Here is a 57671-nt window from a genome sequence, read left to right as displayed (position 1 = left end):
ATTTTTCATGCGATTGAAAAAATTCTTTCCATGGCACGACCGTCTGCTTTTCCCTCAATAAGTACAGCAATAAGGTAAGCGATAATAAAATGATGATGATGAGTGTCGGGCTGAAATCCGCAATATAATGACCGAAAACCGTATAGACGAAGGCAACGGGGATATTTGTCATGAAGGATAAATAAAAGTAGTTCTTTAATCCTTTATTGGATTCCAAAAGACAGAGGGATAATAAATAGTAATGGATGAACGGAATTAGCCGCAATACCGCAATTTGACGGCTGTTAAGTTTCCGATTTCCGAATAGCTTATTTTTAAGACGAAACAGTTTTTCCTGCATTTTAGGAAACTTTTCAATGACGAAATAAAAAATCATATTAGCAAGGGTCAGACCGATGATGGAGTAGATGGTTCCAAAAGCTGCCCCGAATAAAATGCCCCCTGAAATGCAAACGACTATCACAGGTATGAATAAAAACTGTCGTAACAAATGGAAAGTGATGAAAATTAATGGTGCAAACACACTGCCGGATTGAACGTAACCCATTAAAAGTGTCAGTTTTTCATCCATGTTCTCCCTCCAGCTAATTCTTGCTGCTTCTACAAGCATATACGCAATTTCAGTAACATATGACTAACGAATGATGTTGGTGAGTAATAGCACAATCTGGATAACCATTAAAGCAGGTAGCCCCCATTTAAAAGTGAAGTGCTTCGTTTTATGGCGGAAATGACGCATCCCCATGAATGTTCCCGTTCCCCCGCCAATGATGGCCCAGGTCCAGAGTGTCTTTTCACTAATCCGGTATTCCCTCTTCCGTGCCTTCTTTTTATCGATGCCCATCAACACAAACCCGATGATGTTGACCATGATGAAATAGACAAGAACGAACCATATCGTTTCCATCTTCTTTCCCTCCTTGCATATAAAAAGCCGCCCTCTTAAAAAAGAGAGCGGCTTATATCAGTCAGACTTATTTGTCTAATTGTTGTTTAGCAGCAGTTGCTAATTGAGCAAAAGCTTGTTCGTCAGCTACAGCAAGATCAGCAAGCATCTTACGGTTCACTTCGATACCAGCAAGCTTTAAGCCATGCATTAAACGGCTATAAGATAGTCCGTTGATGCGAGCAGCTGCGTTGATACGAGTGATCCAAAGTTTGCGGAAATCACGTTTTTTCTGACGACGGTCACGGAAAGCATAGTTTCCTGACTTCATTACTTGTTGGTTAGCTACTTTGAAAAGAATATGTTTCGAGCCATAGTAACCTTTAGCTAATTTTATAACCTTTTTACGACGTTTGCGAGTAACAGTACCGCCTTTTACACGTGGCATGTTATTTCCCTCCTATTTAACTCGATAAATCGAACTTATTTAATGTTATCTAACATATGACGAATACGTTTGAAGTCACCTTTGCTTACAAGGCTAGCTTTGCGAAGCTTACGCTTTTGCTTAGTAGATTTGTTAGCAAATAAATGGCTTGTGTAAGCGTTAGAACGCTTAAGTTTACCGGATCCAGTTTTTTTGAAACGTTTAGCTGAACCGCGGTGAGTTTTCATTTTAGGCATAAGGTATTCCTCCTCATTACAAAATACTTAATAATTACTTTTCGGCTTTTGGTGCTAAAATAATGAACATGCTGCGTCCATCCATTTTTGGATGTTGCTCGATTGTAGCCACTTCTTTACATGCATCTGCAAAACGAACCAATACGCGTTGACCGATTTCCTTATGCGTGATAGCACGACCTTTGAATCGGATAGAAGCTTTTACTTTATCGCCTTTTTCAAGGAATTTGATTCCGTTGCGAAGTTTCGTATTGAAATCATGTTCTTCAATCGTCGGGCTCAAGCGAACCTCTTTCAGACTGATGACCTTTTGATTCTTACGAGCTTCCTTGTCTTTCTTTTGCTGCTCGAAGCGGTGTTTTCCGTAGTCCATAATCCGGGCTACCGGAGGCTTTGCATTTGCAGCAACTAAAACTAGATCAAGATTTACACGAGCGGCTATTTCCATTGCCTCGAATTTCGTTTTAATTCCAAGTTGTTCTCCGTTTTGGTCAATAAGACGAACTTCACGGGCTCGGATGCCCTCGTTTACCATCGCGTCTTTACTAATAGTTAGCCACCTCCAAAGATATTGGCGAATACGAACGTTTGAATCAATTAGGTCACGCTCACAACTCGCTTACAGGATATAATAAAATAAAAAAAGTGTGGATGCATGCAGCACCCACACTGATAGACTAATTTAGAAAAATCCAAATAATCAAATCATGACCTGTTAACTGCATTGCTTGCGTCAACCAGGTGAGAAGCGGGTGCCTCTTCTTTCCTCAAACCGTATTCAATTCACTTTAGAAATATATCATAAACACTGATGACTTGTCAAATACTTAATTCGTTTTAATTCGTTCGTTTTTCACAACAGAATTAATCTTATCAAACATTAGGAGATTTGACAATACATTTTCCTAAAGTATTTAGAATAAATAACATTCACCATCATGCGACCACGTCAAAATGGGAGTGCTTCACTACATCCTCGAATTCATAAACCCATCTTTTGATTCACCGATGCTCAGGCCTACCATGGCCTGTCACTCCATTTCCTGCATGATCATCACCTGTTAGGATTTTCTTTTGCCTTTTTCTTTTTCTCAATCGAATCCCACGAAAATAGAGCGATCCAAAACAGCAGGACTGGGAAAATGGCATATTGTCGGTAATCATCCAACATCAATAAAACGATGACTAACAAAAAAGCCGGTGCAAATAAATAGGAAAATTTCTTTTTCATGATGTCACTCCTTATTCTTCGTTGTCTTTATCATGCCTTAATTAAAAGGGAGACACAACAATATGTGCCTCCCTTTTTTTGTTAACGACTCACTTCTGCTTTAATGGCTGAAACGAAGTCTTCGAAAGATACCGTTTCGGATTTTTGTTCGCCGTATTTACGGACGTTCACACTGCCTTCGTTGACTTCATTATCACCAACGACAAGCATGTAAGGGATTTTTTGCATTTGTGCTTCACGGATTTTGTACCCGATTTTCTCATCACGAGTGTCCAAATTAACACGGATGCCTGCTGCCTTCAGTTTATCTTGGATTTCTTTTGCATATTCAAGATGCACTTCAGGTGAGACTGGAATCACTTGTGCTTGGATTGGGGATAACCAAGTTGGGAAAGCCCCTTTGTATTCTTCGATCAAGTAAGCGACAAAGCGTTCCATGGTAGAAACTACGCCACGGTGGATAACGACCGGACGGTGATGTTTACCATCTTCACCGACATAGTTTAAGTCAAAACGTTCAGGAAGCAAGAAATCAAGCTGAACAGTCGATAATGTTTCGTCTTTTCCTAAAGCCGTCCGCACTTGGACGTCCAGTTTCGGACCGTAAAATGCCGCTTCGTCTTCCGCTTCGAAGTAATCAAGGCCAAGCTCGTCCATCGCGCCTTTTAACATGCTTTGCGCTTTTTCCCACATTGCATCATCGTCGAAGTATTTCTCAGTATTGTTTGGATCGCGGTAAGATAAACGGAATGAATAATCCTTGATATCGAAATCCTTATAGACTTCTAAAATCAGGTTCACGACACGTTTTAATTCGTCTTTGATTTGATCCGGACGGACGAAAATATGAGCATCATTCAATGTCATTCCACGTACGCGCTGCAATCCTGACAATGCGCCTGACATTTCATAGCGGTGCATCATGCCAAGTTCAGCAATCCTGATCGGAAGCTCCCGGTAGCTATGGATGCTGTTTTTATACACCATCATATGATGTGGGCAGTTCATCGGACGAAGAACCAGCTGTTCATTATCCATGTCCATCGCTGGGAACATTCCGTCTTGATAGTGGTCCCAGTGTCCAGATGTTTTGTAAAGGTCGACACTACCCATAACAGGTGTGTATACGTGGTCATATCCCAGGCGTTCTTCCTTGTCCACAATATAACGCTCAATCGTACGGCGGATTGTTGCACCTTTTGGCAGCCACATAGGCAGCCCTTGGCCGACTTTTTGTGAAGTCATGAACAGATCCAATTCTTTACCGATTTTACGGTGATCACGCTCTTTTGCTTCCTCTAAGAAACGTAGGTGGTCAGCCAGGTCTTCTTTTTTGAAGAAAGCCGTACCATAAATACGTTGCAACATTTTGTTCTTGCTATCGCCTCTCCAATAGGCCCCTGCAATGCTTAACAGCTTGAATTCTTTGATCTTTCCAGTGGAAGGTACATGAATTCCCCGGCAAAGGTCAAAAAACTCACCTTGTTCATAAATCGTTACTTGCTGTTCAGCTGGAATCGCATCGATCAATTCCAATTTATATTCGTCGCCAATCTCTTTAAAACGGGAAATGGCTTCATCACGGGTTACTTCAATACGTGAGATTTCCAGGTTTTCATTGACGATTTTCTTCATTTCTTTTTCAATCGCTGAAAGGTCATCAGGAGTCAATGATTCCTCAAGATCGATATCGTAATAAAAACCGCCTTCGATGACTGGACCGACACCGAATTTAGCGTTTTTATAGAGACGTTTGATGGCTTGTGCCATTAAATGGGCGGTACTGTGGCGAAGAACTTCAAGTGCTTCCGCAGCATCTTGTGTAACGATTTCAATGGTACCGTCTTCTTCGATTGGACGTTTCAAATCATATAGTTCACCATTGAATTTACCTGCAATGGATTTTTTTCTTAGTCCTGGGCTGATGGATGCTGCGATGTCTTCAGTTGTTGTGCCTTTAGCAAACTCCTTCACCGCTCCATCAGGAAAAGATATTTTCAGTTGTTCTGACATTGTAGCTTCACTCCTTCTTTTAGTTACCATCCGTTTCAAGTTTCAGGGGGATACCAAGCAATTGCGCGGATTAAAACACAAAAAAGCCCGCCCCTGTATAAAACAGGGACGAGCTTAGTAATTAAATTAACCCGCGGTTCCACCCTCGTTCCACTCTGCTTTTCACGGCAAAGTGACACTTGTAACTAGATAACGGCAGCTTCCCGTCAGCTCATAGTCGCAAAAAAATTGCTTTCCGAACCGAAGTTTAAAGGTGGTAAGTGTTCTATGCTAATAGGAAGCTTACAGCCTGCTGGCTTCCCTCTCTGTAAATTGGCGACTAGAATACCCGTGTCCTCATCATAACTTTTTGTTTTTAATAGTATGTAGGAAATTATAATTCGTTATGCATTGAAAATCAAGGTTAAAATTAGGTTTTACCCAAAATCCCCAAGATAATCATTCAGTGGCCTGCTTAAAGGCTGAAAGCGGCAGGACGGTCGCCCTTTCCTCGAAGATTCGTGTCATCGTTTGAATCAGGCCTTCCTCCTTATTATCCGTATAAATATATAAGCTAGCCGGTGCGATGGATAAGAGTGGTGCCCAAAGGACCGTATCAAGAAAGAATGAAATATCGGCCAGCAACTTCCTGTCAATCATGCTTGTCAGTTTTCGGCGATCCATCCTGCCAAGCTCATGATCATAGAATTGAAACCCGTCATGATTGACAAGGTGAAGCCTTGGTACCTTCGATTCCTGTTCATGCAGGCAATCCCTGAGCATCGCAATGAAATTTTGGTAATCCTGCTCGAGCTTATATTCATCGATGGCCCGAACTGCATACTTTTCCAACGCATGCTGAAAAGACCTTAACCGAAAGGTAGTGAACGAATCGAATGAAAAAGACACCTTTCCCGCCAATATACTCTGAAGGCCTTCTTCGATCAATTGCTTTTCCCTACTGAATAAACTGCCTCCACATTCGGTGTTTTCCGCTTCAATGATGGAAGAAGCTATCTCGATGATGGCATCGATTTCTTCTTGTTCTCGATAGAAAAATTTTCCGATGATGATTTGTTTAAGAACAGGAAGCGTTTTTTCTTCAAGTAAAAAGGAATGAAATGTTTCACTGAGCAGTGTCAGCCATTTATCGGTTTTTAGTTTGGACATATCGATAACGAGACCTTGTTGTGGGGAAAATTCAATATATGGTTGAACTTCTGTCCCCAAAGGATGGACAGAAACGAAATTCAGCAGTTTTAAAGCTTCCGAATCATTTTGGAACGTAATTTGCACTACGACATCCCCCCTTCCCCCTTGCTTTACTTTTTTCATGTATATGGGAATAGGGGCTTATTTAGAAGTAGGATGGTGTGAAAGGGCAAAAAAAAAGCAGCCTCTTTGTAGAGACCACCTTCCTTTACCTTCTGCGATTGATACCATCAAGCTTTACAGGTTCCGCTAAATATTGAATCCTCTCCAATACCCTTGCCGCTTTCACTTCTTCTTTCTCACCACGTTGGGAATAAGTCAAGTGATTCTCCAGACCCTTCATATCAAAATTGGAAGTGAAAAACGTCGGTAAATTTTCAAGCATTCTAAATTGCAGGATGGGCCCTATGACTTCATCCCGTCCCCAGCTTGTCATCGATTCTGCCCCAATATCATCAAGCATCAGGACAGGCGCCGTTTTGACCATCTCTATTTTCTCGTTGACGGTATTATCACCGATTGAACCTTTCAGTTCCCGTAAATAATCAGGAACATAGACGATCATCGAAGAGATTTGCCTTTGCGCAAGTTCATTGGCGATCGCACCCAATAAATACGTCTTACCAACGCCAAACTTTCCGTATATATACAATCCCTTTTGACGTTTGCCAGGCTCATATTCCATGATGAACGATATCGCTTTTCCTAGGACGCCTAACCGTTTATTTTCATCGTCCGTTTGTGAAAAGTCTTCAATCGTTGCCTTTAATATATCCTTGGGAACGTATAGACTGCGAATGAGCCTCTCCCGTTTCCGCTTCTCATCCTCTGCCAATTTCCTCGGACAGATTTCATAATTCAAATTAAGGGCCTTCCCTTGAACAACGAGCTTTGGATAATACCCATGCATCATATTGATGCACCCATCCAGGCTTGGACATCTATCACACTTGTTGCTCTGAGAAATGAATTCGTAAAGCTTACCTAAATTCTTATCAATCATTTCCTCTGTGACCGTTGAGCTATTGGCATTCAGAAAAAGACGCACCTGTTCATTTTCAAAGATTTCCTGCTTCAACTGTTCATAGCGTTTCTGGAAATCACCCGTATTGGCCAGTTTATTAAGCGATCTGTTAATCTTTTCCATCGTTTATTTCACCTCCAGCTTTCCACTGCTTCCACTTCTCTTGAAGCTCACGTTTTTGTTCACTCAGTTCAGGCTGTTCCGCTTTCTGTTCAGGCTGTTTCTCCTCGTCCTGTTCAAGCCAGTCCGGAACCACTTCTTCTCTGATCGATTTTTTCCGGCCACCTTTGGCAACGTTCTTGCTTCCTTGTGCCCACTCTTGGTATTTCCGGTGTTCATTTTTAGCCAGTTCCATCGCTTCTATTACTGTGGAAACCTTCAATCGTGCCCAATGACCTGCCAGTTTTTCCACATATCCCTTTGTGAATTTCATGTCTGTCTTAAGCATAACGTATTCGATTAAAACATTCACGACTCCAGGATTCAGCTTCTGATTGATCATTACACCTTCCACCACTTTTAAATCACCACTGGTCGGTTCCGCTCCTCCGGATAATTGCATGAGCCGATCACGCGGGGAAGTAGTCTCCAAATGGCGAATAAGCTCTTGCTCCTGTGTTTTCGGTTCATCCTTTTGCGTCCGTTCCCGTATAGGCTGTACACGATTGATCAAGGAAGGCATGTCGGCCTGGCGTTCAATTTGGTACCAGTCCCTTGCCGCTTTCCGAAGCAGCTCTTCATCGATCTCATCGTCCAGCGTTACGGCATCCATTACTAGTTTTTGCATTTCAAGCGGATTGATGCCATATAAAAAAGCTAGTTTGGCGATGGTATTTCTAATCTTAGGCGTAAAGGCCTTCTTGGGTACAATCGAGCTCTTCATCCCAGCGAACAAAAGATCAAAATCAAACAAGCCATCGAACCCCGAAGGCTCGACACCGTCAGATTGATCGATAAATTGCTGTTTAGGCAATGGGTTCCATTCGTTTTTGGCTTCATCCGTAACATAGAGGGAATCTAGATGATCTGATGAAAAAACCTCTGCAAAGGATTTCGTCACATATTCAAACTGGTCCGTTGCAATCGTGTCCACACAAAAGAATCTCTTCAGCCGGTTGAATTGGACTTTTCCTATTTTTTTATATAAATAGATATTCAGCATGCCATCCGTGAAAAACTGCTGCGGGGATAGGGGCGGATTCAATTCATAGATGAATTCCTTCGTATCCCCTTTCGATTTCTTGTACACATTCAGCAATCCGATTCCTTCAAGTAAAAGACGTGCTTCATATATATCGCCTAATTTCAGGCCCATGGTATTCATCAATTGATAATGGGAGGAAGCCTCCGACCAAAGCCGGTTCTCCTCCAATTCGCTCCATAACGTCATGTATAGGCTAATACAGATCGGTCCAATAAGAGGTTGGTACAGCCGTGTCAGTATTTTCCGATCATAATCATGAAGCAGCCCCGCAGAGGACACCATGTACGAATCCGCGGGGAGCAGTTCCTGCCAATGCATTGACATCTTCATTCAAACCTTTCAAAAGATATAGTGAAAAAAGAGCCAAAGTAAATCTTCAGCTCTACTTTCTTTCTTTATTTATTAAATCTTTCAGTTCATCGATAAATACATTAATATCTTTAAATTGTCGGTATACGGAGGCAAATCTCACATAGGCCACTTCATCAACTTCAGCCAGTTGGTCCATCACCATTTCACCGACACTGTCACTTTTCACTTCCGAAATACCCTGATTGCGCAATTCCTTTTCTACATAACTCGTTATTTGTTCTAGTTCCTTCAATGGAACCGGACGCTTTTCACAAGCCCTGATTAGTCCACGCAGGATTTTATCACGGCTAAACTCTTCCCGAGTCCCGCCCTTTTTCACGACGATCAACGGCGTCTCCTCGACCTTTTCAAAAGTAGTGAATCGAAACCCGCATGCCTCGCATTCCCGGCGTCGTCGAATCGATTTACTTTCATCGACAGGCCTGGAATCGAGCACTCTCGTTCCGTTATATTGACATGATGGACATTTCATCATTACCAGCTCCGTATTTTAAGTGATACTCCTAATCAAACTTCCCTAAGGAATACTATTTTATCTTAATCTTATATAAAAGGGACAACCAGTACAAGTAAAAAGTGAAACTTCAGGTAAAGGATGTGTGTACTTACTATGTAAATGCCTGTTAATGGAGCTTTTCCATGAGTGAAGAATGGCCATTTCATGGCATCAAAAAAGAGATGCATATATAGCATCTCTTGTTAACCCGTTTATTATAAAGCACCCATTTTAGTTTTTTTCATTTGCACGGGACCAAGTCCACGTGGAAGTTCAATATTCTCGCGCGTTTGTGCATTCAAAGCCTCCGCGATATAATCGGCTGCAATATTAGGATCTAAGTTGCCGCATGTATAAACATCAATGCTGGCATATCCATGTTCCGGAAAGCTATGAATGGTCAGATGTGATTCAGAGATAATGACGACCCCGCTCACTCCTTGTGGAGCAAATTTATGGAATGCCACCTCGCGAACCTCAGCACCCGATTTCAGTGCAGCATCGACGAAGATTCTCTCAATTAAATCAATATTGTTCAGTTTTTCAAAGTCACAACCCCAAAGTTCAGAAATGACATGTCTTCCCATCGTTTCCATCGTGTAAGCTGTTTCCATATTCTGTTCCCCCTTACATAATTAAAAATTCTGAATCCTTAATAACTACCACGGGGGAAAGTTAGTCCAAAGAGGTCCTAACCCTTTAAGTAGCCATTACGCAAACTCCCTTTTTAGGAAGTTCACGATTCATAGTATATAATGTATGGATTTCTTTTGCAACTGCATTTTGCATTTTTGGAAATTTAATCATTAATTGTTAATCTGACAGGACCAAGGAATTAATACCCAAGGTTCCGTAACTTTCCTAAACGTATCCATAAAAATAGCCCGTTAAACATATAACGGGCCATTACTCTTATTTAACTGACATTTGAACTTCAGAAGCCTTCGTCAACTCCGAAGCCACCAATTTTACAAGATCGACTACTCGATTGGAGTAACCCCACTCGTTATCGTACCAAGCCAGAATTTTCACTTTTCTATCACCAATCATCATCGTCGACAGACCATCGATGATGGCAGAATGCGGATTGGTCTTGAAATCACTTGAAACAAGCGGTTCTGTTGTATATTCCATAATTCCTTTAAGCTCATTTTCTGAGGCATCTATGAAAGCCTGATTCACTTCATCAATCGTAACATCACGGTTTAAATCCACAACAAGGTCGACTAAAGAGACGTTCGGCGTCGGTACACGTATGGCCATACCATGAAGTTTGCCCTTCAATTGAGGCAACACCAATGAAAGAGCTTTAGCCGCCCCTGTAGTCGTAGGGATGATGCTTTCTGCAGCCGCACGGGCACGCCTTAAATCTTTGTGCGGGTTATCGATGTTATTTTGGTCATTCGTATAAGAATGGATGGTTGTCATCAAACCATTGTCTATGCCGAACTTTTGATCAAGTACTTTGGCAACCGGTCCAAGGCAATTAGTCGTACACGACGCATTCGAAATGACGAAATGCTTGTCGATTTCTAACGCTTCCTGATTTACGCCCATCACAATGGTAACGTCTTCATTTTTACCCGGCGCGGAAAGGATGACCCTTTTTGCCCCTGCTTCTAAGTGCATGGCGGCTTTAGAACGCTCATTGAATTTACCCGTAGCTTCGATTACAATATCTATATCCATCTCTTTCCAAGGCAATAGCTTTGGATCGCGATTATTTATCAGTTGTACACGTCGTCCATTCACTACAAGAGAATCATTTTCGGCAATGATTATGCCGTCAAACTTCCCATGAATTGTATCATACTTCAATAAATGGGCTAACGTTTCAGCGGGATAGCTTGCATTAATGGCAACGATGTCCAGACTCTCATCTACTATTGCCTTACGGAAAACCATTCTTCCAATTCTTCCAAATCCGTTAATCGCTATTCTTGAATTCATTTATCGGACCCTCCTGAATATATTAATGTTATACTTAATACCCTTCATATGTAATTAGTATAACACATTACTCTTGAAATGTGTTAATAAAAAAGCGGATTTCTTCCTTTTTCAAAACAAAAAGGAAGAAACCGTTAAAGTCCCTTCCTTTTCCACTCTATAGGATCTCCCATTTCTTAAGTATTTCAACAACCTGCTTTTTGGTTTCTTCTATATCGCCATTATTATCGACGATGGCATCCGCTAGTTCCTTTTTATCTTTCAAGGGCATTTGCGAATGGATTCTCGCTAAAGCGTCGGTTTCCGTCAACGCATTCCGGTTCATTAATCGCTCTAGTTGAACCGATTCATCCACGTATACCAAAAGTGTCCTTTCCACCATGAACGTCAGCTTGCTTTCGAACAGGAGTGGAATATCCATGAATACCGTTTCCGCTCCAGCAGCAAGGACCTTTTCCGTTTCTTGGCGCATCCAATTTCTCACGGCAGGATGTACGATACGATTTAAAAGCAATCTTTTTTCTTGATTGTGAAATATGATTGAGCCTAACTTTGCCCGGTCGATCCTTCCATCAGACAATAAAAGATCTACCCCGAAAGCCTTCACCACTTGTAGGTAGGCCTCTTCCCCAGGTTCCACGACTGCACGGGAAGCCACATCCGCATCCACTATCACGAAACCCAATTCTCTTAAATACTGACTGACACTACTTTTCCCACTGGCAATTCCACCAGTGATCCCGATGATTTGTCCCATAAGCTCCCCCTTTTCCCCGTTCTTTATAACTTGAATAATCCGATTAAAATCAGTAAGACCCCCGGAAGAAAGGTCAGATGCTGCACGATTTTATTATTGGAAAGCAATTTACCGGATTGAAGTCCGCTCCCGATAAAGATGAAGCTCATCACGGCAATGCAAAGTGCAAGAATGATTGGGGAAATCCCCATCATGGCAGCTCCCACTCCGGCACCGAAGGCATCTAGCGATAACGCGAAGCCCAGTACAAGCGCCTCGATACCAGTAATCGTCCCTGATCTATCAAAATCGGCATTCATTGGTTTTTGTAAGATATTGATAGCCACTCCAAGTGATTTAATTTCAAAATTGAAGATGATTTTTTCGTGATATCGCTCATCATTCGTTTCCTTCTCGGGCCTAAAATATTGGTACACCATCCACGACCCCAAAAGTACGAGGATAATGCCCCCTGTTTTTTCTGCGGCCCCGACAGAGATAAGCTGACTGATGAATTCACCGATGACCATCGCAATACCCAAGCTCATTGCCGAACAGACCGATACGACAGCAATGGATTTCAAGGGTATTTTCACCTTGCGCATACCGAACGTCATGCCCACACCGAAACCGTCAATACTTACTGCAAAAGCAAGAAAAATAATTTGTAGCCACATCGGAATGAATGCTCCTTCCCATCTAGTTGCTACCCCAGTATATGGAAAGAGCCCATCCGATGTGTTTTCTCGAATTATTACTTATTCGGCTGGCAAGTCGGGCATATATGTGTGCCCCGTCCTGCGACGACTAGCTTTTCTAGCGGGGTACCGCAAATTTTGCAGTTTTCCCCTTTGCGTCCGTATACATTCAGTTCCAACTGAAACATGCCGATTTGACCTTGTGAGTTGACGTATGAACGTATCGTGCTCCCGCCTTTTTCCACCGCTTCGCTCAAAGTGGCGATGATTTCGGCATGCAGTTTTTGAATTTCTTCCAGTGTGAGGGTGGAAGCCACTCGTTCCGGATGAATGCCTGAACGGAATAAGGATTCGTCCACATATATATTACCAATCCCGACCACGACGGTTTGGTCGAGTAGAACAGGTTTGATCTTCCTGCTCGTTTTCGCAAGTTTTGCACGAAGTCCCTCGACGGTGAACTCTTCCGATAGTGGTTCAGGACCTAAATGCAACAGAGGCATTTGCACCATTTCTTCTCCTTTACGAAATAAATGCATCGTTCCGAATTTGCGGACATCCCGATACCTAAGCTCACTGCCATCCGTGAAGGTGAAGATGACATGGGTATGCTTATCGTAAGGTTCCTCTTTCGAATGGACCCCGTATTTCCCTTCCATCCTTAAATGGGAGACCATCGCATAGTCGTCCATGTTGAAAATGAGGAACTTGCCCCGACGGCCAATGCTGTGGATCGTCTGGCCCCTTAATGCATCTTGAAACTGTTCAACTGGCTCAGGTGCCTTTATGATTTTGGGCCAGAAGACGGAAACCTCCAGGATTTCCTTTCCTAAAACAAGCTGTTCCAATGTTCTTCTGACGGTTTCCACTTCAGGAAGTTCTGGCATTATAATCACCTATCTTCATTTATTTAGCATCAAACCATGTTGGTCCATATGCATAATCCACTTTGAGTGGAACGTTCAATTCAATCGCATTTTCCATTTCTTCCGGTACGATTTTCATCAGGATCTCGAGCTCCTCCGGTGGTGTTTCGAAAATCAATTCATCATGAACCTGCAGAAGCATCCTCGTTTTAAGCCCTTCTTTTTTCAGGCGTTCGTTCATATTGATCATCGCTAGTTTAATGACATCTGCGGCACTTCCCTGAATTGGGGTATTCATCGCTGTCCTTTCAGCAAAACTTCTGATATTGAAATTACGGCTCGTGATTTCGGGAATGTAGCGCCTTCTTTGCAGTAATGTTGTACTGTATCCGTTCTTACGTGCTTCATGAATACTTTCTTCCATATAATCCTGCACACCAGGGAAGCTTTTAAAGTACCTCTCGATGAACTCCCCAGCTTCCTTACGTGTTATCCCAAGACTTTGAGAAAGTCCATAGTCACTTATTCCATAAACGATTCCGAAGTTTACGGCTTTAGCGTGTCTACGCATATTTGATGTGACTTCCTCGGAAGGCACATGGAATACATCCATTGCCGTCCTTGTATGAATATCCATCCCGGCCCTGAACGCTTCAACCAATCCACTGTCATTGGCGATATGCGCCAATACGCGGAGCTCGATTTGCGAATAGTCGGCTGCGAAGATAATCCAATCCTTTTCGGAAGGAATGAACGCCTGTCTGATTTTCCGACCTTCCTCTAGACGAATCGGGATATTTTGCAAGTTAGGGTCCGTTGAACTAAGGCGGCCCGTTTGGGTCAACGCCTGATTGAATCGGGTATGCACCTTATCCGTTTCCTGGTTCACCACTTTGAGCAAGCCCTCGATATAAGTCGATTGCAACTTGCCCAATTGCCGGTACAACAGGATTTCCTTTACGATATCATGCTGGCTTTCCAGTTTTTCCAGTACATCCGCTGACGTGGAGTAGCCCGTTTTTGTCTTTTTGTACACGGGGAGCTCCAATTTTTCAAATAAGATCACCCCGAGCTGTTTCGGGGAATTGATATTGAATGCCTCCCCGGCTAAATCGAAAATTCGTTCCTCAATGCTTCTTAAGCGGACAGCCAATTCCTGTCCCATCTTTTTCAGCCTTCCGATGTCCACCTTTACGCCCTGCCACTCCATATTTGCTAGGATGATGGACAATGGCAGCTCAAGGTCCGTTAACAAATCGTATTGTTCGAACTCACGCAACTTTTCGATCATCGGGTCTTTCAATGCAAAAATGCCCTTCGCTTTTCTGGCAATATGCTCACTAAGTTCTGCATCTCCAGGTATCTTCCGCTTTGCTCCTTTTCCATAAAAGACATCATCGCTCTCTAGCCGCACAAGCCCTTGCGTTTTCGTGATTTCCGCCACTTCATCTACAGACTCTCCGGGATCCAAGATATAGGAAGCTAGAAATACATCAAAATCAATGCCTTTTATATCGATTCCACGGTGGCGCAGAAGTACAACCGTACGCTTCGCATCAAAGACCGTTTTCTTTTTGGTATCATCCTCCGCCCATGTTTTGAATACTTCAGATGTCAGTACGGTTTCACCCGGGAAATAAAAATGTCCATGTTCATTACTGATGGAGATACCCAGGATTTCTGCACGATGGTAGTTATCCTCAAGAATTTCAATGTATAGGGCATTCTCATCGGCAAGCATATCCATTGTCAATTCTGAACCCGTCTGAACATGGATGTCTTCCTGTTCTAGCGGTTCCCCTCCTGATACGTCCAGTTTTTCCAGAAGAGTCGAGAAACCTAACTCTTTATAAAAGTCAATGACCTTTTCCTGATCCATTCCGTTATATTCCGTTTCGTCCACACCCACTTCAATGGGAGCTTCTCGTGTGATTGTCGCAAGCTCCTTACTTAGTAGCGCAAGGTCTTTATGCTCCTCAATCTTTTCTTTTAACTTCTGTCCGCTAACCTCATCAATCGATTGCAGCAGGTTTTCGACCGTTTCGAATTGATGCAGCAATTTAAGTGCCGTTTTCTCGCCCACACCGGGGATGCCTGGGATATTATCGGATGCATCGCCCATCAATCCTTTAAGATCAATGATTTGTACGGGGGAAAGGCCATACTTTTCATGGATATGCTTCGGTGTATACTCCTCGATTTCAGTGATGCCCTTCTTCGTAATCGAGACGGTCGTGTTTGGCGAAGCTAATTGTGTTAAATCCTTATCCCCGGAAATGACCTTCACCTCGAACCCATCTTTCTCGGCCTGAAGGGAAAGCGTTCCGATAATATCGTCCGCTTCATAATTTTCCAGTTCGTACCGTTTTATTTGAAAGCAATCAAGCAGCTCCCTTATGAAGGGGAACTGTTCAGATAGTTCCGGTGGCGTTTTCTGACGGCCACCCTTGTATTCCTTAAAGGACGCATGTCTAAACGTCGTTTTGCCGGCATCAAAGGCCACGAGTATATGGGTCGGCTTTTCTTCCTCCAGAATGCGATTGAGCATCATGGTGAAGCCATATACAGAATTCGTATGGACCCCTTTGTCGTTATTCAAAAGCGGAAGCGCAAAAAATGCGCGGTAAGCTATGCTATTTCCATCTATAAGTACTAACTTTTTATTCAAAATTGTCTTCCTCCAGTCACACCCGTTTTATGTAGGTCGGCTTCTATTAATCACACAAAAAAACCGTTCATCGTCTCTTTCCATTCTACCATGAGTGGAAGTGGAAAGAAAAATGAACGGCTATGCTGTTATTTAGTATTTCCCATTAACAAGCTTGCGTACGGCGAGTCGGATGGTAAAATGATAACCGTTTGATTACCGACCGTTTTTTTGTAAGACTCCAGCGTCCGGTATAGTTTATAAAACTCTGGATCCTTGGAAAATGATTTATTATATATCTTAGCTGATTCTCCTTCTCCTTCAGCACGGATGACTTCTGCATCAGCTTCCGCCGATGAAAGCATTTCCTTCACTTTTCGGTCAGTGTTTGCGATGGTCCGGTTTTTCTTCGCATCCCCTTTTGATAGATATTCCTGCGCTTTACTTTCCCGCTCGGATATCATCCGCTTATAGACCGACTCCTCATTTTCAGCAGGTAAATCCGTCCGTTTGATACGAACATCAGTAAGACTGATTCCATAGTTGTCCTTCACTAACAGTTCATTGACCTTATCTGTGATGCGGTCGTTCAAGCTTCCCCTCGATGATTTCTCGTTGATGATTTCATCATAGTTCAGCTGCCCCAACTCTGAACGGACCGCAGAATAGATGAACTCTTCCATCCTTGTTTCGGCGTTTTCCAGTGTTCTCGCATTGGTGATCAATTTTTTCGGGTCTTCAATCCGCCAGACCGCATAATTATCGATCAACATCCTTTTTTTATCTCTTGTATTGATTTCTGCCTCGGATACATCGGAGCTCATTTGATACTTGGGCAAGGTCACAACGCTTTGAATGAATGGCACCTTGGCTTTCAGTCCTGGTGTTTTATCAATCCTAACCACTTCTCCAAATTGGCGGACGACTTTGTATTCCCCTTCTTTGACAATATACACATTAGTGAAGATGATCAGCATGAGGATGATAAAGATGATGAAGAATATCCCTATTTTCACATAACCTCTCCAATGAAAATCGCCCTTTTTTAGCTCATTGAAATCAATCACTTTTCCACTCATGGCTGGGTGCCCCCTTTCACTGCCGACTCTTCGTTATCCGGTGCTTTTGCTTCTTCTTCCTCAGGGACAGGCACCGTTTTCGTTTCTTCTTTTTCTAATGGGCGGAGCGGTAAATACTTCATTGTATTGCCATCATCATTCATGATATAAATATCCGCATTCGGCAATACCTGTTCAAGCGTCTCAATAATCAGACGGTCCCTTGTAATATCCTTATTGCCTTTATATTCACTATATAGTTTTTCAAATACTGCCACATCACCGCGGGCCGCTTCCGTACGGGCTGCTTTATCGCCGTTCGCTTTTGAAATAAGGGCATCTTTCTCCCCTTCCGCTTCATTAATCCTTTTGTTCTCGTATTTATTGGCTTCATTGATTTTCGTATTCGCCGTCTCCCTGGCATCCGTTACGTTCGTGAAAGCTTTACGCACTTCTTCGTTGGGCAGCTCGACATCCTGCAATTTAACCGCGGAGATGGAAATGCCCACGTCATATTTCTTCATCAATTCCGACAGCAATTCACGAACATCCGCTTCAATTTTCGCCTTACCGGAAGTGAGGGCATCGTCGATTTTCGTACTTCCGATGATGCTCCTTAAAGACGCGGAAGTCGTATCATATAAAATCTTCTGTGGATCATCCGAATTGAAGAGATATTTAGGAGGGTCGGTAATTTTCCATTGCACCACCAAGTCAGCCAGTACAATATTCTCATCACCTGTTATCATCTTGGTCTCTCTCGGATACTCCTTCACTTTTCCTCCTTCTTCCTTATACCCGAATTGGAGGCTGAATGTTTCCTTGGATAGTTTATGGACCGATTGAATCGGCCAAGGTAATTTAAAATGAAGACCTGGCTCTGTTATCGTCTCCTCCACCTTACCAAACGTCATAATGACGGATTGATCTGATTCATCCACCGTATACCAGGTGGAAATGGCCACCACTCCAAGTATTATAATAAGTAAAACAAGTCCCGTTACCGTATAAATCCTTTTTAAGCTTACGATATGTATCACCCCTTCTATTTGGTGTTATATCTTATTTACGCAAAGAACGGACCAAAGTTTCGTAAAATTGGAAATTTTTAATAATTAAGTGGTGACTCCCATTTCCATACAGAAAAAGGCAGGGACTAAAATGTCCCTGCCTTACTTAACTCCTTGGATGAGGGGTTGTACAATCATTGTACCCCTCCATTATGAAGCTTGTTTAAAGGAAGTGTAAAGTCTGTGTAAACTCTACCTATTCCCTTTCAATTTTTTATTCAATGTGACGATGAATGTCGTACCGGTTCCCGGTTTACTCTCTACGTTAATTTTGCCTTTGTGAACTTCCACAATATGTTTGACGATGGCAAGTCCAATCCCGGTTCCACCTGAATCTCGGCTCCTTGCCTTGTCGATTCGATAAAATCGTTCAAAGATCCTCGGAAGCTCTTTCTCCTCAATCCCGATTCCATTGTCCTGCACGATCACATCCACGGTTTGTTCCTTCTCCGCAACCGTTACAGTCACAATCCCACCATTTGGTGTATAAGCTAAGGCATTGGTAATCAAATTGATGAACACTTGTTTGATCCGATCTGATTCCCCTTCAATAACCACTGAATGCGAAGGCACTTTGACTTCGAGTGAGATTTCTTTTTTTCGTAGTTTACCCATGAGCATTTCCTGAATTTCTTTAAGGATGGTAGTCATATCTACCTTGTCCGTTTTCAGGACAAATTCCTGCTGTTCCATTTTGGATAAATTAAGAAGTTCCTGAATAAGCTCTTGAAGCCGATCGCTTTCGTTTAAAATGATCGACAAAAAGTGCTTTAAGGTTTTCTCATCCTTCCAGGCCCCATCCAGCAATGTTTCCGAAAAGCCTTTAATAGAAGTAATCGGTGTCCTCAATTCATGAGAGACATTGGCCACAAAATCCTTCCGCATTTGTTCCAGTCTTTTCAGTTCAGTGATGTCATGGAAAATAAGCAGGATCCCCTTCCATTCATCATAATCACCGATAATGGGAGCTCCATAGATTTCGAAATGCTTTCGTTTAAGGGCAAGCGGAATTTTCACCTGACGTTTTATCGTTTTTTCCGTCCTGAAAATCTCTTCTATTAGAGCTATGACTTCTTCATCCTTTATCACAGAATAATAGTCTTGATATAGGAATGTATGCGAATCTACATCAAAGGTTTTCTTGAATTCCCGGTTGATTAGCGTTGTATATCCTTTGCTGTCAATTAACAGCACACCACTCCCCATATTTTCGACGAGCGTTTCCAAACGATCCTGGTTCATTTCCCTCGCCATTTCGGTTTCTTGGAGGTTCCTTGCCAGGATATTCAACGAGTTCGTCAACATCCCCGTTTCATCTGAATGTTGCTCGAATTTTCGGGTACGGTAATTTCCTTTTGCCAGGTCAATCGCTGCCATTGTGGCCTCTTCAATCGGCCGGGTGTAATAGGAAGTGATTTTACTTGCCAGCATCAGGATGATGATCAAGGCTGCACCCAAGCAAATGACCAATATGCTCCACATTTGCCGGTTGACTTGTTGAATTGCCTCGATTTCATTACTATGGATGACAAATCCTTCAATCTCGCCATCCTTTTCAACGGCGCTCCAGTAATAATGAAGGTCCGAATCCCCCTCCACCACTTCATAGCCTTCACGCTGCTCCCCCGTTTTTTCAAGTGTGATTTTCCGAAGGACTTCTGCATGGCTATCAAGCAACTCATTTGAAGAGGACGAATCATATAAAACCTCTCCATCTGTCGAGAGAATGGTTAAGTTGGATTCAAGCAACGGCGTTAGTTTCGACGTTTTACCTTTTTCCAAAAAGGAGGTGATACCGCCATGCTCTTTAATATATGTAGAAATGAAAAACGTTTCATTTTGAATTCGTTCGTTGAATGTTTTAATATAATAGCTTTTGAAAAGATGGCCCAACAAAAAACCAACGGCCATCAGTACCACCATCACCAGCGTGATGAGGGTAAATAGCAGTTTCTTACGGTAGGTCGTCATTCTCTTTTAGGCTCCTCGAACTTGTAACCCAAGCCCCTTATCGTTTTGATATACAGAGGTTTCTTTGTGTCTGATTCAATTTTTTCCCTCAGATGGCTGATATGGACATCCACGATACGAGAATCTCCGGCAAAATCATAATTCCACACCGTGCTCAATAATTGATCCCTCGTTAACACTCTTCCCTTATTCTTCACGAGGTATAAAAGTAATTCAAATTCCTTTGGAGTCAATTCTAGTTGATTCTCCTCGAAATAGGCTTCATAGCGTTCAGGGAAGATCTTCAAGTCGCCTATTTTCAGTGAATCATTCTCTGGATCATCATTATTTTCAGTACTATTAGAATGCTGTGATCTTCTTAGTATCGCTTTAATCCGGGCAACTACCTCTCGTGGGCTAAAGGGCTTCGTTAAGTAATCATCTGCTCCTAATTCCAGGCCAAGCACCTTATCAAATTCATCATCTTTAGCTGTTAACATCAAAATCGGGATATTTATTTTCTGTTGGCGAAGCTGTTTACACACTTCAAGCCCATCCAATTTGGGTAGCATTAAATCCAATACGACCAAATCAGGACAAAGCTCAACAGCTGCCTGTAAACCTTCTTCCCCGTCCAATGCTGTAATTACAGAGTAACCAGCCTGCTCTAAATTGTATTGAAGTAAGGTAACAATTGATTGTTCATCATCCACTACGAGAATTTTCTTTGACATTAGATCCTCCTGAATTATGTATTACCCTTAAGACATGCTTTTGTCTACTCATCCAATTCTATTATAAAGAATATTATCTGTAATTCACACTTAAAATTCTCTCGTCCTCCCAAAATCACCAATTCCTTTTACTGCCTCAAATAAGGTAAGGACGAAAAATCCGGGCCGATACATAAAAAGACCACCTGATAGGTGAAAGGAACACAAGCATTCCTGTCACGTTTCGGGCAGTCTTATGAAACGGATGAGTTATTGTAAGATTTTCATGACTGCTTTAACGGAATCGACTGATTTCGAAAGGGCAGCTTTTTCAGATTCCGTCAATTCAAGTTCGATGATTCGTTCAATTCCATTGGCACCTAAGACCGTAGGCACACCAAGGTAGATTCCTTCGAATCCATATTCACCTTCAAGGTAGGCGATTGATGGAAGAACGCGATGTTGGTCTTTCAGGATTGCTTCCGCCATTTCCACAAGGGATGCCGCAGGTGCGTAATAGGCACTACCATTGCCAAGTAGGTTGACGATTTCCCCGCCGCCAGTACGAGTACGGGCAACGATTGCGTCTAGACGGTCTTGGGGTATTAATGTTTCCAAAGGAATGCCTCCGGCGTATGAGTAACGTACTAAAGGCACCATGTCGTCACCATGCCCACCCAGGACGAAACCGGTTACGTCCTTAACCGACATATTCAATTCTTGAGCGACGAACGTACGGAAACGGGCAGTATCAAGCACGCCTGATTGTCCGATTACTCGTTCTTTTGGAAAACCCGATTCTTTGTAAACCGTATAAGTCATTGCATCTACTGGATTGGTTAAAACGATGATGGTTGTATGTGGAGAGTATTTGACCACTTCTTTCGTTACAGCTTTCATGACTTTTTGGTTCGTCTGAACTAAATCATCACGGCTCATGCCTGGTTTGCGGGCGATCCCGGCAGTGATGATGACGACGTCTGAGTCTGCTGTATCTGAGTAGTCAGAAGTGCCGATGATAGAGGCGTCAAATCCTAGGACAGGACCTGCTTCAGCCATATCAAGTGCCTTACCTTTTGTAGGGTTTTCTGATTGTGGAATATCAACTAAAACGATGTCACCGAGTTCTTTTTGAGCGGCAAGGAATGCTGCGGTAGCTCCAGTGAATCCTGCACCAACTACTGTAATCTTTTTACGTGTAGACATGTTAATTCCTCCTTAAAATATGCAAATATTTCGGAATACTTTTAACATCTGTATACATAATTATACGCCTCCCGGAAAAGGAGCTGAAGTCAGCTCTTTTCCTGAAGGCGTCATTAGTAAAAATTAAAGGTTTTTGATTAGCTCGTCAGCGAACTCAGAACATTTAACTTCTTTTGCACCTTCCATTAGGCGGGCAAAGTCGTATGTAACAACTTTAGAAGCGATTGTTTGTTCTACTGATTTAGTGATGCTGTCCGCAGCTTCATTCCATCCAAGGTGTTCAAGTAAAAGAACGCCTGAAAGAAGAACTGAAGATGGGTTAACTTTGTCAAGACCAGCATATTTAGGAGCAGTACCGTGAGTTGCTTCGAAAATAGCATGTCCAGTTTCGTAGTTGATGTTAGCTCCTGGAGCAATACCAATTCCGCCAACTTGAGCAGCTAGTGCATCAGAGATGTAATCTCCGTTTAAGTTCATTGTTGCAACAACGTCAAACTCTCTTGGACGAGTTAGGATTTGTTGTAAGAAGATATCGGCAATAGAATCTTTAACGATGATTTTGCCTTCAGCTTCTGCAGCAGATTGTGCTTTGTTAGCAGCTTCTGTTCCTTCAGCTTCTTTGATTTGATCATATTGGTTCCAAGTGAACACTTTGTCAGCGAATTCAGTTTCTGCAACTTCATAACCCCAAGTTTTGAATGCGCCTTCCGTGAACTTCATGATATTACCTTTATGAACAAGTGTTAATGATTTACGGCCTTCTTTGATTGCATAGTTAAGTGCAGCGCGAACAAGACGTTTTGTACCTTCTTCAGAAATTGGCTTGATACCAATACCAGAAGTTTCAGGGAAACGGATGTTTTTAACACCGAACTCAGTTTGCAAGAAGTCGATAAGTTTTTTCGCTTGGTCAGAACCTTTAGCATATTCGATACCAGCATAGATGTCTTCAGTGTTTTCACGGAAGATAACCATGTCAGTGTCTTCAGGACGTTTTACTGGAGAAGGTACACCTTCGAAGTAACGTACTGGGCGTAGACATACGAATAAGTCTAATACTTGGCGTAATGCTACGTTCAATGAACGGATACCGCCACCGATTGGAGTTGTAAGTGGTCCTTTAATAGCGATTAGATATTCGTTGATGACATCAAGAGTTTCTTGTGGAAGCCATTCGCCTGTTTGGTCAAATGCTTTTTGTCCAGCTAAAACTTCTTTCCATTCGATTTTCTTTTCGCCATTGTATGCTTTTTCTACAGCTGCGTCTAAAACGCGTACTGCTGCTGCCCAGATATCAGGACCGATTCCGTCACCTTCAATGAAAGGAACGATTGGATTGTTTGGTACGTTAAGAACACCGTTAGTAACTGTGATTTTTTGGCTTTGTGTCATGTCTCTTTACCTCCGATTCAAATTCAAAGGCTAGTTGGTCTGCCTTATAATTCTTGGCAGAACCACTAACCTCGTTTACTCACATCTTTTAATTTACTACAAATCCGATGAAATTAAATATAAATTTTGAAAAAACTTTTATTTATTCAAAATTTTTATCGATTTTCAATCGGAATGTACTTTTGCATACCTGGTCCAACATACTCTGCACGTGGACGGATAAGGCGGTTGTTTGAATATTGCTCAAGGATATGAGCGATCCAACCTGATGCACGGCTAACAGCAAAGACTGGTGTGAATAGGTCATGCTCGATACCTAGGCTGTGGTATACAGAAGCTGAATAGAAATCTACGTTTGGCGGAAGATTTTTTTGACCAGTCACGATTTCGTGAATTTTAGTCGACATTTCATAATATTGAGGCTGACCAGTAAGCTCAGTCAATTTTTTAGACATTTCTTTAAGGTGTTTAGCACGTGGGTCACCTTTACGGTATACACGGTGGCCAAAGCCCATGATTTTTTCTTTGTTAGCTAGTTTTTCGTTGATATAAGGCTCAACGTTTTCTACTGAACCGATTTCTGTAAGCATTTTCATAACTTGTTCGTTAGCTCCGCCATGAAGTGGGCCTTTTAATGCGCCAATGGCAGATGTAACGCCAGAATAGATATCAGAAAGAGTAGCAACGCAAACGCGTGCAGTGAAAGTAGAAGCGTTTAATTCATGGTCAGCATGTAGAACCAATGCTTTGTTGAATGCTTCTTCTTCGATTGCAGTTGGCTCGTTACCACTTAACATATATAAGAAGTTAGCAGCGAAGCTTAGATCTTTACGTGGTGCAACCGCTTCCTTACCTTGACGGGTACGGGCGAAAGTTGTTACCAAGGTTGGGATTTTAGCTTGGATGCGAATGGCTTTACGATAGTTAGCTTCTTCACTCATTACGTCAGCTTCTTCATCATATAGACCAAGAAGTGATACCGCTGTGCGAAGAGCACCCATTGGATGTACTTTATCAATTGGGTATGTTTTGAAATGATTAACAACTTCTGCAGGAAGTTCTGCGTTTTCAGCTAGTTGTTTAGTTAATTCAGCTAATTGACTTTTGTTTGGAAGAGCTCCATGCCATAAAAGATAGATTACTTCCTCAAAAGTGGCATTTGTAGCTAAATCATCGATATCGTACCCAACGTAAGTTAGTGTATCGTCGATAATCGAGCTTACGGATGAAGTGGTTGCTACCACACCTTCTAGACCTTTTGTTGCTGTCATATAAAATCTCTCCTTTTTCTAAAATTCCCCTATATCCTTGCTCATTACGTATAAATATAGCGCTTCCAAGAGTAAGCTATCCTACCCAACCATCTATTTTTTAGCTGAAGACATGCGTCACCCATCGATAAGTATTCACTGATGTGAATGCCAATCAAAGGAGCATGCACGACCTTTTACAATCGCTTATACGAATTCTAAAAATTAATGCTTGTAGCTTCGCTTCCTAGTGAGCGCTTGCTCAAATAACTACACTCTTTTTTTAGATCATCAGAAACTACTATTTCTAAATCCTAATATAATGACTCGGAGTAGTTACAACATTATTATAAACAATAATCACTTTTTTGGGAATGAAAAGCGCTTAAAATATGAAAAAATTATTATTTCATTAGAAAAATCTCTATTCCTAATCCACCTTTTTTTTCAGCTTTTTCCACCACATTCTTACAAAAAAACGAAATGAAGCAGAATAAATCTAACATAGAAAAGAAAAAAAGATTCCAGAAAAATTAAACAATTACTATTCATTCCCTGTGTCAATTATTTAAAAAAATCAAAAATCTGCATGCATAAATAAGCAATTCCAGCACCGATCAACGGACCTACAGCCACACCTTTGAATAATGCGACGGCTAGAATCGTCCCAAAAACCAAGGCGGTTGTAATATGTGGATCGTGAGAAAGCAAGGTAATTCCATTTTTCGCAATCAAGGCAACAGCTATACCAGAAGCCAGCGCAATCCATGCATAGGGCGATTTAATCGCATCCCCCAGTTCCTTGAAGCCAATCGCTCCATTAGCAATAGGGATGAGCACTGCAATCGTAATAATCGTAACGCCTAGGTTGATTCCCTTTGCTTCTAAATAAGGGAACACTTTGGCATCAAGACCAATGATTTTCATGAGTAAAAGAAAACCTGCTGCGGCAATAAGGGATGTGTTTTTCCCAAACCAACCGATTGCCGCAAGTAAAATTAAAAACACGACCGGGCCGTTTATCACTTCTCCTCCTCCTCTTTCCTTTTTGTTATTTTAACATAACAAACCGCCTGTTTACCTTTGTCAAAACCCATGGTATTTATTTGGCTACCAATAGAAATAGTTCAGATTGGATCCAAAAGGAACTTTCCTTTCTTTACCATTGTCGTTACAATTATAATACAATGCAGCCGTTAGAAGGAGGGAATGTCTTGAATCCTGTTTACATCTACCGTTTCATTCGTTTCATATCAGTCATCGGAATCATCATTTTGGGCGGGATCGCCTTATTTTATTTATCTAAGTATACGTATCCATTCATTATTGCCATGATCATTGCTTTCTTGATGAACCCCCTTGTGACTTTCTTCGAAAAGAAAGCTCACTTGCCACGAGGACTTGCTGTATTTGTCTCCCTATTACTCATTTTCCTTATTTTTGCCGGACTCATCACCCTATTAGTTACCGAAATCATATCAGGTACTAATTACCTTGCGGGTGTGATACCGGAACATATCGAAACCATCGTAGATTACATAGAAACGCTCATTGCCACCAAGATCATTCCCCTATATAACCAAACCACAGCCATGTTCAATACATTAGATCAAGATCAGCAGGACACCATCCTAAAGAACATCCAAAATATTGGTGAATCCATCACTACCGGGGTCAGCGGTTTCATTCAGACATTCCTGAAAAACATCCCCGCCATCATCGGCTGGTTTCCAACGACGGTGACAGCACTACTCTTTACCCTACTGGGCACTTTCTTCATCAGCAAAGACTATGACCGTTTCGGACGAATGACGGGAAATGTATTGCCAAATAAACTATTTTCCGGGGCCAAACGTTTATTCCGTGATTTAAAACGAGCATTATTCGGATTCATTCGCGCTCAATTCACTCTAGTTTCATTAACGACCGTTACCATTTTAATCGGATTTCTTATATTAGGGGTCAAGTATTCGATTACCATCGCTTTAATTTGCGGCTTAGTCGATATCATTCCTTATTTGGGTACAGGGACCATCTTCATTCCATGGATCATCTTCGAATTCATCTCTGGGAATACCAGCCTTGCCATCGGGCTGTCTGTGCTTTACATCATCGTTGTTGTCCAGCGCCAACTAATTGAACCAAAAGTTCTTTCTTCTAGTATTGGCTTGGATCCACTTGCTACTCTCATCGCCTTATTCATTGGTTTTAAATTAATCGGGTTTCTTGGATTGATCGCCGGGCCAGTAACCCTAGTCATATTCAATACCCTTCAACGTGCTCATGTCTTTCAAACCATTTGGTCGTACATCATGGGACCGGATACGAAAAAACCTACTCCAAACAAATTTCTTTAGACTCAAAGAAAAATCCGCCCGATATTCGGGGCGGATTTTTTCTATCTATCTCTTATTTTGATGTTTCGAATTGTTCAGCTTCAGTAGAACCAGCAAGTGCTGTTGTAGAAGAAGTTCCACCAGATACAACCTGTGCCACTTCATCGAAGTATCCAGTTCCAACCTCGCGTTGGTGACGAGTTGCCGTATAGCCGTCCCCTTCACTAGCGAATTCTGCTTGTTGAAGTTCTGAGTATGCTGCCATTCCACGGTCTTTGTATCCAAGAGCAAGGTTAAACATGCTATGGTTCAATGAATGGAATCCAGCAAGTGTAACGAATTGGAATTTGTAACCCAGTTTCCCTAATTCGACTTGGTAGCTCGCAATTTCCTCATCACTCAATTTCGCTTTCCAGTTAAACGATGGCGAGCAATTGTATGCTAGTAGTTTTCCTGGGAACTCAGCATGAATCGCTTCGGCAAAACGACGGGCATCTGCAAGGTTTGGCTCGGACGTTTCACACCAGATAAGGTCAGCGTATGGTGCATAAGCCAGGCCACGAGCAATCGCTTGGTCAAGTCCCGCTTTCGTGCGGTAGAATCCTTCTGGAGTACGTTCGCCTGTGATGAATGGGGCATCGACTGGATCGATATCATCCGTGATCAAGTCAGCGGCGTCAGCATCCGTGCGAGCAATCAATATAGTCGGTGTTCCCATTACGTCTGCAGCCAAGCGGGCAGAAATCAGGTTACGTACGGCAATTTGTGTTGGAAGAAGCACTTTCCCACCTAAATGGCCACATTTTTTCTCGGAGGAAAGCTGATCTTCAAAGTGAACACCGGCAGCTCCAGCTTCGATCATCCCTTTCATTAGTTCGAAAACATTAAGGGCTCCACCAAAACCTGCTTCCGCATCAGCTACGATAGGGGCAAACCAATCGATATCGTCTTTTCCTTCAGCAAAGCTGATTTGATCGGCCCGTTGCAGTGTTTGATTGATGCGTTTAACGACTTGTGGTACAGAGTTTGCTGGGTATAAGCTTTGATCCGGGTACATCTGGCCAGCGATATTCGCATCTGCAGCCACTTGCCAACCACTTAAATAGATGGCCTTTAAACCCGCTTTTACTTGTTGCATCGCTTGGTTACCAGTCAATGCTCCTAGTGCATTGATGAAATCTTCTTGTTTCAGGAGATTCCATAGTTTTTCAGCTCCCCGACGCGCTAAGGTTTGCTCGATGTCAATGGACCCTCTTAATTTGATAACTTCCTCAGCTGTATACGTACGTTTAATTCCATTCCATCTTGAATCAGTTTCCCAGCTTTGTTGTAATTGCTCTACTCTTTCGTTCGTCATTATATTTTCCCCCTAATAGTTTATAGTACGTTCATAATTGATAGAATATTAAGATAATTTTTCGTATGCTGGATTCGTTAAGAAATCAGCGAAGTCTTCAGCCACAATCAATTCTTCGAATAGTTTAGTAGATTCTTCAAATTTCCCTGTTTTGAAAGCTTCTTCACCAATCTCGGATTTAATGACTTCCAATTCTTCCTCTTTAATTTGATGGAATAATTCTTCCGTCACTTTCCTGCCATCTTCTAGTATGCCTTTAGGATGACGAATCCACTGCCACACTTGAGCGCGGGAAATTTCTGCTGTAGCGGCATCTTCCATCAAGTTATTGATAGGAGCCGCTCCTCTACCACATAACCAGGAAGCGATATACTGAATGCCGACGTTTATATTTGTCCGTAAGCCAGCCTCCGTAATGGATCCTTCTGGGACTTCCAGCAAATCTTTAGCCGTCACTTCTACATCTTCACGTTTGCGGTAAATTTGATTCGGTTTCGGAACAAGAAGGTCAAACACTTCTTTCGCAGTACTGACCATGCCTGGATGAGCGACCCATGTACCGTCATGCCCATCTCTCGCTTCACGTTCTTTATCCGCACGAACCTTCGCGAACGCCTCATCATTCTTGACCGGGTCATTCTTGACCGGAATTTGGGCAGCCATTCCACCGATTGCCGGAGCATTACGGGTGTGGCAAGTCTTGATTGCGAGAAGGGAGTAAGCTCTCATGTTCGGAACCGTCATTGTAACCTGTAATCGATCTGGGAAGATTACGTCCTCTGAGTGACGGAATTTCTTCAGGAAGCTGAAGATGTAATCCCAGCGACCGCAGTTTAGGCCTGCTGAGTGTTCTTTCAACTCATACAAGATTTCGTCCATTTCGAATGCTGCAAGAATCGTTTCAATTAGTACCGTCGCTCTAATTGTCCCCTGCGGAATTCTTAAATCATTCTGGGCATAGACAAAGATGTCATTCCATAATCTGGCTTCGAGATGACTTTCCATCTTCGGAAGATAGAAGTATGGACCACTTCCATTTTCGATCAATGCTTTCACATTATGATAAAAGTAAAGACCGAAGTCGAATATGCTGGCGGATATAGGCTGTCCATTTAATAGAACGTGTTTTTCTTCCAAGTGCCAGCCACGGGGTCTGATTTTCAAGACTGCCGTTTTTTCATTCAATCTATATACTTTACCGTTTGGATTTTCAAATGAGATGGTACCGCGGATGGCATCCCTCAAGTTCAGTTGCCCATCTATGCAATTTTCCCAAGTAGGCGAGTTGGCATCTTCAAAGTCTGCCATAAACACGCAAGCCCCTGAGTTTAATGCATTGATGATCATCTTACGATCAACCGGCCCTGTAATTTCAACCCTGCGGTCTTGCAAGTCCTTCGGGAGGGGAGCGATTGTCCAATCACCTTCACGGATATGTTTCGTTTCCTCCAGGAAATCAAGCTGCTTTCCTTGGTTTATTTCCTCTTGGACCGTTTTACGTCGCTCTAACAGTTCCCTTCTCCTTGCACCGAACTGCCGTTCAATCCGTTCAATGAATTGAAGCGCTTCCGTAGTAAGTATTTGTTCATATCCAGGCTTGATATCCCCTGTTATTTGTAAACCTTTTGCTTCAGTAATCATGTTGCTTTCCACATCCTTTCAAACTCTTATATGTTATAATACAGTTATTTTATTTCCTGTTTGTATTATATAACACGCTGTATAAATTTGTCACCTACTTTTCCAACTTTTTTAAAAAAAGATATTAATTGACTACAGAAAGCCTGGTATATAGGCATTTCCATTAGAAAAATAATTGAAAATATTCTGTTTTTTTATTTCTTTCTTTCTTCCTTGTCCATTTTTTGCATGAAACAGTTAAGATTTTGAGTGGCAAGATTTCCTTCATATGTGGAAGCATTTATGGGGTGAACGCAAAAAAGGCTATCCACATTCTTATCTTTGTGGATAGCCTTTTTCTATTTATGTTGAATGATCGTTACTTTTCCTTTATTCATCCTGTTCATCATAATCCGAATAACAATTGGTTTTAGAAGATTACGGGTGGGTGGAAATACCAGGATCAATCCCAAGACATCCGAAATCAGTCCGGGTGATAGCAACAGAGCGGATCCGATGAAGATACAGATTCCATCGACGATTTCATTTCCAGGCATCATCCCTTGACGAACCTGACCCTGTGCCTTTTTCCATATTTCCATTCCTTGGCGTTTAGCCAAATAAGCTCCGATTAAACCAGTGGCTACAATTAGGAACAGCGTTGGCCAAAACCCAATCAGATTGCCAGATAATAAGAGGACAATAATCTCAATGATCGGCATCGCAATGATAAACAATAAAAAGTACTTCATTTACATTCCTCCTGCACAGCCCACTTCTGGTGCGGTACACCTATCTTACATCAACGATTGGATTTCATCCAAAATTTTGTTTTACAAAACTTTGGCATGACCATCATAAATGATTCCACGGCTGGCATCGACCGTTATTCTCTGTCCATCCTTAAAGGCCTTTGTCGCATTATCAGCCCCGACAATGACAGGAATGCCTAAGGTAACGCCGACAACTGCCGCATGGCTAGTCAAACCGCCTTCTTCAGTAATCAATGCGGCACACTTTTCTATTGCCGGCATCATTTCACGATCCGAACCGATTGTAACCAAAACAGATCCTTCTTGTACTTTTTCTAAGGCTTCCTTGGCATTCTTGGCAACGACCACTTCACCCTTCGCTGTTTTCCTACCGATTCCTTGAGCCTTCAATAGAACCTCTCCTAACACATGAATTTTCATCAAGTTAGTCGTCCCTATTTCACCTACAGGCACACCAGCGGTAATCACCACTAAATCCCCATGGGAAACGATTCCGGATTCCAGGCTTTGGTCAATCGCTGTTTGGAGCATATCATCTGTCGTCTCTGCTTTAGGTCCCATCTGCGGATAAACGCCCCAGACCAATGCAAGCCGTCTTGAAACATCTTCATTAGAGGTAACGGCAATGATAGGCGCTTTTGGACGATACTTAGAAATCATCCGTGCCGTATGACCACTTTCAGTCGGTGTGATGATTGCACCTGCATTAAGGTTAAGCGCAGTATGTGCAACGGATTCCCCAATGGCATCTGTCACATTATGTCGATCCGACTTACTATTCCTTGTAAGGATATCCCGATAATTAAGCGCTGTTTCTGCACGTGAAGCAATATTATGCATAGTCTGAACGGCTTCGACTGGGTAAGTTCCCGCAGCTGTTTCACCAGAAAGCATGATGGCATCCGTTCCATCGAAAATCGCATTCGCCACATCACTTGCCTCAGCTCGTGTCGGACGTGGATTACGCTGCATAGAATCAAGCATTTGTGTAGCGGTAATGACCGGTTTGCCTGCATTGTTACATTTCTTGATCATATCTTTTTGAACAAGTGGCACTTCTTCCGCAGGGATTTCAACACCTAGATCACCACGCGCAACCATCAAACCATCAGCTACTTCTAAAATTTCATCGAGACGGTCCACGCCTTCCTGGTTTTCAATTTTAGGGATGATTTGAATATGCTCTGCTTTATTTTGTTGCAACAATTCCCGGACTTCCAGTACATCCGACGCCCTGCGGACGAAAGAAGCGGCCACGAAATCGATTCCTTGTTCGATACCGAAAAGGATGTCCTTTTCATCTTTTTCCGTGATCCCTGGCAAGTTTACGGAAACGCCAGGAACGTTGACGCCTTTTTTATTTTTCAATGTACCGCTGTTTAGGATTTTCGTATGAATTTCTTTTTTTGTTTCATCAATTGCTAACACTTCAAGACCAATCAAGCCATCGTCCAGCAAAATTCTAGATCCAGCTTGTACATCATATAGAAGCCCTTCATAGGTAATGGAGAATCTCTCTGGTGTCCCCAAAACTTCTTGCATCGAAATCGTTACTTCTTTACCTGCCGTCAACTCGATCGAGTCATTCTCCATGTTATTCGTCCGTATTTCAGGACCTTTTGTATCAAGCAAGATAGCGACCTGTTTCCCCGTTTTCTCTGATGCTTCTCTTATATTGCGAATTCTTGCAGCATGTTCCTCATGATTACCGTGGGAAAAATTAAGACGTGCTACATTCATCCCTGCCTCGATTAATTGAGCCAATTTTTCTACACTTTCACTAGCTGGCCCAATGGTACATACAATTTTAGTTTTGCGCATGGTGTCAACCTCCTAAAGAAACTCGTCCTCTACCGCCATATGACGGAGAGTGACGTAGTATTAAACATATTTTTTTCAATCATTTAAATAGACAATTCTTCTGATAGGTCATACATTTTCTTATCAATCGTGTGCTTCTTCGATAAGGCATCGATGATATCGTAATCAACCAGTTTATTTTCCTCAATGCCCACAGCCCTGCCACCTAAACCTTCAAGAAGCAATTCGACTGCGCGGGCGCCAAGCCTGCTTGCCAACACACGGTCAGACGCAGTAGGAGAGCCGCCACGTTGTACATGACCCAGAACCGTAACACGCGTTTCGAACCCTGCTTTCGCTTCTATCTGTTTGGAAATCTCCATGGCACTGCCTACACCTTCTGCCACAACGATGATACTATGCTTTTTCCCGCGTTCATGTCCCCGGTTCAGCTTTCCTATCATCTCTTCCATATCGAAATCGTATTCCGGGCATAAAATGGTCTCAGCCCCTCCTGCAAGACCGGCCCAAAGAGCAATGTCACCGGCGTTTCGGCCCATCACTTCAACCACATACGTCCGTTCGTGGGAAGTCGCTGTATCCCTGATTTTATCAATCGCATCGATGACCGTATTAAGGGCTGTATCAAAACCAATCGTAAAGTCCGTTCCCGGAATATCGTTATCGATCGTTCCCGGAACGCCAATGCAAGGAAAACCTCGTTCCGTCAATGCCTTCGCTCCAAGGTAAGACCCGTCACCGCCAATGATGACGATGCCCTCAATACCCACTTTTTTCAGTTGTTCAATTGCCTTTAACTGTCCCTCTTCCGTTTTGAATTCAGGACAGCGGGCAGTATGTAACATCGTGCCTCCGCGGTGTATGATATCCCCGACAGAACCAAGCTCAAGACGTCTTATGTCGCCATTGATCAACCCTTCATAGCCATGGTAGATGCCATAGACCTCCATCTCATGAAAAATCGCTTTCCGGACGACTGCCCGGACTGCAGCATTCATGCCTGGAGAATCCCCTCCACTTGTTAATACCCCTATTTTTTTCATTATGTTCACCTCTCCTACTGCGCTAATGACATAAAACTTTTCAATAACCTCATTGTACCCTTTTTTCACCTAAGATAAGCAAGGAACTCTTCTTACTGCTTAATCCAATGTATTAAGACTAACGTATTCTGAACAGAAATTGAAGTAAATTGCGTTAAAGATTGTTTTATTTCCCAAAATAGGAATCAATTTAGTCACCTGGGTATTTAAGTATCATATTAAGGTTGAAAAAACGTGTTGCCTGCCGGCAGCACGTTTTTTCTTGGCCATGTATTTATGAATGTTGTTTTACTTCCAGTATCGGTCCTTCTGGCTGTCCTTCAAATTCATATTCACCGATATTTTTAAATTTCATATAACGCTGATTGATCAGTTCCTCACTATTCAGGGAAAGAAGCTCATTGATTGATTGCTTCAACATATCCTTAATCGCTTTGGCTTGCTCCTCGGCATCGCGATGGGCCCCGCCTTTCACTTCAGGAATGATTTCATCAATGACTCCCAATCGGTTGAGGTCAGGAGCCGTGATTTTCATCGTTTCGGCTGCACGCTTGGCTTGGGAAGCATCCTTCCACAAGATAGCTGCTGCTCCTTCAGGAGAAATGACAGAATAGGTGGAGTTCTCCAGCATATAAATCCGATCCGCTACTCCTAGAGCCAAAGCACCACCACTTCCACCTTCACCAATGACAATACTGATAACAGGTACATTAAGTCCTGCCATTTCAAAAAGGTTTTTTGCGATGGCTTCACTCTGGCCACGCTCTTCCGCTGCTTTACCAGGGAAGGCACCCTTCGTATCTATGAAACAAATGATGGGGCGATTGAACTTTTCGGCCTGTTTCATCAGACGTAAAGCCTTTCGATAACCTTCAGGATGAGGCATACCAAAATTACGACGGATATTTTCCTTTGTATCCTTACCACGCTGATGGCCGATGATGGTCACAGCACGTCCATCAAATTCCCCGATGCCGGCTACGATGGCTTCATCATCACCATAATATCGGTCACCATGGAATTCCATGAACTCATTAAATATAAGAGGGATATAATCAAGTGTTGTCGGACGAGCTGGGTGACGAGCGATTTGCACGCGATCCCACGGCTTTAAGTTATTATAAATGTCCGTTTCCAACTTCTCGAGACGCTGTTCCAAGCTTTCAATTTCAGCTGTCAAATCAACATCTGCTCCCTTTGTTATTTCCCTTAGTTCTTTAATCTTGCTTCGAAGCTCTGTGACAGGGCGTTCAAATTCCAATTCGTAAATCATAACCATTCACCACCCGGGGCATGAATTTTCAGGATCGTTGTCAAGGTATCTTTCATTTCCGTCCGTTTAACCACAGCATCCAATTGGCCATGCTTCATCAAAAATTCAGCTGTTTGGAAATCTTCAGGAAGATCTTCATGGATCGTTTGTTCAATGATCCGTCTTCCAGCGAACCCTATCAGGGCACCAGGTTCTGCAAGGTTAATATCCCCAAGAGATGCAAAGCTGGCTGAAACGCCACCAGTTGTAGGATGGGTCATCATCGAAATGATCAATCCACCTTCATTGCTGAACATTTTAAGGGCAGCACTTGTTTTGGCCATTTGCATGAGGCTCAGAACACCTTCTTGCATTCGCGCCCCACCAGATGCGGTAAAAATGATGAACGGTATCTTCAATTCGCCGGCCCGTTCAATCGCCCGTGTGATTTTTTCCCCAACGACGGACCCCATACTTCCCATCCGGAAATTGGAATCCATGATGGCCGTTGATATTTGGAAACCATTTATGCTTCCTACCCCTGTAACCACTGCCTCATTAATTTTGGCCTTCACTTTATCCTTTTCCAGCTTTTCCAGATAATCCGGGAACTGAAGGGGGTTAACGGAAATCATTTCTTTATCAAATTCAGTGAAACTATTGGCGTCGAAAAGAAATTCTATGCGCTCATGAGAGGACATGGAATGATGGAACCCACAATGCAAACAGACTTTTACGTTTTTCACTAATTCTTTTGTATACATGATTTTTTTGCAACCTGGGCACTTCGTCATAATTCCTTCAGGTACATCCTGTTTTTCACGATCTAAAGGAACCGTTGCATATTTCTTCTTAGATTTTGCAAATAGCTCTTTAAGCAAGTCTAATCCTCCCTTTGCCACCAAACCTCTTTTTAAAGAAACTTTGGTCCAAACTATATCAGAAATATATTCAAAATCGTGTAAAATGCTGTCACTCTTCCTTCGACAAATTTCTGATTTTAGTAAGGTATGCTTCGATGGCTTTTTCTTCATCACGTTCAAGCAAATATGTAAGCAACAAAAGATAATCTTCTTTTTTCGTTTTTGTTTTGATTTGCTCTGATGCTCTAGCATAGCTGTTGACAATACGCCAAATTCTTTCAAGCAAACGATTGCGATTTAATATGGCGATCCTCAAGAAGAAATCATCATCATGGAATTCTTCTACCTTGACCCAGTCCATTAACGATTTAACCTCTTGGGCCGTGGCGAAGAAGGCCACGATCTTCAAACAATCGATTTCAATTAACCGTTTGGTCTCGGCTAAATCTTCTTGAACTTTTTTATCTTGCAAAAAAAAGGTTCCCAGAAGCTCGACTAACTTATGCTCCTGGAAATCCCTAATAAACGTTCCTTCACCACGTCTAGTTTCTATCAATCCTAAAAGCTCTAGTGCTCGCAATGCTTCACGGACAGATGAACGTCCAACATTCAGACGGTCGGATAACTCCCGTTCAGAAGGAATTTTATCGCCCGGTAAGAGGTTATCCGCTTCAATCATGCTCCGTAGGCTTTCCACAACATCGAGATAAATTTTGGTTGAAGAAGTACGTTCTGCCAAATTAGTTATTCCTCACTTTGTCCAATGTTTGCTAGTTTTCTTGTTTTTTCTTTAATTTGTTCTGGATCCGCGTGAATTCTTGCAACCCCGGTTTCCATAGCTGCCTTTGCCACGGCTGCAGCGACTGCAGGTGCAACTCTAGCATCAAAAGGGGCGGGAATAACATAGTCTTCATGAAGTTCATGCTCTTCTATTAAACCGGCAATCGCCTGTACAGCCGCCACCTTCATTTTTTCATTGATATGTGTGGCACGTACATCTAAAGCGCCTCGAAAGATTCCAGGGAAAGCCAGTACATTATTGACCTGGTTTGGGAAGTCAGAGCGACCTGTCCCCACCACTTTGGCACCCGCAGCTTTCGCTTCCTCCGGCATGATTTCAGGATTGGGATTAGCCATGGCGAAAATGATTGGATCTTCGTTCATGGAAGAAATCATATCCTTATTCAAAGCTCCCGCGGCAGACACACCGATGAATACGTCCGCTCCCTTGATAACAGTCGCAAGGTTTCCTTGAACCTTATCCCGGTTGGTTACTTTCGCTACTTGTTCTTTTATATCATTCATACCTAACGTACGCCCTTCATAGATGGCACCTTTCGTGTCACACATGATAATGTCACGCACTCCATAGCTATAAAGCAACTTTATGATGGCAATGCCTGCCGCTCCGGCACCACTGGCCACGACTTTAATTTCCGTTATCGATTTTCCTACAAGACGCAAAGCATTTACAAGACCGGCCACGGTTACAATTGCTGTACCGTGCTGATCATCATGAAATACAGGGATATTCATTTCTTTTTTTAATCGTTCTTCGATTTCAAAACAATTCGGTGCTGCAATATCTTCTAGGTTCACTCCGCCGAATGTCGGTTCGAGCAATTTGACGGTCTCTACAATCTTATCCACATCCGTCGTTTTTAAACAGATTGGAAATGAATCCACTCCCGCAAAACTCTTGAACAAGACAGCTTTGCCTTCCATGACAGGCAAGGCGGCTTCAGGACCGATATTGCCTAGGCCCAACACTGCCGTTCCATCAGAAATAACGGCTACCGTATTCCCTTTCATTGTATAGTCATAAACGGTTTCAGGTTTTTCGTAAATTTCCTTACATGGTTCGGCGACACCAGGAGAATAAGCCAAGCTTAAATCCACTGCATTCCTAACTGGTACTTTCGAAACGGTTTCTAATTTCCCTTGATTCAAGCGATGCATATGTAATGCTTCTTCTCTTAATGTCATATTCTCACTCCTAGAACGAATTGGGCAACCCGGAAATTATGCTGAAATCTAGTGGTCAGACCACATGGGCCTGCATTCAATATAACATACCTGATAAAGTTGTAAAATAGTTATTCTCTCTTATAAACGACATTTCCTTTTCCTAACAATCCATTTAAAAGATCGATTAACTTATCGCTCGGGTTGACCCAATCCCAATAGGATAGCTGTACATAGCGGTTTTCCCGCTCATAAAATAGCATGACCTTCGTTTCGCCAGTATGCTGGATTAATATTTTTTTTATTTTTTGAAGAGTGTCTTTTGTTTGCTTTTCCGCTTCAATCTTCAAGAAAAGCGTTCCGTTTTTTTTCTGTGCCATATTTTTCACTTGGTCCAACGGATAGACGTATTGGATGATGAGCTGCGTTTTTCCGCTCCGCTCCTCCAATGTACCTTGAAGCATGGCCAACTGTCCGTGATTCAAGATGGCAGAGTAGTTTTTATACACATTGGGGAATACGACGGCTTCAATATCGCCTTCTTCATCACTGACAGTCAAGAATGCCATCACATCCCCCTTTTTCGTACGAATGGTCTTAACCGCCGTGATGTACACGCCAAGCAGGATCTTTGCCTCTTTTTTACTTAATGCTTCATCGATGGTCAAGCAACCGAAGTGGCCGAAAATTCCTTTATAGCTCGTCACGGGATGATTGGAAAGGTATAGGCCCAGTACACTCTTTTCAAAGGATAACTTGTCCTCCACCGGAATTGGATCGACATGATTGTATTTAGGCTTTAGCGAGAATTCGCCATCCGAAAACATATCGAATAAATCATCATCCGGATTGACCAATTCGGTATGGCTGATTGCGACATCCAGGCTAGCAAGCAAGGTGGCACGGTCTTCGCCAAATTCATCAAAGGCACCTGAATGCACCAATGCTTCCAATACCTTTCGATTGACGATTTTTCCCGACACCCGCAAACAGAAATCGAATAGGTCCCCGAATTTCTTTTGGCGTCTAGCCGCAAAGATTTCCTTCAGGACCGTCCCACCGATTCCTTTTATGGCACCAAGACTGAATCGAATCCCTTCTTTCTCCGGTAAAAAAGGATAGCCGCTTTCATTAATGGAAGGAGGCAGCACGGAAATGCCTTTCTTCTTGGCTTCACGGACATACTGGGCAATCTTATCATCATTTCCGACGGCAGAGGTCATGAGGGCAGCCATGAAATACTCAGGAAAATGAGTTTTTAAATAGGCAAGCTGATAGGCAATGACACTGTATGCTACAGCATGGCTCCTGTTGAATCCATAATTGGCAAACCGGACAATCAGGGTATAGATATCGTCCGCTGTTTTCTCGGAATACCCTTGCTTCAAGGCACCATTCACGAAATGCTCCCTCTCCTGGTCCAATACTTCCTTTTTCTTCTTCGAGACGGCACGCCTTAATAAATCGGCCTCTCCCAGGGAGAAACCGGCAAGTCGTGATGCAATCTGCATGATCTGTTCCTGATATACGATGACGCCGTATGTAGGATCGAGAATCTCCTTCAAATCCGGATGGTGATATTCTATTGGGACCAGCCCGTGTTTGCGCTCGATGAAAAGTGGAATGTTTTCCATGGGACCTGGACGATATAAGGCATTGACCGCGACGATATCTTCAAACCGGTTTGGCTTCAGGTTCATTAACACCTTCCGTATCCCATCCGATTCGAACTGGAACACGCCCGTCGTTTCACCCCGTCCCAGCATGGACAGGGTCTGCGGATCATCCATGGGTATATGGGACAAATTCAGTTTTTTCCCCATCCCCTTTTGGATGTTTTTCAAAATATTATCCAGGAGCGTTAAATTGCGCAGACCTAGAAAATCCATTTTCAGAAGGCCGAGTTCCTCGAGGAGGTCCATTGGATATTGAGTCAGGTGGATGCCATCATGCCCTTCCTGAATCGGGATATGCTCAGTGAGCGCCTGATCGCTTATGACGACACCAGCCGCATGTGTGGAGGTATGGCGTGGAAGCCCCTCAAGCAGAAGTGCCGTTTCAAAAAGCTTCTGGTTCCGCTCACTTTCCTTTATGAAGTCCTGTAATCGTTTGGATTCTTTTAACGCTTCAGGCAAGGTAATCCCAAGGCGTCCCGGGATCATTTTCGATACCATTTCCTGCTCTTTTGTATTCAAACCGAAGACGCGTCCGGTATCACGCAACGCCGCCTTTGCGGCTAAAGTACCAAATGTGATGATTTGGGCAACATGCAATTCCCCGTATTTCTTCGCGACATAAGCAATCACTTCCTCGCGGCGGTTATCCGGGAAGTCAATATCGATATCGGGCATCGTTACCCGCTCAGGATTTAGAAATCGCTCGAACAGCAGAGAATGTTCGATTGGATCGACATCCGTAATCGACAGAACGTAGGCGACCATCGATCCTGCTGCAGACCCCCGTCCCGGCCCCGTCAAAATCTGGTGGTCCCTTGCAAATTTCATGAAATCCCAAACGATTAAGAAATAATCGCTGAATTTCATTTGCTTAATGACAGCCAATTCAAAGCGCAGACGCTCTTCATATTGGATAGATGGTTCAGGTATTCGTTTCTTCAAGCCCTGGAAGCAGAGGGTTTCGAGCATTTCTTCAGCCGTAACTCCAGTTGCTGTAGGGTATTTGGGTAGCAGGGAACGATGAAAAGGAATAGTAAGATTGCATTGCGCGGCTATATGTAGCGTATTTTGAAGGGCATCCGGCAAGTCACTGAACCGTTCAGCCATTTCAGCACGGCTTTTCATATAAAACTGTGTGGATGGAAGCACCACCCTCGTTTCGTCCGCCAGCTTGTCGCCATTACCGATGGCCAGTAGCGCTTCATGTGCCAGTGCATCACTTTGGTTCAAGTAATAGACCGGGTTCGTCGCTACAAGCTCGATTTTCAGCTCTTTGGCCAATTGACAGATTGCTTGTATTTGCTGCTCCTCCTTGGCAATATCCAGCCGTTGAAGGGATAAATAAAAGTTATCATGTCCGAACACTTTCAAAAATTGCTCGGCAGCTTTCCTCGCCTCCTCGGGCCTTTCTTCTTCCAATAACCTTTCGATTTGCCCTTCCGCACCCGGGGAAAGCGCAATCAATCCCGAAGAATAGGCTTTAAGCCAATTAAATGGAATGCCCGACGGAGATTTCGTTTTGATAGCACTGCTTATTTTCAGCAGGTTTTGGTAGCCTTGAAGATTTCTTGCTAGTAAAAGAAGAGGATGTGCGGCATCTTGTTCATCTAGAACATCCGCGAGAATCCCGATAATCGGTTTTATCCCCTGTTTTTTGCATTCCTTATAAAAATAAACCGATCCATACATAACATTTCGGTCGGTTAATGCTAGACTCGTACAGCCATCCGCTTTCGCTTTAGCCACAAGTTCACGAATTTTCACCGTACTGCTCAGCAGGCTGTATCCGCTCTGAATATGGAGATGTGTATACACGTTTTTTTCTCCCACCTTTGAAAGGGCATGTTTCTTTTTATTATAGTGTTTATTTCAAAAAAAGAAAATATGTTCTCATTGCCAATCAGGTTCGTCCACTTTGATTTTCACAGGCTATCATATTACCTCCGCGCTTCCCATATAAATAGAGTAGAAGAATATCAAGCCAAAAAGGATGATGATACATGAACGAAGCCTTTGTTCCGGCATTTATCAACAGTTTTTTCATCGCGCTCGGCGTTTTGCTTGGCGGGTCGATCATTGGCGGACTGGCGGCTTTTTTCACGGGACAAGCCCCGATGACGACCGTTTTCCGCTTATCGGACAGCCTAAGGATTTGGGCGATCGTCGCTGCCATCGGAGGGACCTTCGATATGGTCTATAATTTTGAACGTGGCATTTTCCACGGACAAACAAAGGATATCGTGAAGCAGGTGCTATTGATCCTCTCCGCCCTCGGGGGTGCACAGACAGGAGCGTTAATCATCAATTGGTTCACACAGGAGCATATTTCACCATGAGGATCCCCCCTTATCATCGGCTTCCCACCTGGCAGCGTTTTTTTGCCGGTGCAGCATTAGGCGGACTGCTCAGCTGGGTGATTTTCTTTTACATGTACGGAGTGCAGCAGGAAACGCAGATCCGGATCATTCATGAGCAAAGAGAAGAGATGAAGGATTTGACCGAAAAAATCGCGATTTGGGAGCAGGATTACAAAAAATTAAATCAGCAAAACGAAGAGATTTTAACGATTCAAGAAGTCGAGGTGAAAATCACCAACGGGCAATTTTACAGCCTCGATAAGCTGAGTATCGCCGATGCCGAGGATGTCATAGAAGATGACCTCTCTTCCCTTCTCGCTAAAGATGTCGTTAGTGTATATAACGGAAAAGTGTTGCTTAAGAAGTCGATTGAAAACAAAATCATCGAGATTAATAAGAAACGGTACGAACTGGAAGTCAATGAAATTATGTTTTATACAAAAATGAATATTGAACTCACAATCAAGAGGGCGAAATGATGCCATTGGAGAGGTGAACGATGAACCCAATCTTAAACCAAATCGGTACGGTCTTTATCCCGGTTCGTAATATTGAAGTGGCCCGCGATTGGTATTCTGACCTGTTGGGCATTCCGGTGACCGGAGATATTTTATTCGGGCACCTGTATGCCTTGCCTATGATCGGAACGGGCATTGTTTTGGACAGTAAGATATTTTCCGAAGATCGCATTTTCAAAGTCCCTCCCTTTCACTTCAACACGACGAACGTCATCGAAGCGTATGAATATATGAAAGGGAAAGTAGAATGTACAACAGGAATCGAACATGACCGATGGTTCAATTTCAAAGATCCCGATGGCAACCAGCTAAAAATTTCCCAACATCGTGAATATCTACATGGCAAAAGACCAAATTCAAGATGATTTGGTCTTTTTGCTTTTCTTATTCTGCTTTGTTTACCTCTTCTAGATCAGCCAAAATATCATCCACTGCATCCCAAGAATAAATAGAGGCCCCTGCTGCAAATGGGTGTCCGCCACCATTGTATTTCCTGGCGATCATGTTGATGATTGGACCTTTAGAACGGAAACGAACCCGGATCTCCTTTTCTTCTTCAATGAAAAAGACCCAAGATTTCACGTTTTTAATCGAACCCAGCGAGGAGACAAGCTGGGAGGCTTCTGAAGGCGTCGCATGAAATTTTTCCAGGATATCCTTCGTGATGATCATCTTCCCTGTTCCGTTTGGTAGAATCTCGAAGTTTTGCAGCACATACCCATTCAGGCGGGTAATGCTTTCATCGACATCATACATCTCTTGATATAACTGTGGACGGGAGAATGAATAATGAATCAACTCACTAGCATAGGCGAATGTTTTCTCGGTCGTGCTTTGAAAAAGAAAACGTCCCGTATCACCAACGATACCTGCATAAAGTAGACGGGCTGCCTCATCGCTCATCTTCAATCCTTGATCTTTACCAAATAGATAAAATTCATAAATCATTTCACTCGTCGAGCTAGCGGACGTATCGACCCAACGCATGTCTCCATAGGGATCTTCGTTTGGATGGTGGTCAATCTTGATCAGCTTATCCCCTGTCGGATAACGGCTGTCGCAGATTCGGTCGGTATTGGCGGTGTCACAAACGATGACCAAAGCCCCTTGGTACATTTCATCCGAAATCACATCAAGCCTCCTTAAATAATGTAACGAAGGCTCTTCTTTCCCGACCGTGAAAATGCGCTTCTCAGGAAATGACGCCTTCAGAATTTCAGCCAATCCCCCTTGCGAACCATAAGCATCCGGGTCAGGCCGGACATGGCGATGAATGATAATCGTATCATAACGCTTTATATCTGCTAAAATTTCAGCCTTCATATAAATCTCCTTTTTATATATGTTATTGTACAAATTAAGACGATATATTTTATTTAATCAAAAAATTGGCGAAATAGGAAGGCTCATCTTGTTTTAGGTGGCAATCTCTAGAGATTCCCGCTACAATAATAAGGTACATATGTTAAATTGGGGGAATTATAAACGATGCCTATCCTTGTCACCTTGATCGTTCTGTCACTAGGGATTTATGTATTTTACAAAATTAAAATGGTACGCACGAAAATGCCGATGGAGAAAAAGTGGATTTCAGGAAAATCATCCATTGCCCTCGGTGCCTTTGTAGCCTTATTTGGAGTCAATCAGCTTTTCCTTTTCCAAACGACCGTTACATACATCATTGCTGCCGTATTCATTGTTGTCGGACTATTCAGCGTTTGGGGCGGTTATAAAATGTATAAGTTCTACCTCCCACATGCCATTGAAGAAGCCACAAATCAAAGAGGATAATCGAATTCGATTATCCTCTTTCGCTAGTTAAGAACGATCAAGCAACTGACATGTCAGCATGGCTTTCCCTACAAGCTTGCCTTGGTTAAATACCTCGACATCCACTTTCCCGAACTTACGCCCCACATCCAGGACACGAGGATGAATTTCAAGCGTACTGTCGATCTGAACAGGCTTGATGAAGTAAATCGTCATATTTTCAACGACTAAATCGCCGCGTTTATAGCCTCTGAGTGCACGATTGGCTGAATCCGTAACCAGTGTCGTGAACACCCCACTTGAAATCGTACCAAGATAATTGGTCATTTGCGGTGTAACACCATAGCTATACACTTCTTGTCCCTTGCCTTGGTTTGACGTCATCACCAGCTGGCTCGTGATCGTATCGTCAATCGTTTCACCGACCTGTGGCTGTCTTTGGCTCATCTGTAACGCCTTCAGTACATCCTGCCTGCTCACGATCCCTTTCAGGATGTGACTGTCACTAACGACTGGAATCAACTCGATCCCTTCCCACACCATCATATGGGCAGATGAGGCAACACTCATTTTATCGCCTACGGTCATCGGATTCTTCGTCATCACCTTATCAATGAGCGTCGTTTCTTCTTGGCCCATGACATCTTTTGAGGTGACCATACCCTGAACCTTCATGTTTTCATCAACGACAGGGAAACGGCTATGACCCGACTCCTGATTCAATTCATGCCAATTTTGAACCCGATCACCCACGGTTAAGAAGGTCGTTTCCTGAACGGGCGTCAAAATATCCTCTACCAATAGGATTTCCTTTTTGATCAATTGGTCATAAATGGCCCGATTGATCATGGTCGCAACAGTAAAGGTATCGTAACTCGTTGAAATGACCGGCATCTCCAATTCATCGGCCAATATCTTAACGGATTCTTCGGCATCGAACCCACCGGTAATCAGCACCGCTGCACCCGCTTTTAATGCGTGCTCATGCGCCTGAGTACGATTCCCTACAATCAACAGGTTTCCTGCACCGGTATATCGCATCATCGCTTCAAGCTTCATCGCACCGATAACGAATTTATTTAACGTTTTATGAAGACCCGTTTTTCCACCTAAGACTTGTCCATCAACTATATTGACTACCTCGGCAAACGTTAGCTTCTCAATATTCTCTTTTTTCTTTTTCTCAATACGGATCGTGCCGACCCGCTCAATGGAACTTACATAGCCTTGATTCTCCGCCTCTTTAATCGCACGGTATGCCGTGCCCTCACTTACATTCAGGACTTTGGCAATCTGGCGGACGGAAATCTTTTCACCAACCGGAAGTCCATCGATATGTTTTAATATTTGTTCATGCTTTGTAGCCAAGCGCTTCACCCTTTTCACGGTATTCCTATATCCCATTATAAGGTCAAAGAGCCTAGATTATCAAACAACTACTGATATTCACGCAACCTTTTCTTTTGATGCTGCCGTTTCACTTTCCGTTTTGCAGGTGAATACAGAATGCCCGTCAAATTCCCCGCCACGGCTAACAGCGCGAACAAAAGCCAAGTTCCCCCAAACAAACTCTCTGGGCCCCCGCTTTCCAACGATAGGCGCGGCACTGCATAATACAGCATCACACCGCATAAAAGCAAACAGAGCAATAACCTTTGCTTCATCCAACCCCCTCCTTCATTCCATCCCTTAATTTTATGCAAGAGGATGAATAAAAAGAATGGAGCCTACAGGGGATTTTTAAGCTTGTCGTCGAGACATACTACATCCATGCTTCTTGATTATTCATTTCCTATATAAAAAGGAGCCTCCGAATCAGGCCCCTGTTGTTGTGTCATTATAAATCAATTGCATCTCCGGGTTCCATAACCAGTCCATTTTTTGCTTCTAGTATATCGATGAATTTGTTAGGATCCTGTTTGATGACCGGGAACGTGTTGTAGTGGATCGGCACGACCTGCTTCGCCTGGAGGAATTTTGCGGCAAGCGCTGCATCTTCCGGCCCCATTGTGAAGTTATCGCCGATAGGCAGAAATGCCAGATCAATCGGATGTCTTTCCCCAATCAGTTTCATGTCGGAATAAACGGCCGTGTCACCAGCATGATAGATCGTTTTTCCTTCTACAGTCAACAATACGCCGGCAGGCATCCCTAGATAGATGATCTGACCATCTGCCGTATTGAATCCGGTTCCATGAAATGCAGGGGTCAATTTCACAGTGCCAAAATCAAATTCATAAGCACCACCAATGCTCATGCCATGTGTCCTGACGCCTTGATTTCCTAAATAAACGGCTATTTCAGCAATTCCGATGACAAGGGCATCGTGCTTTTTCGCTAATTCCACCGTGTCACCAATGTGATCATTATGACCATGTGTTAAGATGATTACATCCGGCTTTACGTCCGCCACCTTTAGATCCGTTAGTTCATTTCCAGTGATGAATGGGTCAAAAAGAATCGTCTTGCCATTGGTCTCCACTTTCACGATGGCATGTCCATGAAAAGATACTTTCATTAAATGATGCTCCTTTCCGATACACACTTTTTTGAATTTTTTCAAAAGCTTTACCATTTACTATTTAAATAGTTATTGCTAAGGTAATTATATCCTATCTATGGAGGAATCGTCATGAATAAACATTTGAATGAAATACAAAACTGGTTGCAAACCAATGAGTTGGACGCAGCCATTCTAACTTCTACCGAAAACGTCTTTTATTGCAGTGGATTCTTTAGTGACCCGAATGAAAGACTGCTGGCACTAGCCATTTTTGCGAACGCAGAGCCATTTTTGGTTTGTCCCCAAATGGAAGTGCCTGATGCCAAGAATGCTGGATGGCAAGGCGAGATCATTGGCTACACCGATATTGAAGATCCATGGTTGAAAATCCAGAAAGCGGTTAGTCAACGTGGATTATCCTTGAAGAAAATCGCGATTGAAAAACAACATATGAATGTGGAACGCTATGAAAACATACAGTATCATTTTGATGCGCCGGTACTCGTTTCAGCCGAGGAGAAGCTACAAAAGATGCGAATGATCAAATCCGAAGATGAAATGGTCAAGATTCGTGAAGCCTGCCGACTTGCCGACGTGGCTATCGAAGTCGGAGTCAGCGAAATCCGTGAAGGGAAAACCGAAATGGAAATCCTGGCTGCAATTGAATTCGAAATGAAGAAGGTCGGCGTTAGCCAAATGTCATTCTCTACAATGGTCCTGACTGGAAAGAACGGAGCTTCGCCTCATGGAACACCAGGGGCATCGAAAGTTCAGCGTGGTGACCTCGTTCTTTTTGATCTAGGTGTCGTATATGAAGGGTATTGCTCAGACATCACCAGGACCGTCGCGTTCGGGGACATCAATGACAAGCAAGCCGAGATCTATGAAACGGTTCGAAAAGCGCAGGAAGCTGCCATTGCAGCAAGCAAACCCGGTGTTGCTTGTTCTGAGATCGACCGGACTGCCAGAAGCATCATCCAGAACAAAGGCTACGGCGACTATTTCCCACACCGTCTTGGGCACGGACTTGGCATTAGCGTCCACGAATATCCATCGTTAAAGGAAACGAATTCACTTAAGTTACAAAAGGGCATGGTTTATACAATCGAACCAGGTATCTATGTTCCCGATGTGGCTGGTGTGAGGATAGAGGATGATCTGTATATAACCGAAACAGGTTGTGAAGTCTTGACGAAATATCCGAAAAGCCTCCAAATATTAAGATAGACTTCACCAAAAATTCGTAAATTTGTTACAATTGAATAAGGAAAATTATAGTATAATGGGAGTGAAGTAGAAGGAGGAGATTCATAATGGGTACGATAGATTATAAAAATATCCTTGTAGCGGTGGACGGTTCTGAAGAAGCAGAATGGGCCTTAAAAAAAGCGATATACCTTGCAAAACTAAGTAACGCGACTCTAGTTCTGGCTCATATCGTCGACACCAGGAATTTCCCGACTATCGAAGCTTACGATATGACTATCCGCGATCGTTCTGAAACCTTTGCCAATGACTTATTGGAAAAGTATAAAACAGAAGCGGTTGCCTCTGGCATCACTAACGTAATTACGGAAGTGGAGTATGGTTCTCCTAAAGTCAAAATACCAAGAGACTTAGCGAAAAAACATACGATTGATTTAATCGTTTGTGGTGCGACTGGACTTAATGCCGTTGAACGTTTCTTGATTGGAAGCGTATCAGAAGGTATTGTTCGCCACTCAAATTGTGATGTCATCATTGTCCGTACTGATAAAAACTAAAATTTTTAAAAAAAGATCGTACACCAAATCGGTGTACGATCTTTTCATTTGTTATGCACTTATGAGTTTCTCCGCTTTTTCAATCGCAAGCTGCACTTGGGCAAACCCAGTACCACCTGCACTATTACGGCGTTTAACTGCTTCGTATGGATTTAATGCGTCGTAAATATCCTCTTCAAACAACTCGGATGCCTCCTTGAATTGTTCCATGCTAAGGTCAACTAAATAGCAGCCGTTTTGTACACAGAATAAAACAAGTTTGCCGACGACTTCATGGGCTTTACGGAAAGGCATGCCTTTCGAAGCCAGATAATCGGCCAATTCGGTTGCATTGGAAAAGTCATTTTTCGTTGCTTTTTCCATCACGTCTTTTTTCACTTTCATCGTTGAAATCATGCCTGCGAAGATTTTAAGTGAACCAACAATCGTTTTAACCGTATCAAAAACGCCTTCTTTATCTTCTTGCATATCTTTGTTATAAGCAAGTGGCAGTCCTTTTAATACAGTCAGTAACCCTGTTAGATTCCCGTAAACCCGTCCTGTTTTACCGCGGATCAGCTCCGCCATATCAGGGTTTTTCTTTTGTGGCATGATGCTGCTTCCCGTTGAGAAAGCATCATCCAGTTCAACGAATTGGAATTCCTGGCTTGACCAAAGAATGATTTCTTCGCTGAAACGAGATAAATGCATCATCATCGTTGCGCTGTTACTCATGAATTCCAGGGCGAAATCACGATCACTCACTGCATCCAGACTATTTTCATATATGCCATCAAAGCCAAGTAGCTCTGCACTTAACGCACGGTCAATCGGAAAAGTCGTCCCAGCAAGCGCTCCTGCACCCAAGGGAGAAATGTTGATTCTCTTGAAGCTTTCAGTGAAACGTTGTTTATCGCGCTCCAGCATCCAGAAATAAGCCATTAAATGGTGAGCGAATGAAATTGGCTGGGCACGCTGTAAATGCGTATACCCTGGAATGAGTGTTTCCACATTCTTTTTAGCCTGTTCCAAAATTGCTCCTTGGAGTCCATTAATGAGTTCCAGAATCACTTTCGTTTGGTTGCGCATGTAAAGATGAAGGTCTGTTGCTACTTGGTCGTTACGGCTTCTGCCAGTATGCAATTTGCCTCCGACCGGGCCGATCGCTTCAATGAGCATGCTTTCAAGGTTAAGATGGATATCTTCCATCTCCACCTTGAAAGTCAATTCACCTTTTTCCGCTTTTTCCTGTAAACCCTTCAGTCCCACAATGATCTGATCAGCGTCCTCTTCTGGCAGGATCTGGCATGTCTTCAGCATGGTGACATGTGCCAAGCTGCCTTGAATATCTTCAAGGACAAGTTCCTGATCAAAGGATATGGAAGCCCCGAACTCATCTACCCATTCTTCGGCAGATTTCGTGAATCTTCCTCCCCAAAGCTTGCTGCTCACACTGTCACCTTCTTGTTGTTGACCATGCTGTTCACTTTCGTTGGAAGTCCCCATAATTTAATGAAACCAACTGCTGCCTCATGATCGAATTCGTCCGCTTTTGTATAGGTTGCTAGTTTTTCATTGTATAGAGAGTACTCTGATTTTCTTCCTTCGACAATGGCATGGCCTTTGAACAGTTTCACACGGACAGTACCCGTAACGTTCACTTGTGTCTCTTTCAAGAATGCAGCCAACGCTTTTTGAAGTGGTGAGAACCAAAGTCCTTCATAGATCAATTCCGTCATTTTCTTCTCAATCACTGGTTTGAAATGGGCAAGTTCTTTTACCAAAGTAATATCTTCAAGTTCTTTATGTGCAGCGATCAATGTCATGGCACCTGGAGCTTCGTATACTTCACGAGATTTGATACCTACTAATCTATTTTCCACGTGGTCGATACGTCCGACACCGTGTTTACCGGCAATTTGATTCAATTCAACAATCAAATCAGCCAATTTGTAGTTCTTGTCGTTCAGTGTAACCGGTACACCTTGTTCAAATCCGATTTCAATGATATCGGCAGTATCCGGTGTGTTTTCAAGGCTTGTTGTCAGATCATATGCCTCTTCCGGAGGAGCAGCCCATGGATCTTCAAGGATTCCACATTCGTTACTTCTTCCCCATAGGTTTTGGTCGATTGAGTAAGGGCTGGCTAAACCGATTGGAACAGGAATTCCATTCTTGGCAGCATATTCGATTTCCTCTTCACGAGACCATCTCCAGTCACGTACAGGTGCAAGAACTTGTAAATTAGGGTTTAAAGCCGAAATGGATACTTCGAAACGCACTTGGTCATTTCCTTTTCCCGTACAACCGTGCGCAACGGCTACTGCATTTTCTTCTTCAGCCACTTCCACTAGCTTCTTCGCGATAAGTGGACGCGATAGAGCTGATACTAAAGGATATTTTCCTTCATATAGTGTATGGGCTTGAAGAGCCGTCAATGCGAATTCATCGGCGAATTCGTCTTTTGCATCAATTACATAAGAACTAACCGCTCCGACAGTGATTGCTTTTTCTTTAATAAAGTCTAAATCTTTTCCTTCACCGACATCCAAACAGCATGCCACTACGTCGTATCCTTGATCTTGTAACCATTTAATTGCAACAGAGGTATCTAATCCTCCAGAATAAGCTAAAACTACTTTTTGATTTCCCATGTTTTATCGTCCCTTTCGTGTGAATAAAAATTCATTCGTTGTTATTTTTATTCAATCTATGTTTAGTACTTTATCATTTTTATACAAGGAATACAAGGGGTATTTTACTGATTTCAGTAAAATTTTTTCGATATTCCAAATAATTTACACAATGGATACATCGGTTAAAATATAGTAATCTAAGAGTATGAAAACTGTGATTACAGGAGGCATTATGAAAGAACTTTTTACGTATGATGAACGGCTTGGAATCTCCATCCCCGACCTCCCCATGGAATGGGATGAATACTCTAAAGGAAAGCAGCACCGCATACTCGCACACTGGGAAACTATCCGGGGTCATATCCCGGACCGTATACAGGAGCTGGAAGCCATTATCAATCGGAAACAGACACAGCTCTCTGATGAAAGTAATTTTGTCTTGTCATGCCAACTCAACACGGAAATCTCCGAACTGGCTTCCGTGATAAATGATCTTTGGCTTTGGTATCGGACCGATCAGGGGATAAGTGAAAAGATGCATAATTAAGCCCATTTCCATGCAAAAAAAGCCCCGGTTTTTAAAACCGGGGCTTTTTTTGTCCGTTTCCTTATGTATCCTTCCGAATTTCCCCGACAACATGGCCCAATTCCGGAAGTATTAGTTTATTCATCGCAAGGCGAACCGCCCCAGATGAACCAGGAGTCGAAAAGATCGCTTTATTAAATGCCACTCCAGCAATCGCCCTTGATAGGATGGCTGCCGATCCGATATCTTCTTGATAGCTCAACATACGGAAAAGCTCACCAAAACCGGGTATCTCTTTAGTCATCAATTCTTTTACCGCTTCAATCGTGACATCCCTGTTGGCGATGCCTGTACCGCCATTGGTTAGGATGGCATCGACTTGATTGCTTTTTCCGCCGGCCGTAATCGCCTCTTGGATTGCACCACGTTCGTCCTTCACGATTTCATATTCTGTCACTACATGGCCCTGTGATTTTAGGAGGTCCATCATCAAGGATCCGCTTTTATCCGTTTCTTCGTTTCGCGTATCACTGACCGTGATCACCTTGCATCGAATCGGCTCCGTAGTGGCCTTTTTATGTTCCTTGACACTCATTCTTCATCGGCCTTCTTTCCCTGTAAATAACGATACTGATAGAATTTCTGGGCGAATTCACTGACATCTTTCGTCATTTGGTAATTAGCCCCGGCGCCAATGGCCATACTGATAAGCGGTACGCCGCCCAATAGTTTTTTCCTGAAAACCGTGATGGATACAGCTTTTAATAATTGCTTTAATGGCTGTTCCATCCACTTTGGATTCGTCAGCTCCTCTATTCCCATATACCAATATTCATCTTCCGCAGTCTGAATTTCCCGGACCAATTCTTCCCAAGCCACTCCTTGGAGCCGCTTAGGCATCGCCCCTGCATTGAATACCTTTAAGGCCATCATCATTTCAAAGGGTGTATTCCCTTCAAAACCATAAGACATCGCTATCAGCTGTACGGTTCGAACATTAATGACTGTCATGGCCGGGATATCACTTCCCAGTAGGAGCAACCCTCCACGACCGCTTATTCCTCCCTGCACAAAAGAATATAAACGATGCTTCGCAATATGCTGGTTCGCTATGTAGTTCAACTGGTCGATTGTTAAAAGGTGTACATCCTTGATCTCCTCAATCTCATCATTGAATACGCGTGCCGAGGCCAAAATGCGGTCTCTTGCGTCTATTTGAATGGATGAGCTCTGTACCATCGCATGCAAGTGAAATAACCAAGTATCAAGCTTTTCAAAAAATTGTTGTTGAACATCTTCAGGCAACCGTGAAAAACTTTGCTCTAGCCATTTATCATATAATGATGCCAGGTCTGTCGGATTATATTGGTTCAGTTTATCTTGCCATTCACTAATTTCATTCCAAGTTTTCATGTCCCGATTTGTGAATTCCATGCAACAAGCCTCCTTTATAAAGAATTGGTGGATTCTCCCTTTAAGTATACCATACGGCACAGCTTTTCAAGAATATGAAGCAGCTTACAACCTAACCGAAAATCAACATCTAAACAGAACTCCGGGCAAATCCGCACGTAAAAAAGCCTCCATTCCCTTGATGGGCATGGAGGCTTTTTTCTTCTAGGAAAGCATATCTTCTAAACTTTCATTCATTGTGATATTCATCGTATCTCTGACAATCATGACTTCTTCATTCGTAGGAATGACCATGATTTTCACCGGGGAAAATGGGGAATTGATGAAGGCTTCCTCACCAGAGGTACGATTCAGGTCTTCATCCCAATAAACTCCCATGAATTCAAGTCCATCCAAGATCCTCCCCCGGATGTCCTGGCTATTTTCACCAATGCCGGCCGTAAAGATGATTCCATCCACGCCGCCCATTTTTGCTGTATAAGAACCTATGTATTTATGAATGCGGCCAGCAAATACCTCTAGCGCAAGCTCAGCCCGCTCATTTCCTTTATCGGCTTCCAATTGGATATCGCGTAAGTCGCTGGAGAAGCCAGACAGTGCAAGAATCCCACTTTTCTTATTCAAGACATCCAGTACTTCATCTGCCGTTGTCCCCGTTTTCTCCATGATGTAAGGAATCAAAGCTGGATCGATATTCCCTGAACGTGTACCCATCGTCACGCCGGCCAATGGAGTGAATCCCATCGACGTGTCAATCGACTTTCCTCCCTCGATGGCCGTGATGCTAGCGCCATTTCCCAAATGACAGGATATCAACCGTAACTGTTCTATCGGTCTTCCTATCATTTCCGCTGCACGTTGGGAAACATATTTATGTGATGTACCATGGAATCCATATTTCCTGATACCGTATTTCTCATAGTACTCAAATGGCAAGCTATACATATACGAACTGGGTTCCATGGTTTGATGGAAGGCCGTATCAAAGACAGCAACCGCCGGCACTTCACCCAATATTTGCTTAAACGCCTTGATGCCCGTTATATTGGCAGGATTATGAAGGGGAGCTAAATCCGAAAGCTTCTCGATTTCTTCTATAACTTCCTCTGTGATTAAGACGGAGTCGCTAAACACTTCACCACCATGCACAACTCGATGGCCCATGCCATCTATTTCTTCGAAAGAGTGTATGATTTGGTGGTGAATCAGTTTTTCTAGTAAAAGCCCGACAGCCACTTCATGATTTGGGATGTGTAACGTTTCAGAAATCTTCTCGCCTTCAACACTCAAGGTGAATGTGGAGTTTTTCAAACCGATCCTTTCCACAAGACCTTTCGTAATAACATGTTCACTAGGCATCTCAAAAAGCTGAAACTTCAAAGAAGAGCTGCCTGCGTTTATAGCCATAATTTTAGACATCCATCCTGCTCCTTTACTCTAAGCTAGTCTACAAACGTGCAGTATATAATGTATATATCTTATCATGGCAAATGGATTCCACCAATAAAAAATTTAATAATTTAAAAAACTCTTTATCTTCTAAAAACAAAAGCCGATGCCTTTTGGCATCAGCTTTTGTTTTTATTTTTCTTCCTTAAACCAATCGTCCATCTGGTTCATGACCGACCTAGTCGCATCAAAGTCAGATAGCTTCGGAAGTTGTACCAACAAGGCTTTCTTAGGAGCCTCGACGCCATCCTTTTTCTTTTGAAGGATTAAAATGCTCTTGGCAGCCGCTTCGTTTTTAAACATGGTAAGCGGAAGCTGCACCATTCCTTGAATGTGAGTATTTTTTTTCAAATAGTCATTGAGTTTAGGTGCTTCTTCCGAGACAAATAAATTATTCGGGACAATGAAGAATAGATATCCTCCATCTTTCACATGTTTGACACTTTGCTCTATGAATAGATGATGTGCATAGGAATGGCCGTTTTCTGCCTTCAGTTCGTATTCCGCTGCACGGACATCATTCGGGTAATACCCAATCGGCAAGTCACTGACTACCACATCCGCTGGGTCAATGAAAAGCGGCTCTAGGCTGTCCTGATTGAAAAATGATAAGGGATGCTCTTGAAGATTAGCCCCGGCATATGCAAGCCTGATCAAGGTTTCGTCGATTTCCACACCAAATGACGCCATGTTTTTATCGGTCAACTGGTTCATGATCGCAAAGAGTAGGTTTCCTGTCCCAACAGCTGGATCGAGCATGACGATCTCTTTTTGATCCTTCGTGAATTTGCCGACTAAGTAACTGACAAAAATCCCGACGGCATCCGGTGTCATGTGATGGTTAGGTTGTACGCTTTGTTGCATGCCTTTAAGGATGGCCAGCTGGTATGCTTTACGGATGGCTTCCTTTTCATACTTTTCCAATGAAAATTCAGCATAATGCTTCATCAAACTTTTCTTTGATTCTTCACTGATTTCTTCCTGCATCACTTTCCCTTGGAAAAAATTCTCTCCGGTCTCGCCTAAGGCATCGAGATACGTGCACGACAGTTCATCTTGCAATATTTTGGTTGTTTCATCAAATTCATAAAATAGTTCTTCAACTGGGGTAGACTTCACTTATTTATTCCTCCTGTTTGCTTCTGTCCTTATTTTAAAGGTAAGGAGTAAGACTTACAAGTCGTAAGCCCCGTTTATCATTCATCAGTTATTTGACAGAATGTTTCCTTATTGGAGCCATTCGGTACATGCTATCCTATCATTGGGTTGAAGCAATGTCCGTCAGTGAACTCACAGGTAGGCGTTTCTTTGGGGAATGAGGAAAAGGTCTGGTTTTGAGGGTTTCTATCTTTATTCATCATAAGGCAATCTTCCTGTTTTTAGGATGTTCGACCCAATAGAAAAACCAGGCACATCAGCGCCTGGTTCAGTGAGCTCAGTCCTTACTTTGCTGCTTTAGCTGCCTCAATGGCACCTTCATAGTCTGGATGAGTCGTACCTTCACTTACATATTCAACATAAGTGATTTCATCGTTACTGTTCACGACGAATACGGAACGTGCCAGTAAACGAAGTTCCTTCATCACAACACCGTAAGCTTCCCCAAAAGAAAGGTCGCGGTGATCGGAAAGGACTTGGACATTGTCGAGTCCGCTTGCAGCACACCAGCGTTTTTGTGCGAATGGAAGGTCATTGCTGATCGTCAATACTTTCACATTATCCAATTTGGCAGCCTCTTCATTGAATTTGCGTGTCTGTGCATCACAAACGCCTGTATCAACGGACGGAACGACACTGATAATGCGGACTGTGCCTTTTGAGTCGTTTAATGTAACCGGTGTTAAATCATTAGCCAATACTGTAAAATCAGGTGCTTTATCCCCAACTTTAAGTTCTGGTCCCACTAAAGTGACCGGGTTGTTTTTAAAAGTAACTGAAGCCATTAAAAATTCCTCCTTTATATGCTTTATGTACAAGCTTTATGATATTTGTTTTATCGTAATTTTGCAATTAATTGGATTTTAGAATTTTACATCAAAAAGAAAAACTCGGCGGACGCCGAGTCGCATTAGAAATCCAAATCCTGTTTAGGTTGTTGATTGTTCATGTTCATTGAATTCCTTTGACCGCTATCTTGCCTTGATTGATTATTATCTTTTTTAGCTAGCATCGATTGGATCTTATCAACGACCTGCGGTGCTAAATCCATCATTTTTTCTAAAAGATGCGTACCTTCATCTAAATGAATCATCTTCACGCCATGTGTACCAACAATAAGGAAAGCTATAGGCGTAATGGATACTCCACCACCACTACCCCCACCAAATGGTTGCTTTGAATCTCCCTGTTGACCTTGATGGTTACCATCGATCACAAATTCACTGCCTCCAGCGGCAAATCCGAAGCCCACTTTGGAAACCGTTAAAATGACACTTCCATCGGGGGTTTCCACCGGGTCTCCGATGATCGTGTTAACATCGACCATCTCTTTCAAGTTCTCCATGGCTTCTTTCATTAAACCTTGTATTGGGTGATCAGACATCTAAATTCCTCCACTCTACATCGATTGATTATTGGAATCTCCAGTTAGCTTCGCTAATTTCTTAGACTTGAATTTCACTTTACCGCCTTTCCAGTAGCGAAGCAGTTTTATCCCAGTCAGTATAGCTTGCCCGACTCTGAATTCTAATATGCAAGCAATGGACGTATTGGCCTGTTTTCGATAAAAATCCGGTGTAATCGTATAGGAAGGCATGACCCGAAAATTCAGATAGGTGGTCAATAAACCAATGATCGATCCTTTAAGGGCCCAACAGTTACCTGTTAATATCCCTGTTTGGGCAGCATGTTTCGTCCCTATAACACTATGCCATGCAAACTCTTTCACTTGGACTTTCCCGAGGAAGTGCCGAATGATCCGATGTAAATCAACTATATGGTGGATCAAGGCCCGCATATCGCTTAAACCATCCATGAACTCTTCCGGAGTAAGCTTGGCCGTCGACTTCTTTTCCGTATCATTCATCGTGTCCGTTTCTTTCTCCACGATGAGAGCCGTCGATTCATCGTCTTTCTTTATGACTGGCACCTTCAATGTGTAATGCAATAAGCCATGCCAGGCCGTCATTTTCATATGGATAAGATCATCTTTTTGAATACGCTTATAGGTAAAATGCACCCTGACTTTAGTGAAAATGAGAAGAAGCAACACCGCTATGAGGATAGCCAATATCATTACAATCCATTTCACACATCCACACCCTTTCAGCCATTCATTATCGGCCTCGTCAAAAAAAAATAAACCTATTGGACCTAAAATTAAAGTGTACCCTGTGTAAAGGACATTTTAAAAAAGCCTAAGCAATTTTTAAAAGATGATCTCTGTATTGAACAGGGGTCATCTTTTTTAGGTTC

General features: G+C 42.8%; 57 protein-coding genes and 1 other annotated feature (1 of these 58 running past the window's edge). Of the genes, 8 read left to right on the top strand and 49 right to left on the bottom strand.

What is annotated here, in order from left to right; translation table 11 throughout:
* The 25 genes from ACIQXR_RS16810 to ACIQXR_RS16690 form a co-directional block, all read right to left on the bottom strand.
* Positions 1-571, bottom strand: the 5' portion of a protein-coding gene (locus ACIQXR_RS16810; RefSeq protein ID WP_402874448.1) for a TVP38/TMEM64 family protein. It extends 2 nt beyond the left edge of the window; 571 of the gene's 573 nt are visible here — the first part of the coding sequence; it begins with the start codon at positions 569-571; only part of the stop codon is in view: it crosses the left edge, with 1 base visible at position 1.
* Positions 572-634: 63 nt separating this feature from the next.
* Positions 635-907, bottom strand: coding sequence for a DUF1294 domain-containing protein (locus tag ACIQXR_RS16805; protein ID WP_402874445.1), 273 nt, complete (start codon positions 905-907; stop codon positions 635-637).
* 67 nt (positions 908-974) lie between these two features.
* Positions 975-1334, bottom strand: coding sequence for a 50S ribosomal protein L20 (rplT, locus tag ACIQXR_RS16800; RefSeq protein ID WP_402874442.1), 360 nt, complete (start codon positions 1332-1334; stop codon positions 975-977).
* 35 nt (positions 1335-1369) lie between these two features.
* Entirely contained in the window at positions 1370-1570 is a 201-nt protein-coding gene (gene rpmI, locus ACIQXR_RS16795) for a 50S ribosomal protein L35 (RefSeq protein WP_034309070.1), read from the bottom strand.
* 34 nt (positions 1571-1604) lie between these two features.
* Positions 1605-2105 carry a translation initiation factor IF-3 gene (gene infC / locus ACIQXR_RS16790; protein ID WP_402874439.1) on the bottom strand — a complete coding sequence of 167 codons (501 nt, stop codon included), beginning with the start codon at positions 2103-2105 and terminating at the stop codon, positions 1605-1607.
* 98 nt (positions 2106-2203) lie between these two features.
* Positions 2204-2340 (bottom strand) — a sequence feature (ribosomal protein L20 leader region).
* Between the two features lie 284 nt (positions 2341-2624).
* Entirely contained in the window at positions 2625-2801 is a 177-nt protein-coding gene (locus ACIQXR_RS16785; RefSeq protein WP_402874436.1) for a hypothetical protein, read from the bottom strand.
* Between the two features lie 81 nt (positions 2802-2882).
* Positions 2883-4814 carry a threonine--tRNA ligase gene (gene thrS / locus ACIQXR_RS16780; protein WP_402874433.1) on the bottom strand — a complete coding sequence of 644 codons (1932 nt, stop codon included), beginning with the start codon at positions 4812-4814 and terminating at the stop codon, positions 2883-2885.
* 438 nt (positions 4815-5252) lie between these two features.
* Positions 5253-6089: a sporulation protein YtxC gene (gene ytxC / locus ACIQXR_RS16775; protein WP_402874430.1), complete on the bottom strand. Its 837-nt coding sequence runs from the start codon at positions 6087-6089 to the stop codon at positions 5253-5255.
* A gap of 124 nt (positions 6090-6213) precedes the next feature.
* A complete protein-coding gene (gene dnaI, locus ACIQXR_RS16770) occupies positions 6214-7152 on the bottom strand; it encodes a primosomal protein DnaI (protein ID WP_402874427.1) in 939 nt (312 codons plus the stop codon).
* Entirely contained in the window at positions 7139-8557 is a 1419-nt protein-coding gene (locus ACIQXR_RS16765) for a replication initiation and membrane attachment family protein (protein ID WP_402874424.1), read from the bottom strand. Before ACIQXR_RS16765 ends, dnaI begins: the two co-directional genes overlap by 14 nt.
* 58 nt (positions 8558-8615) lie before the next feature.
* A complete protein-coding gene (gene nrdR / locus ACIQXR_RS16760) occupies positions 8616-9077 on the bottom strand; it encodes a transcriptional regulator NrdR (RefSeq protein ID WP_402874421.1) in 462 nt (153 codons plus the stop codon).
* 239 nt (positions 9078-9316) lie between these two features.
* Positions 9317-9697: an adenosylmethionine decarboxylase gene (gene speD / locus ACIQXR_RS16755; RefSeq protein ID WP_402874640.1), complete on the bottom strand. Its 381-nt coding sequence runs from the start codon at positions 9695-9697 to the stop codon at positions 9317-9319.
* 316 nt (positions 9698-10013) lie between these two features.
* A complete protein-coding gene (locus ACIQXR_RS16750; RefSeq protein WP_402874420.1) occupies positions 10014-11051 on the bottom strand; it encodes a glyceraldehyde-3-phosphate dehydrogenase in 1038 nt (345 codons plus the stop codon).
* Positions 11052-11208: 157 nt separating this feature from the next.
* Positions 11209-11808, bottom strand: coding sequence for a dephospho-CoA kinase (coaE, locus tag ACIQXR_RS16745; RefSeq protein ID WP_402874417.1), 600 nt, complete (start codon positions 11806-11808; stop codon positions 11209-11211).
* Between the two features lie 23 nt (positions 11809-11831).
* Positions 11832-12464: a sporulation membrane protein YtaF gene (gene ytaF, locus ACIQXR_RS16740; protein ID WP_402874414.1), complete on the bottom strand. Its 633-nt coding sequence runs from the start codon at positions 12462-12464 to the stop codon at positions 11832-11834.
* 77 nt (positions 12465-12541) lie between these two features.
* Complete coding sequence (gene mutM / locus ACIQXR_RS16735; protein WP_402874411.1) at positions 12542-13372, bottom strand: DNA-formamidopyrimidine glycosylase; 831 nt, start codon at positions 13370-13372, stop codon at positions 12542-12544.
* A gap of 19 nt (positions 13373-13391) precedes the next feature.
* A complete protein-coding gene (gene polA / locus ACIQXR_RS16730) occupies positions 13392-16019 on the bottom strand; it encodes a DNA polymerase I (protein WP_402874408.1) in 2628 nt (875 codons plus the stop codon).
* 128 nt (positions 16020-16147) lie between these two features.
* On the bottom strand, positions 16148-17077 hold the full coding sequence (hflC, locus tag ACIQXR_RS16725) for a protease modulator HflC (RefSeq protein ID WP_402874405.1): 930 nt from the start codon (positions 17075-17077) through the stop codon (positions 16148-16150).
* Positions 17074-18087, bottom strand: coding sequence for an FtsH protease activity modulator HflK (hflK, locus tag ACIQXR_RS16720; protein ID WP_402874637.1), 1014 nt, complete (start codon positions 18085-18087; stop codon positions 17074-17076). The genes hflC and hflK overlap by 4 nt, the downstream gene beginning before the upstream one ends.
* A 231-nt stretch (positions 18088-18318) precedes the next feature.
* The gene (pnpS, locus tag ACIQXR_RS16715) at positions 18319-20097 is read right to left on the bottom strand and encodes a two-component system histidine kinase PnpS (RefSeq protein WP_402874403.1); all 1779 of its coding nucleotides are present in this window, start codon (positions 20095-20097) and stop codon (positions 18319-18321) included.
* A complete protein-coding gene (locus ACIQXR_RS16710; protein WP_402874401.1) occupies positions 20094-20810 on the bottom strand; it encodes a response regulator transcription factor in 717 nt (238 codons plus the stop codon). Before ACIQXR_RS16710 ends, pnpS begins: the two co-directional genes overlap by 4 nt.
* A gap of 249 nt (positions 20811-21059) precedes the next feature.
* Positions 21060-21995: a malate dehydrogenase gene (mdh, locus tag ACIQXR_RS16705; protein WP_402874399.1), complete on the bottom strand. Its 936-nt coding sequence runs from the start codon at positions 21993-21995 to the stop codon at positions 21060-21062.
* Between the two features lie 123 nt (positions 21996-22118).
* The gene (gene icd, locus ACIQXR_RS16700; protein WP_402874397.1) at positions 22119-23387 is read right to left on the bottom strand and encodes an NADP-dependent isocitrate dehydrogenase; all 1269 of its coding nucleotides are present in this window, start codon (positions 23385-23387) and stop codon (positions 22119-22121) included.
* Between the two features lie 155 nt (positions 23388-23542).
* Complete coding sequence (citZ, locus tag ACIQXR_RS16695; RefSeq protein WP_402874394.1) at positions 23543-24658, bottom strand: citrate synthase; 1116 nt, start codon at positions 24656-24658, stop codon at positions 23543-23545.
* A gap of 543 nt (positions 24659-25201) precedes the next feature.
* Entirely contained in the window at positions 25202-25663 is a 462-nt protein-coding gene (locus ACIQXR_RS16690; protein WP_402874391.1) for a DUF441 domain-containing protein, read from the bottom strand.
* A gap of 188 nt (positions 25664-25851) precedes the next feature.
* Here ACIQXR_RS16690 and ytvI point away from each other — a divergent pair, with 188 nt between their 5' ends.
* A complete protein-coding gene (gene ytvI, locus ACIQXR_RS16685) occupies positions 25852-26994 on the top strand; it encodes a sporulation integral membrane protein YtvI (protein WP_402874388.1) in 1143 nt (380 codons plus the stop codon).
* Between the two features lie 52 nt (positions 26995-27046).
* Here the strand turns inward: ytvI and aceA are convergent, their stop codons facing one another.
* The 11 genes from aceA to ACIQXR_RS16630 all read right to left on the bottom strand — a co-directional run bounded on the left by aceA (position 27047) and on the right by ACIQXR_RS16630 (position 41516).
* Complete coding sequence (aceA, locus tag ACIQXR_RS16680; protein WP_402874385.1) at positions 27047-28330, bottom strand: isocitrate lyase; 1284 nt, start codon at positions 28328-28330, stop codon at positions 27047-27049.
* A gap of 48 nt (positions 28331-28378) precedes the next feature.
* The gene (gene aceB, locus ACIQXR_RS16675; RefSeq protein WP_402874382.1) at positions 28379-29971 is read right to left on the bottom strand and encodes a malate synthase A; all 1593 of its coding nucleotides are present in this window, start codon (positions 29969-29971) and stop codon (positions 28379-28381) included.
* Positions 29972-30309: 338 nt separating this feature from the next.
* Entirely contained in the window at positions 30310-30702 is a 393-nt protein-coding gene (locus tag ACIQXR_RS16670) for an FxsA family protein (RefSeq protein WP_402874380.1), read from the bottom strand.
* Positions 30703-30783: 81 nt separating this feature from the next.
* Positions 30784-32544: a pyruvate kinase gene (gene pyk, locus ACIQXR_RS16665; protein WP_402874377.1), complete on the bottom strand. Its 1761-nt coding sequence runs from the start codon at positions 32542-32544 to the stop codon at positions 30784-30786.
* A gap of 83 nt (positions 32545-32627) precedes the next feature.
* Entirely contained in the window at positions 32628-33587 is a 960-nt protein-coding gene (pfkA, locus tag ACIQXR_RS16660) for a 6-phosphofructokinase (protein WP_402874373.1), read from the bottom strand.
* 274 nt (positions 33588-33861) lie between these two features.
* Complete coding sequence (accA, locus tag ACIQXR_RS16655) at positions 33862-34860, bottom strand: acetyl-CoA carboxylase carboxyl transferase subunit alpha (protein ID WP_402874370.1); 999 nt, start codon at positions 34858-34860, stop codon at positions 33862-33864.
* Positions 34857-35720: an acetyl-CoA carboxylase, carboxyltransferase subunit beta gene (gene accD, locus ACIQXR_RS16650; protein WP_402874367.1), complete on the bottom strand. Its 864-nt coding sequence runs from the start codon at positions 35718-35720 to the stop codon at positions 34857-34859. The genes accA and accD overlap by 4 nt, the downstream gene beginning before the upstream one ends.
* Positions 35721-35811: 91 nt before the next feature.
* Positions 35812-36441 (bottom strand): FadR/GntR family transcriptional regulator, encoded by a 630-nt coding sequence (locus ACIQXR_RS16645; protein ID WP_402874365.1) that lies wholly within the window; start codon positions 36439-36441, stop codon positions 35812-35814.
* Between the two features lie 5 nt (positions 36442-36446).
* Entirely contained in the window at positions 36447-37688 is a 1242-nt protein-coding gene (gene ystJ / locus ACIQXR_RS16640; protein ID WP_402874363.1) for an NADP-dependent malic enzyme, read from the bottom strand.
* 110 nt (positions 37689-37798) lie between these two features.
* On the bottom strand, positions 37799-41158 hold the full coding sequence (gene dnaE / locus ACIQXR_RS16635) for a DNA polymerase III subunit alpha (RefSeq protein ID WP_402874360.1): 3360 nt from the start codon (positions 41156-41158) through the stop codon (positions 37799-37801).
* An 85-nt stretch (positions 41159-41243) separates the two neighbouring features.
* Positions 41244-41516, bottom strand: coding sequence for a hypothetical protein (locus ACIQXR_RS16630; RefSeq protein WP_402874647.1), 273 nt, complete (start codon positions 41514-41516; stop codon positions 41244-41246).
* On the opposite strand from ACIQXR_RS16630, the gene ACIQXR_RS16625 reads away from it, so the two are divergent.
* The 3 genes from ACIQXR_RS16625 to ACIQXR_RS16615 are packed head-to-tail and all read left to right on the top strand — an operon-like array spanning position 41401 to position 42583.
* Complete coding sequence (locus ACIQXR_RS16625; protein ID WP_402874635.1) at positions 41401-41679, top strand: YtrH family sporulation protein; 279 nt, start codon at positions 41401-41403, stop codon at positions 41677-41679. The two genes, ACIQXR_RS16630 and ACIQXR_RS16625, sit on opposite strands and share 116 nt — an antisense overlap.
* Positions 41676-42179, top strand: a complete 504-nt coding sequence (gene ytrI, locus ACIQXR_RS16620; protein WP_402874357.1) for a sporulation membrane protein YtrI — start codon at positions 41676-41678, stop codon at positions 42177-42179. Before ACIQXR_RS16625 ends, ytrI begins: the two co-directional genes overlap by 4 nt.
* A gap of 20 nt (positions 42180-42199) precedes the next feature.
* Positions 42200-42583, top strand: a complete 384-nt coding sequence (locus ACIQXR_RS16615) for a VOC family protein (protein ID WP_402874354.1) — start codon at positions 42200-42202, stop codon at positions 42581-42583.
* Between the two features lie 19 nt (positions 42584-42602).
* Here the strand turns inward: ACIQXR_RS16615 and ACIQXR_RS16610 are convergent, their stop codons facing one another.
* Complete coding sequence (locus ACIQXR_RS16610) at positions 42603-43541, bottom strand: DHH family phosphoesterase (RefSeq protein ID WP_402874350.1); 939 nt, start codon at positions 43539-43541, stop codon at positions 42603-42605.
* 165 nt (positions 43542-43706) lie between these two features.
* Between ACIQXR_RS16610 and ACIQXR_RS16605 the strand changes: the two genes are divergently transcribed.
* Positions 43707-44009 (top strand): YtpI family protein, encoded by a 303-nt coding sequence (locus ACIQXR_RS16605; protein ID WP_402874347.1) that lies wholly within the window; start codon positions 43707-43709, stop codon positions 44007-44009.
* Between the two features lie 27 nt (positions 44010-44036).
* On the opposite strand, the gene ACIQXR_RS16600 is transcribed toward ACIQXR_RS16605, so the two are convergent.
* The 3 genes from ACIQXR_RS16600 to ACIQXR_RS16590 form a co-directional block, all read right to left on the bottom strand.
* Complete coding sequence (locus tag ACIQXR_RS16600) at positions 44037-45356, bottom strand: DRTGG domain-containing protein (protein WP_402874345.1); 1320 nt, start codon at positions 45354-45356, stop codon at positions 44037-44039.
* A gap of 68 nt (positions 45357-45424) precedes the next feature.
* A complete protein-coding gene (locus ACIQXR_RS16595) occupies positions 45425-45652 on the bottom strand; it encodes a hypothetical protein (RefSeq protein ID WP_402874343.1) in 228 nt (75 codons plus the stop codon).
* Between the two features lie 173 nt (positions 45653-45825).
* Positions 45826-46506 carry a metal-dependent hydrolase gene (locus tag ACIQXR_RS16590; protein ID WP_402874340.1) on the bottom strand — a complete coding sequence of 227 codons (681 nt, stop codon included), beginning with the start codon at positions 46504-46506 and terminating at the stop codon, positions 45826-45828.
* Between the two features lie 114 nt (positions 46507-46620).
* On the opposite strand from ACIQXR_RS16590, the gene ACIQXR_RS16585 reads away from it, so the two are divergent.
* Positions 46621-47718 (top strand): M24 family metallopeptidase, encoded by a 1098-nt coding sequence (locus tag ACIQXR_RS16585; RefSeq protein ID WP_402874338.1) that lies wholly within the window; start codon positions 46621-46623, stop codon positions 47716-47718.
* 86 nt (positions 47719-47804) lie between these two features.
* A complete protein-coding gene (locus tag ACIQXR_RS16580) occupies positions 47805-48254 on the top strand; it encodes a universal stress protein (RefSeq protein ID WP_402874335.1) in 450 nt (149 codons plus the stop codon).
* Positions 48255-48305: 51 nt separating this feature from the next.
* Here the strand turns inward: ACIQXR_RS16580 and argH are convergent, their stop codons facing one another.
* Together argH and ACIQXR_RS16570 are read right to left on the bottom strand one after the other, a co-directional pair.
* Positions 48306-49685, bottom strand: a complete 1380-nt coding sequence (argH, locus tag ACIQXR_RS16575) for an argininosuccinate lyase (RefSeq protein WP_403080495.1) — start codon at positions 49683-49685, stop codon at positions 48306-48308.
* Positions 49682-50887: an argininosuccinate synthase gene (locus ACIQXR_RS16570; RefSeq protein ID WP_402874329.1), complete on the bottom strand. Its 1206-nt coding sequence runs from the start codon at positions 50885-50887 to the stop codon at positions 49682-49684. The genes argH and ACIQXR_RS16570 overlap by 4 nt, the downstream gene beginning before the upstream one ends.
* 214 nt (positions 50888-51101) lie before the next feature.
* Here ACIQXR_RS16570 and ACIQXR_RS16565 point away from each other — a divergent pair, with 214 nt between their 5' ends.
* Positions 51102-51416, top strand: a complete 315-nt coding sequence (locus ACIQXR_RS16565; RefSeq protein ID WP_402874326.1) for a hypothetical protein — start codon at positions 51102-51104, stop codon at positions 51414-51416.
* 61 nt (positions 51417-51477) lie between these two features.
* Here the strand turns inward: ACIQXR_RS16565 and ACIQXR_RS16560 are convergent, their stop codons facing one another.
* From ACIQXR_RS16560 to ACIQXR_RS16530, 7 genes are all read right to left on the bottom strand, one after another.
* Positions 51478-51990 (bottom strand): MogA/MoaB family molybdenum cofactor biosynthesis protein, encoded by a 513-nt coding sequence (locus ACIQXR_RS16560; RefSeq protein ID WP_402874324.1) that lies wholly within the window; start codon positions 51988-51990, stop codon positions 51478-51480.
* Positions 51987-52829, bottom strand: a complete 843-nt coding sequence (locus ACIQXR_RS16555; RefSeq protein ID WP_402874322.1) for an EcsC family protein — start codon at positions 52827-52829, stop codon at positions 51987-51989. The genes ACIQXR_RS16560 and ACIQXR_RS16555 overlap by 4 nt, the downstream gene beginning before the upstream one ends.
* A 183-nt stretch (positions 52830-53012) precedes the next feature.
* Positions 53013-54227, bottom strand: a complete 1215-nt coding sequence (locus ACIQXR_RS16550) for an acetate kinase (RefSeq protein ID WP_402874320.1) — start codon at positions 54225-54227, stop codon at positions 53013-53015.
* Positions 54228-54389: 162 nt separating this feature from the next.
* Positions 54390-55376 carry a class I SAM-dependent methyltransferase gene (locus ACIQXR_RS16545; protein WP_402874318.1) on the bottom strand — a complete coding sequence of 329 codons (987 nt, stop codon included), beginning with the start codon at positions 55374-55376 and terminating at the stop codon, positions 54390-54392.
* Between the two features lie 323 nt (positions 55377-55699).
* Positions 55700-56200, bottom strand: coding sequence for a thiol peroxidase (tpx, locus tag ACIQXR_RS16540; RefSeq protein WP_402874315.1), 501 nt, complete (start codon positions 56198-56200; stop codon positions 55700-55702).
* Between the two features lie 125 nt (positions 56201-56325).
* Complete coding sequence (ytfJ, locus tag ACIQXR_RS16535; protein ID WP_402874312.1) at positions 56326-56799, bottom strand: GerW family sporulation protein; 474 nt, start codon at positions 56797-56799, stop codon at positions 56326-56328.
* A 15-nt stretch (positions 56800-56814) separates the two neighbouring features.
* The gene (locus tag ACIQXR_RS16530; protein ID WP_402874309.1) at positions 56815-57507 is read right to left on the bottom strand and encodes a DUF2953 domain-containing protein; all 693 of its coding nucleotides are present in this window, start codon (positions 57505-57507) and stop codon (positions 56815-56817) included.
* Between the last annotated feature and the right edge of the window lie 164 nt (positions 57508-57671).

This window comes from Peribacillus sp. NPDC097224, from assembly GCF_044761985.1.
Taxonomy (GTDB): domain Bacteria; phylum Bacillota; class Bacilli; order Bacillales; family DSM-1321; genus Peribacillus.
This window is presented reverse-complemented; position numbering and strand designations above follow the sequence as displayed.

Coding starts and splice junctions, on each gene's coding strand:
- ACIQXR_RS16805 (WP_402874445.1), bottom strand. CDS start 907: ATGGAAACGATATGGTTCGTTCTTGTCTATTTCATCATGGTCAACATC.
- rplT (WP_402874442.1), bottom strand. CDS start 1,334: ATGCCACGTGTAAAAGGCGGTACTGTTACTCGCAAACGTCGTAAAAAG.
- rpmI (WP_034309070.1), bottom strand. CDS start 1,570: ATGCCTAAAATGAAAACTCACCGCGGTTCAGCTAAACGTTTCAAAAAA.
- infC (WP_402874439.1), bottom strand. CDS start 2,105: ATGGTAAACGAGGGCATCCGAGCCCGTGAAGTTCGTCTTATTGACCAA.
- ACIQXR_RS16785 (WP_402874436.1), bottom strand. CDS start 2,801: ATGAAAAAGAAATTTTCCTATTTATTTGCACCGGCTTTTTTGTTAGTC.
- thrS (WP_402874433.1), bottom strand. CDS start 4,814: ATGTCAGAACAACTGAAAATATCTTTTCCTGATGGAGCGGTGAAGGAG.
- dnaI (WP_402874427.1), bottom strand. CDS start 7,152: ATGGAAAAGATTAACAGATCGCTTAATAAACTGGCCAATACGGGTGAT.
- ACIQXR_RS16765 (WP_402874424.1), bottom strand. CDS start 8,557: ATGTCAATGCATTGGCAGGAACTGCTCCCCGCGGATTCGTACATGGTG.
- nrdR (WP_402874421.1), bottom strand. CDS start 9,077: ATGAAATGTCCATCATGTCAATATAACGGAACGAGAGTGCTCGATTCC.
- speD (WP_402874640.1), bottom strand. CDS start 9,697: ATGGAAACGATGGGAAGACATGTCATTTCTGAACTTTGGGGTTGTGAC.
- ACIQXR_RS16750 (WP_402874420.1), bottom strand. CDS start 11,051: ATGAATTCAAGAATAGCGATTAACGGATTTGGAAGAATTGGAAGAATG.
- coaE (WP_402874417.1), bottom strand. CDS start 11,808: ATGGGACAAATCATCGGGATCACTGGTGGAATTGCCAGTGGGAAAAGT.
- ytaF (WP_402874414.1), bottom strand. CDS start 12,464: ATGTGGCTACAAATTATTTTTCTTGCTTTTGCAGTAAGTATTGACGGT.
- mutM (WP_402874411.1), bottom strand. CDS start 13,372: ATGCCAGAACTTCCTGAAGTGGAAACCGTCAGAAGAACATTGGAACAG.
- hflC (WP_402874405.1), bottom strand. CDS start 17,077: ATGAGTGGAAAAGTGATTGATTTCAATGAGCTAAAAAAGGGCGATTTT.
- pnpS (WP_402874403.1), bottom strand. CDS start 20,097: ATGACGACCTACCGTAAGAAACTGCTATTTACCCTCATCACGCTGGTG.
- ACIQXR_RS16710 (WP_402874401.1), bottom strand. CDS start 20,810: ATGTCAAAGAAAATTCTCGTAGTGGATGATGAACAATCAATTGTTACC.
- mdh (WP_402874399.1), bottom strand. CDS start 21,995: ATGTCTACACGTAAAAAGATTACAGTAGTTGGTGCAGGATTCACTGGA.
- icd (WP_402874397.1), bottom strand. CDS start 23,387: ATGACACAAAGCCAAAAAATCACAGTTACTAACGGTGTTCTTAACGTA.
- citZ (WP_402874394.1), bottom strand. CDS start 24,658: ATGACAGCAACAAAAGGTCTAGAAGGTGTGGTAGCAACCACTTCATCC.
- aceA (WP_402874385.1), bottom strand. CDS start 28,330: ATGACGAACGAAAGAGTAGAGCAATTACAACAAAGCTGGGAAACTGAT.
- aceB (WP_402874382.1), bottom strand. CDS start 29,971: ATGATTACTGAAGCAAAAGGTTTACAAATAACAGGGGATATCAAGCCT.
- ACIQXR_RS16670 (WP_402874380.1), bottom strand. CDS start 30,702: ATGAAGTACTTTTTATTGTTTATCATTGCGATGCCGATCATTGAGATT.
- pyk (WP_402874377.1), bottom strand. CDS start 32,544: ATGCGCAAAACTAAAATTGTATGTACCATTGGGCCAGCTAGTGAAAGT.
- pfkA (WP_402874373.1), bottom strand. CDS start 33,587: ATGAAAAAAATAGGGGTATTAACAAGTGGAGGGGATTCTCCAGGCATG.
- accA (WP_402874370.1), bottom strand. CDS start 34,860: ATGATTTACGAATTGGAATTTGAACGCCCTGTCACAGAGCTTCGAAGC.
- ystJ (WP_402874363.1), bottom strand. CDS start 37,688: ATGACATTAAGAGAAGAAGCATTACATATGCATCGCTTGAATCAAGGG.
- ACIQXR_RS16630 (WP_402874647.1), bottom strand. CDS start 41,516: ATGGCAGCGACGATCGCCCAAATCCTTAGGCTGTCCGATAAGCGGAAA.
- ytrI (WP_402874357.1), top strand. CDS start 41,676: ATGAGGATCCCCCCTTATCATCGGCTTCCCACCTGGCAGCGTTTTTTT.
- ACIQXR_RS16615 (WP_402874354.1), top strand. CDS start 42,200: ATGAACCCAATCTTAAACCAAATCGGTACGGTCTTTATCCCGGTTCGT.
- ACIQXR_RS16610 (WP_402874350.1), bottom strand. CDS start 43,541: ATGAAGGCTGAAATTTTAGCAGATATAAAGCGTTATGATACGATTATC.
- ACIQXR_RS16605 (WP_402874347.1), top strand. CDS start 43,707: ATGCCTATCCTTGTCACCTTGATCGTTCTGTCACTAGGGATTTATGTA.
- ACIQXR_RS16595 (WP_402874343.1), bottom strand. CDS start 45,652: ATGAAGCAAAGGTTATTGCTCTGTTTGCTTTTATGCGGTGTGATGCTG.
- ACIQXR_RS16590 (WP_402874340.1), bottom strand. CDS start 46,506: ATGAAAGTATCTTTTCATGGACATGCCATCGTGAAAGTGGAGACCAAT.
- ACIQXR_RS16585 (WP_402874338.1), top strand. CDS start 46,621: ATGAATAAACATTTGAATGAAATACAAAACTGGTTGCAAACCAATGAG.
- ACIQXR_RS16580 (WP_402874335.1), top strand. CDS start 47,805: ATGGGTACGATAGATTATAAAAATATCCTTGTAGCGGTGGACGGTTCT.
- ACIQXR_RS16570 (WP_402874329.1), bottom strand. CDS start 50,887: ATGGGAAATCAAAAAGTAGTTTTAGCTTATTCTGGAGGATTAGATACC.
- ACIQXR_RS16565 (WP_402874326.1), top strand. CDS start 51,102: ATGAAAGAACTTTTTACGTATGATGAACGGCTTGGAATCTCCATCCCC.
- ACIQXR_RS16560 (WP_402874324.1), bottom strand. CDS start 51,990: ATGAGTGTCAAGGAACATAAAAAGGCCACTACGGAGCCGATTCGATGC.
- ACIQXR_RS16555 (WP_402874322.1), bottom strand. CDS start 52,829: ATGGAATTCACAAATCGGGACATGAAAACTTGGAATGAAATTAGTGAA.
- ACIQXR_RS16550 (WP_402874320.1), bottom strand. CDS start 54,227: ATGTCTAAAATTATGGCTATAAACGCAGGCAGCTCTTCTTTGAAGTTT.
- tpx (WP_402874315.1), bottom strand. CDS start 56,200: ATGGCTTCAGTTACTTTTAAAAACAACCCGGTCACTTTAGTGGGACCA.
- ytfJ (WP_402874312.1), bottom strand. CDS start 56,799: ATGTCTGATCACCCAATACAAGGTTTAATGAAAGAAGCCATGGAGAAC.